Annotated in this window: 49 protein-coding genes and 1 riboswitch (2 of these 50 running past the window's edge); of the genes, 19 read left to right on the top strand and 30 right to left on the bottom strand. The window is 59.9% G+C overall.

Annotated features, from left to right (window positions below; translation table 11 throughout):
• On the bottom strand, positions 1-1032 hold the 5' portion of the coding sequence (locus R6X40_RS02915; RefSeq protein ID WP_318410799.1) for an ABC transporter substrate-binding protein. The gene continues 129 nt to the left of window position 1, outside the view; only the first 1032 of its 1161 coding nucleotides appear in the window; it begins with the start codon at positions 1030-1032; the stop codon falls past the left edge of the window.
• Positions 1033-1161: 129 nt separating this feature from the next.
• Positions 1162-2073: a LysR family transcriptional regulator gene (locus R6X40_RS02920; protein ID WP_318410800.1), complete on the bottom strand. Its 912-nt coding sequence runs from the start codon at positions 2071-2073 to the stop codon at positions 1162-1164.
• 168 nt (positions 2074-2241) lie between these two features.
• Here R6X40_RS02920 and R6X40_RS02925 point away from each other — a divergent pair, with 168 nt between their 5' ends.
• On the top strand, positions 2242-3165 hold the full coding sequence (locus R6X40_RS02925) for an alpha/beta hydrolase (protein ID WP_318410802.1): 924 nt from the start codon (positions 2242-2244) through the stop codon (positions 3163-3165).
• On the opposite strand, the gene msrA is transcribed toward R6X40_RS02925, so the two are convergent.
• Positions 3166-3810 carry a peptide-methionine (S)-S-oxide reductase MsrA gene (gene msrA / locus R6X40_RS02930; protein ID WP_318411298.1) on the bottom strand — a complete coding sequence of 215 codons (645 nt, stop codon included), beginning with the start codon at positions 3808-3810 and terminating at the stop codon, positions 3166-3168.
• 306 nt (positions 3811-4116) lie between these two features.
• Here msrA and R6X40_RS02935 point away from each other — a divergent pair, with 306 nt between their 5' ends.
• Positions 4117-4521, top strand: a complete 405-nt coding sequence (locus tag R6X40_RS02935) for an ACT domain-containing protein (protein ID WP_318410804.1) — start codon at positions 4117-4119, stop codon at positions 4519-4521.
• On the opposite strand, the gene R6X40_RS02940 is transcribed toward R6X40_RS02935, so the two are convergent.
• Positions 4514-6514, bottom strand: coding sequence for a CocE/NonD family hydrolase (locus R6X40_RS02940; protein WP_318411299.1), 2001 nt, complete (start codon positions 6512-6514; stop codon positions 4514-4516). The two genes, R6X40_RS02935 and R6X40_RS02940, sit on opposite strands and share 8 nt — an antisense overlap.
• 25 nt (positions 6515-6539) lie before the next feature.
• Entirely contained in the window at positions 6540-8129 is a 1590-nt protein-coding gene (locus tag R6X40_RS02945; RefSeq protein WP_318410806.1) for an ABC transporter substrate-binding protein, read from the bottom strand.
• Between the two features lie 125 nt (positions 8130-8254).
• Between R6X40_RS02945 and R6X40_RS02950 the strand changes: the two genes are divergently transcribed.
• Both R6X40_RS02950 and R6X40_RS02955 read left to right on the top strand, forming a co-directional pair.
• Positions 8255-9049: a helix-turn-helix transcriptional regulator gene (locus tag R6X40_RS02950; RefSeq protein ID WP_318410807.1), complete on the top strand. Its 795-nt coding sequence runs from the start codon at positions 8255-8257 to the stop codon at positions 9047-9049.
• 66 nt (positions 9050-9115) lie between these two features.
• A complete protein-coding gene (locus tag R6X40_RS02955; protein WP_318410809.1) occupies positions 9116-9457 on the top strand; it encodes a PAAR domain-containing protein in 342 nt (113 codons plus the stop codon).
• Between the two features lie 64 nt (positions 9458-9521).
• Here the strand turns inward: R6X40_RS02955 and R6X40_RS02960 are convergent, their stop codons facing one another.
• From R6X40_RS02960 to R6X40_RS03000, 9 genes are all read right to left on the bottom strand, one after another.
• Positions 9522-11171 carry an ABC transporter ATP-binding protein gene (locus tag R6X40_RS02960; RefSeq protein ID WP_318410811.1) on the bottom strand — a complete coding sequence of 550 codons (1650 nt, stop codon included), beginning with the start codon at positions 11169-11171 and terminating at the stop codon, positions 9522-9524.
• Positions 11164-11991 carry an ABC transporter permease gene (locus tag R6X40_RS02965; protein WP_318410813.1) on the bottom strand — a complete coding sequence of 276 codons (828 nt, stop codon included), beginning with the start codon at positions 11989-11991 and terminating at the stop codon, positions 11164-11166. Before R6X40_RS02965 ends, R6X40_RS02960 begins: the two co-directional genes overlap by 8 nt.
• On the bottom strand, positions 11988-13094 hold the full coding sequence (locus R6X40_RS02970) for an ABC transporter permease (RefSeq protein ID WP_318410815.1): 1107 nt from the start codon (positions 13092-13094) through the stop codon (positions 11988-11990). Before R6X40_RS02970 ends, R6X40_RS02965 begins: the two co-directional genes overlap by 4 nt.
• Complete coding sequence (locus R6X40_RS02975; RefSeq protein ID WP_318410816.1) at positions 13094-14683, bottom strand: ABC transporter substrate-binding protein; 1590 nt, start codon at positions 14681-14683, stop codon at positions 13094-13096. Before R6X40_RS02975 ends, R6X40_RS02970 begins: the two co-directional genes overlap by 1 nt.
• Before the next feature lie 310 nt (positions 14684-14993).
• Positions 14994-15776 carry a carnitinyl-CoA dehydratase gene (locus tag R6X40_RS02980; protein ID WP_318410818.1) on the bottom strand — a complete coding sequence of 261 codons (783 nt, stop codon included), beginning with the start codon at positions 15774-15776 and terminating at the stop codon, positions 14994-14996.
• A gap of 5 nt (positions 15777-15781) precedes the next feature.
• Entirely contained in the window at positions 15782-17836 is a 2055-nt protein-coding gene (locus tag R6X40_RS02985) for an acetate--CoA ligase family protein (RefSeq protein WP_318410819.1), read from the bottom strand.
• Between the two features lie 2 nt (positions 17837-17838).
• Positions 17839-18999 (bottom strand): acyl-CoA dehydrogenase family protein, encoded by a 1161-nt coding sequence (locus tag R6X40_RS02990; RefSeq protein ID WP_318410820.1) that lies wholly within the window; start codon positions 18997-18999, stop codon positions 17839-17841.
• 153 nt (positions 19000-19152) lie between these two features.
• Entirely contained in the window at positions 19153-20643 is a 1491-nt protein-coding gene (locus tag R6X40_RS02995) for a carnitine 3-dehydrogenase (RefSeq protein WP_318410822.1), read from the bottom strand.
• A gap of 187 nt (positions 20644-20830) precedes the next feature.
• Complete coding sequence (locus R6X40_RS03000) at positions 20831-21733, bottom strand: 3-keto-5-aminohexanoate cleavage protein (protein ID WP_318410824.1); 903 nt, start codon at positions 21731-21733, stop codon at positions 20831-20833.
• Between the two features lie 112 nt (positions 21734-21845).
• Here R6X40_RS03000 and R6X40_RS03005 point away from each other — a divergent pair, with 112 nt between their 5' ends.
• Entirely contained in the window at positions 21846-22817 is a 972-nt protein-coding gene (locus R6X40_RS03005) for a GlxA family transcriptional regulator (RefSeq protein WP_318410826.1), read from the top strand.
• Positions 22818-22901: 84 nt separating this feature from the next.
• On the opposite strand, the gene R6X40_RS03010 is transcribed toward R6X40_RS03005, so the two are convergent.
• Positions 22902-24101 (bottom strand): LysR family transcriptional regulator, encoded by a 1200-nt coding sequence (locus R6X40_RS03010; protein WP_318410828.1) that lies wholly within the window; start codon positions 24099-24101, stop codon positions 22902-22904.
• A gap of 139 nt (positions 24102-24240) precedes the next feature.
• On the opposite strand from R6X40_RS03010, the gene R6X40_RS03015 reads away from it, so the two are divergent.
• The 6 genes from R6X40_RS03015 to R6X40_RS03040 all read left to right on the top strand — a co-directional run bounded on the left by R6X40_RS03015 (position 24241) and on the right by R6X40_RS03040 (position 31627).
• On the top strand, positions 24241-25779 hold the full coding sequence (locus tag R6X40_RS03015) for an aromatic amino acid lyase (protein WP_412178308.1): 1539 nt from the start codon (positions 24241-24243) through the stop codon (positions 25777-25779).
• Between the two features lie 11 nt (positions 25780-25790).
• Positions 25791-27170, top strand: a complete 1380-nt coding sequence (locus tag R6X40_RS03020; protein ID WP_318410831.1) for a dihydroorotase — start codon at positions 25791-25793, stop codon at positions 27168-27170.
• Positions 27170-28438 carry a Zn-dependent hydrolase gene (locus R6X40_RS03025; protein ID WP_318410833.1) on the top strand — a complete coding sequence of 423 codons (1269 nt, stop codon included), beginning with the start codon at positions 27170-27172 and terminating at the stop codon, positions 28436-28438. The genes R6X40_RS03020 and R6X40_RS03025 overlap by 1 nt, the downstream gene beginning before the upstream one ends.
• Positions 28438-29529, top strand: a complete 1092-nt coding sequence (locus tag R6X40_RS03030; protein WP_318410835.1) for a DUF917 domain-containing protein — start codon at positions 28438-28440, stop codon at positions 29527-29529. Before R6X40_RS03025 ends, R6X40_RS03030 begins: the two co-directional genes overlap by 1 nt.
• Positions 29530-29541: 12 nt before the next feature.
• The gene (locus R6X40_RS03035; RefSeq protein ID WP_318410837.1) at positions 29542-29871 is read left to right on the top strand and encodes a TfoX/Sxy family protein; all 330 of its coding nucleotides are present in this window, start codon (positions 29542-29544) and stop codon (positions 29869-29871) included.
• 97 nt (positions 29872-29968) lie between these two features.
• Entirely contained in the window at positions 29969-31627 is a 1659-nt protein-coding gene (locus R6X40_RS03040; protein WP_318410839.1) for a urocanate hydratase, read from the top strand.
• Positions 31628-31787: 160 nt separating this feature from the next.
• Here the strand turns inward: R6X40_RS03040 and R6X40_RS03045 are convergent, their stop codons facing one another.
• The 6 genes from R6X40_RS03045 to R6X40_RS03070 all read right to left on the bottom strand — a co-directional run bounded on the left by R6X40_RS03045 (position 31788) and on the right by R6X40_RS03070 (position 37646).
• Positions 31788-32261, bottom strand: a complete 474-nt coding sequence (locus R6X40_RS03045; RefSeq protein ID WP_318411301.1) for a 6,7-dimethyl-8-ribityllumazine synthase — start codon at positions 32259-32261, stop codon at positions 31788-31790.
• Positions 32262-32358: 97 nt separating this feature from the next.
• Positions 32359-32509: riboswitch (FMN riboswitch) on the bottom strand.
• A 126-nt stretch (positions 32510-32635) separates the two neighbouring features.
• Positions 32636-33700 carry an ABC transporter ATP-binding protein gene (locus R6X40_RS03050; RefSeq protein ID WP_318410841.1) on the bottom strand — a complete coding sequence of 355 codons (1065 nt, stop codon included), beginning with the start codon at positions 33698-33700 and terminating at the stop codon, positions 32636-32638.
• Positions 33701-33714: 14 nt separating this feature from the next.
• Entirely contained in the window at positions 33715-34503 is a 789-nt protein-coding gene (locus R6X40_RS03055) for an ABC transporter permease (protein WP_318410843.1), read from the bottom strand.
• Positions 34500-35372, bottom strand: a complete 873-nt coding sequence (locus R6X40_RS03060) for an ABC transporter permease subunit (protein WP_318410845.1) — start codon at positions 35370-35372, stop codon at positions 34500-34502. Before R6X40_RS03060 ends, R6X40_RS03055 begins: the two co-directional genes overlap by 4 nt.
• A gap of 71 nt (positions 35373-35443) precedes the next feature.
• Complete coding sequence (locus R6X40_RS03065) at positions 35444-36547, bottom strand: ABC transporter substrate-binding protein (protein WP_318410847.1); 1104 nt, start codon at positions 36545-36547, stop codon at positions 35444-35446.
• A 241-nt stretch (positions 36548-36788) separates the two neighbouring features.
• Positions 36789-37646 (bottom strand): MurR/RpiR family transcriptional regulator, encoded by an 858-nt coding sequence (locus R6X40_RS03070; RefSeq protein WP_318411303.1) that lies wholly within the window; start codon positions 37644-37646, stop codon positions 36789-36791.
• A 290-nt stretch (positions 37647-37936) separates the two neighbouring features.
• Between R6X40_RS03070 and R6X40_RS03075 the strand changes: the two genes are divergently transcribed.
• The 6 genes from R6X40_RS03075 to R6X40_RS03100 all read left to right on the top strand — a co-directional run bounded on the left by R6X40_RS03075 (position 37937) and on the right by R6X40_RS03100 (position 45388).
• The gene (locus tag R6X40_RS03075) at positions 37937-38704 is read left to right on the top strand and encodes an N-formylglutamate amidohydrolase (protein WP_318410849.1); all 768 of its coding nucleotides are present in this window, start codon (positions 37937-37939) and stop codon (positions 38702-38704) included.
• A gap of 113 nt (positions 38705-38817) precedes the next feature.
• On the top strand, positions 38818-40362 hold the full coding sequence (locus R6X40_RS03080) for an amino acid permease (protein WP_318410850.1): 1545 nt from the start codon (positions 38818-38820) through the stop codon (positions 40360-40362).
• Between the two features lie 102 nt (positions 40363-40464).
• Entirely contained in the window at positions 40465-41835 is a 1371-nt protein-coding gene (locus R6X40_RS03085) for a glutamine synthetase family protein (RefSeq protein WP_318410852.1), read from the top strand.
• 103 nt (positions 41836-41938) lie between these two features.
• Positions 41939-43318: an aldehyde dehydrogenase family protein gene (locus tag R6X40_RS03090; protein ID WP_318410853.1), complete on the top strand. Its 1380-nt coding sequence runs from the start codon at positions 41939-41941 to the stop codon at positions 43316-43318.
• Between the two features lie 4 nt (positions 43319-43322).
• The gene (locus tag R6X40_RS03095) at positions 43323-44468 is read left to right on the top strand and encodes an iron-containing alcohol dehydrogenase (RefSeq protein ID WP_318410855.1); all 1146 of its coding nucleotides are present in this window, start codon (positions 43323-43325) and stop codon (positions 44466-44468) included.
• Positions 44469-44695: 227 nt separating this feature from the next.
• On the top strand, positions 44696-45388 hold the full coding sequence (locus R6X40_RS03100; RefSeq protein WP_318410857.1) for a ParA family protein: 693 nt from the start codon (positions 44696-44698) through the stop codon (positions 45386-45388).
• A gap of 65 nt (positions 45389-45453) precedes the next feature.
• Here R6X40_RS03100 and R6X40_RS03105 read toward each other — a convergent pair whose 3' ends face one another.
• Both R6X40_RS03105 and R6X40_RS03110 read right to left on the bottom strand, forming a co-directional pair.
• On the bottom strand, positions 45454-46743 hold the full coding sequence (locus R6X40_RS03105; protein WP_318410858.1) for an FAD-binding oxidoreductase: 1290 nt from the start codon (positions 46741-46743) through the stop codon (positions 45454-45456).
• Between the two features lie 359 nt (positions 46744-47102).
• A complete protein-coding gene (locus R6X40_RS03110; protein WP_318410860.1) occupies positions 47103-48482 on the bottom strand; it encodes a L,D-transpeptidase in 1380 nt (459 codons plus the stop codon).
• Positions 48483-48690: 208 nt separating this feature from the next.
• Between R6X40_RS03110 and R6X40_RS03115 the strand changes: the two genes are divergently transcribed.
• Together R6X40_RS03115 and R6X40_RS03120 are read left to right on the top strand one after the other, a co-directional pair.
• Positions 48691-49545 carry a DUF4432 family protein gene (locus tag R6X40_RS03115; protein ID WP_318410862.1) on the top strand — a complete coding sequence of 285 codons (855 nt, stop codon included), beginning with the start codon at positions 48691-48693 and terminating at the stop codon, positions 49543-49545.
• 73 nt (positions 49546-49618) lie between these two features.
• Positions 49619-49957, top strand: coding sequence for a TIGR01244 family sulfur transferase (locus tag R6X40_RS03120; protein WP_318410863.1), 339 nt, complete (start codon positions 49619-49621; stop codon positions 49955-49957).
• Between the two features lie 78 nt (positions 49958-50035).
• Here R6X40_RS03120 and R6X40_RS03125 read toward each other — a convergent pair whose 3' ends face one another.
• From R6X40_RS03125 to R6X40_RS03155, 7 genes are all read right to left on the bottom strand, one after another.
• Positions 50036-51082 (bottom strand): sn-glycerol-3-phosphate import ATP-binding protein UgpC, encoded by a 1047-nt coding sequence (locus R6X40_RS03125; RefSeq protein ID WP_318410865.1) that lies wholly within the window; start codon positions 51080-51082, stop codon positions 50036-50038.
• A complete protein-coding gene (gene ugpE / locus R6X40_RS03130; protein WP_318410867.1) occupies positions 51082-51930 on the bottom strand; it encodes a sn-glycerol-3-phosphate ABC transporter permease UgpE in 849 nt (282 codons plus the stop codon). The genes R6X40_RS03125 and ugpE overlap by 1 nt, the downstream gene beginning before the upstream one ends.
• Positions 51931-51939: 9 nt before the next feature.
• Complete coding sequence (gene ugpA / locus R6X40_RS03135; RefSeq protein WP_318410869.1) at positions 51940-52821, bottom strand: sn-glycerol-3-phosphate ABC transporter permease UgpA; 882 nt, start codon at positions 52819-52821, stop codon at positions 51940-51942.
• An 84-nt stretch (positions 52822-52905) separates the two neighbouring features.
• A complete protein-coding gene (gene ugpB / locus R6X40_RS03140; RefSeq protein ID WP_318410870.1) occupies positions 52906-54210 on the bottom strand; it encodes a sn-glycerol-3-phosphate ABC transporter substrate-binding protein UgpB in 1305 nt (434 codons plus the stop codon).
• 232 nt (positions 54211-54442) lie between these two features.
• Positions 54443-56089 carry a thiamine pyrophosphate-binding protein gene (locus R6X40_RS03145; RefSeq protein ID WP_318410871.1) on the bottom strand — a complete coding sequence of 549 codons (1647 nt, stop codon included), beginning with the start codon at positions 56087-56089 and terminating at the stop codon, positions 54443-54445.
• 34 nt (positions 56090-56123) lie between these two features.
• Positions 56124-57074: a DMT family transporter gene (locus R6X40_RS03150; RefSeq protein ID WP_318410872.1), complete on the bottom strand. Its 951-nt coding sequence runs from the start codon at positions 57072-57074 to the stop codon at positions 56124-56126.
• Positions 57075-57086: 12 nt separating this feature from the next.
• Positions 57087-57671, bottom strand: the 3' portion of a protein-coding gene (locus tag R6X40_RS03155; RefSeq protein WP_318410873.1) for an alpha/beta hydrolase. Its footprint extends 351 nt past the window's final position; only the last 585 of its 936 coding nucleotides appear in the window; its start codon lies off the right edge, out of view; it ends in the stop codon at positions 57087-57089.

The raw sequence follows: 57671 nt of genomic DNA on the forward strand, positions 1-57671 counted from the left end.
GGCCTTGCAGCCACCGTCGGTCAAAAGTTCATTGCCCTTGCAGGCAGCACCGACCGAAGGATTGGCGCCGAACCAGGCGGAGACGTCGCCCTGGACCTTGGGCGACAGCGAGTGTTCCATCCACATATAGGCGCAGTTCGGATGGGCGCTCTCGGCATGCAGCATGGTGGTGTCAGCCCAGCCGGTGACGCCTTCTTCCGGAATGGTCGAAGCGATCGGCAGCTTTTCCGACTGCATTAGGTTGACCTGGAACGGCCAGGACCCGGAGGCAACGACGCCTTCGTTCTTGAAATCGTCGATCTGGATCATCGCGTCATGCCAGTAGCGGCTGGCGAGCGTGCGCTGGACGCGCAGCACGTCAAGCGCTGCCTTGTACTGGTCTTCGTTAAGCTCGTAGGGGTCCTTGATACCGAGTTCCTTGTTGTGGAACATCAGGTGGTTGGCGGCATCGGCCACATGGATCGGGCCATCATAGGCCTGGACGCGGCCCTTGTTCGACTTGCCATCCGGCAGGGTCATTTCCTTGAAGACGACGTCCCAGCTCTTCGGCGCTTCGCCCTTGAAGGCTTCGGTGTTGTACATCAGAACGTTCGGACCCCAGACGTAGGGGACGCCGTAATGCACGCCGTTGACGGTGTACCAGGGGGACGACTGCATGCGCGCGTCGACGGTCTTGAAGCTCGGGATCAGGTCGGTGTTGATCGGCTGGACACGTTTGCCGGCGACGAGGCGGAGCGAGGCGTCGCCAGATGCCGTCACGAGGTCGAAGCCGCCTTCGTTCATCAAGGCGACCATTTCATCGGAGGTTGCAGCAGTCTTGACGCTGACCTTGCAGCCGGTTTCCTTCTCAAACGATGTAACCCAGTCATAGGCCTTGTCGGTCTCGCCGCGCTCGATATAGCCGGCCCATGCGACGATCGACAGTTCGCCTTCACCCTTGCCGAGTGCCTTCAGCGGTTCGGCTGCGAAAGCATGGGTGGCGAAAGCGAGCGAAAGGGTGAGCGCGGTGCAGGATTTCAGAATCTGCTTCATCTTCAGTCTCCCATTTTGGTGTCCGAATTTTTCGGTCTTGTTCCCAAAACGAAAGGTGCCTCGATTTTGCCGCTTTCGCAAATCCATTAATCAGAATGGCGCTATCGGTTTTTCCGATATCAGAAGGTTTTAACGGGCGCGTCCGCTCCTGAGCGCCTCGGCCACACCGATGAAATCCTTGGCCGATTGCGGTAGGCCCGATCCCTTGCGCCAGACTAAGCCGACCTGAACGACCGGCAGGGCGCCGGAAACATCGCGGCTTTCGATGCGGTCGCCTTCCAGCGACCAGGGCCGGTAGACCAGATCGGGCAACAGCGCGATGCCGGCGCCGGTGGCGACCAGGCTGCGTACCGCTTCCACTGAACGTGTGCGGAAGGCGACATGCGGGCGGGCACCGAGCGCGGTCAACAGCTTGCCGGTATTTTCCTCGATTTCATCGACCGTCAACATAATAAGCGGCTCCTTGGCGATATCGGCAACCGAGATGATATCGGCGGAGACCAACGGATGACCGAGCGGCAACCAGAGGCGGTAGGGCGATGTCTGGATGATTTCGGCCTGCAGCGCCATGCGGTCGCGCAGGTTGGAGATGACCATGACGGCGACATCGAGTTCGCCGCCGATCAACAGGTGCTCCAGATAGGAACCATTGTCTTCGATGGCACTCACGTCGACGCCAGGGCAGGCGCGGCGATAGCGGGAGAGAAGGTCCGAGAGCACATAACCGGCGACCAGCGACGTCACCCCGAGATTGAGCTTGCCACCGGTGCGCTCCTCCCGCTCCTGCGAAAACGACCGGCGGGCATCGGAAACCCCGGCCAGAATTTTGGTCGCATGGCGCAGGAACTGGTGGCCATTATGGGTGATATGCAGCCCGCGCGGATGTCGCTCGAACAGCTCGACGCCCAGATCGGTTTCCAGCTCCTTGACGGCTTCGGTGATCGAGGATTGCGAGATCGACAGGTTCTGCGCCGCGCGGGTAACGGACCCCTGTTCGGCGACGGCGATGAAATACTGGAGCTGACGGAGCGTGAAGGCCATGGCCTAGCTAACACGGCGAAGTGGGGGGATGGCAAGATGCCGGAAGGTGTGCTGTCAACACGTATCCGCAGTCAGTGCCCGTGTGGGAAGCGTTACTGTATGCCGGTTTTCGGATAGTGCTGAGAGATGAATTTGATAGGCTTACCGTACTGGATGCAGAAACAGCTTATGGATTCGATTTTGTCAAAACCAATCCCCACCGAACCCGGTATTCTCGCCTTTCACAAACGCTGCGAGGACTTCTATCCGGCCGACGCTGTCGATGCGCCGATTGAGCAGCAGCGCGCCTGGTATGATGCACTTTGCGCGGAGTTCGATGCGCCGTCACCGGCCGGGTTGGTGCGGCAGGATGAAACGGTTGGCGGCCGTATTCCGGTGCGCCGATATCAGCCCGTCGCGATCGTCACGCAAACGCGAATTTTCTATATCCATGGCGGCGGCTTTGTTGTCGGATCGTTGCAGAGTCATGATGCCATCTGCGCCGAGATCGCGCATGCTTCAAAGGCTGAACTTGTGTCCGTCGATTACCGGCTGGCGCCGGAGCACGTCTGGCCGGCGGCATTTGACGATTGTTTCGAGGTGCTGAGTTTTCTGCTTGCCGATGGCCGGCCGCTGGTGGTTGTGGGTGACAGTGCGGGCGGCAATCTGGCGGCGGGTATGGTGCTGAAAGCCAGGGCAGAGGCATTGAGCGGTATTGTTGGGCAGGTACTGATCTATCCGGGGCTGGGCGGCGATCTGGTTTCCGGTTCCTATGTCGAAATGGCTGAGGCACCGGGCTTGACGACAGCAGATGTCGCCTATTACCGCGATGTTCTGAAAGTACCGGCAGACAACGCCTTTGCCCATCCCTTGAAAGCGGCCGCTTTTTCCGGCTTCCCGCCGGCCTATATCACATCTGCGCATTTCGATCCGTTGCGGGATGATGCGGCCCTTTATGCCCAGCGGCTGATCGCTGCGGGTGTCAATGTCACCTATCGAGACGAACCGCAGATGATTCACGCGTGGCTGCGCGCCCGTCACATGAGTGAGGGCGCGCGCGACGGTTTTGTGCATCTGTGCCGCGGTGTCAGCGGTCTTGTCGGGACGCTCTGATCAGCCCTTGGCCTTCAAAACCAGAACCGGATTGGCGCTGAATTCTGCCGGGAAGAGCGCCTTCAGGTTCTCGATCTTCGGCATGTCGTTATAGACAATATAGGGGTAGGTGGGATTGAGCGTCAGGAAGTCCTGGTGATATTCCTCGGCCGGATAGAACGCGCTCATGTCGGACACCTTGGTGACGACAGGCTCGCCATAGACCTTAGCCTTGTCGAGCTGGGCGATATAGCTTTGGGCGATCTTCTTCTGTTCGCTGTTGGTCGTAAAGATTTCCGAGCGATATTGCGTGCCGTGATCCGGCCCCTGATAATTCAGCTGTGTCGGATTGTGCGCAACCGAAAAATAGATTTGCAGCAGCTGGCCGTAGGTGACCATCTTCGGATTGTAGGTGACTTCGACGGCCTCGGCATGGCCTGTGTCTCCACCGCTGACAGTTTCGTAGATGGCGGTATCCTTGGCGCCGCCGGAATAGCCGGAGACGGCGTTCTTGACGCCCTTCACATGCTGGAACACGCCCTGCACACCCCAGAAGCAGCCGCCAGCGAATACGGCCTTTTCGGTGGTTGCGGCAGCTGCCTCATCAATGGCTGGCGGCGGAATGACGACGGCGTCTTCGGCTGCATTGCTGAAGGTCGAGGACATTGTAAACACCGCAGCGGCGATTGCCGTCACGCCGGCCAGTCCAAAAATGAGCGGGCGTTTGGTCGCTTGCGAAATACTGTCTTTTCCGAGCTGCGGCATGGTAATCCTCCTTCGATGGTCTGGTGACACAGGCAGGGCGACCGGCTGGCGATTGCAGCGATATGCGGCCTTGCTTTAGGAGCAAACAGTGGCCAACAGAGGCAGGCTGGTCAAATCGCAAATGCGTGCGTAACGCCAAAGTGACAGACCGCAGACAGGGATACACATCCGTGTGATCCGGCAGGGACTTAAGGCATGGAGATGGAAATGACCGGCATCACCGATCTCGGAACGCTCTTGCGCGATATGCGACCGGACTTGCGTCCGGGTGATTACGTCTATTGCAGCGTGCCGGCACAGGAGACTGGATGGTGGTCGCTGGAGCCCATTGGTTTCTTTCGCGAGGATGAGGGCCTGACCCTGATTGTCGAAAAGACGGCGGCCGACAAAGCCGGTCTGGCCTATGGTCCGGTCATGCGTTGCATTACGTTGACCGTGCATTCGGCGCTTGAAGCCGTGGGGCTGACGGCGGCGGTGGCTGTGGCGCTGACGCGGCATGGCATCAGTGCCAATGTGGTCGCGGCCTATCACCACGACCACATTTTCGTGCCTGCAAAGGATGCGGAGCGGGCGCTCGCGGCCCTGGCAGAGGCCGCGCCCGTTCTCACATGAAGTCGCGGGGCACGCGCGTTTCGAAGGTTTTTTCGAAGATCTGCGTTTCTCCTTCGAAAGCGGTCACGGAGGCTGACGTCAACCACTCGGTCGCCGTGCAGGCGATCCGCGAGACCGAAACGGTTTTCACCGACCAACCCTCACGCTTGATTGAGCAAGTCCATGTGGAGACACCGGTCATCGACAACGGATCGTCTGCCGCGATGCTCCAGGTCTCGTCGCGGATATCGCCGGTGATCAAGCCGGTATCGGGGTGTTCGCTCAGGCCGCCATCCTCGTAGATGTGATAGTGGGTTTTTCCCGTCGTCATGTCGCGCTCGACCCGGCGGCTGGTCTTGCCTTCCTGCCGTTCGATGTATTTTGGCAGCGGATCCGGATTTTCCGGCTCCGGCATGGCGATCGTCCGGTGTTCGCCGAGTTTTGGCAGAGCAAGGCCGAGGGTTGCCAGGTCGAATGTCAGGCCCGGGTCTGATGGGGCGGGCAGCACCATTGGCCAGTAGGCGGTTGAGAGCGACAACCGGATACGGTGGCCAGTGCCAAAACGGTAGCCGCAGGCGTCCAGAACCAGCTGCACCCTTGTCTTTTTGCCCTTTTCCATCGGTTTCGGTTCGGCATTGCCATCGCGGTGGGCGAGGTTCAGCACGCCGAAGGTGACGCGGGTCGCTGTGCCATCCGGATGGATATCGACAACGCGGGCAACGAGATTGGCCCAATCGGCATCACAGGTAAGCTCGACGGTCAGCACCGGCTGGCCGAGATAATCGAGAGCGTGTGTTAGCGGCGCTGTTTCGAAGGTGAGTGACCCGGCATCGTCGACGCGTTGGTCACCGGCCATCTCGGCATCGGGCTTCAGGGTGAACCATTCGCCGGAAGCCGTCCCGGTATCGAGCGGTGACTTCAGGTAGACGTTGTGGTCATGGGCTCCGGCAATCGGCATGCCGTCATTAAGGCTGCCGAACTGATCGACGTAGAACGTCTGCATTTCCGGCGGCCGCCACTCGTCCTTTGCCACCCAGAAGCCGGGCTCGACATTGCGGCGCAGCGCAGGCTTAGGGCCATCGAGGATGAAGGCGCGCATCTGCGGCAATGCCTCGACGCCGGTCTGCTCGTCGCGCAGCCAGTGGTTCCACCAGGCAATCGCCTCGCCGTGGAAATCGGCGCGCGGTTTTGGCCAGGCGAAATGCGGGTATTTGTGCACCCAGGGGCCGATCATGGCCTTGACCTTGTCACCAAGACCTTCGGCTGCCTTCATCGGCGTGTTGCGATAGCCGTCAGCCCAACCGGCAATGACCATGGCTGGGATCGGAAAGCCGCCGAAATCCTCGCAGATCGAGCCATGTTCCCAGAACGCGTCACGGCGCTGGTGCTGGAGCCATTCCTCCATGAAATAGGGCTCGTTCTCCAGCCGCTCCAGCCACATGTCCTTCCATTTGTCGCCAACCAGTGCTGGATCGGGAGACCGCGACTGGTAGGCCAGCATGGTCGCAGCCCAGGAGAGCTGGGCCGAGAGATGCGTACCGTTCTTGTAGTGGATGTCATCGTTGTAGCGATCGACCGTCGAGGCGATCGAGATGACGGCCTTCAACGCCGGCGGCTTGAGGGCTGCGACCTGCAGGCAGTTGAAGCCGCCCCAGGAAATACCCATCATGCCGACATTGCCGTTCGACCAGGGCTGGGCGGCGATCCAGGCGATCACCTCGCAGCCGTCTGCCAGTTCGCGCGGCGTATATTCGCCGTCGATGACGCCGTCGCTTTCGCCTGAGCCACGGATGTCAACGCGTACGCCGGCAATGCCGGCGGCCGCAAAGACCGGGTAGGTGGATTCGTCACGGGCATTGGTGCCGCCGCGCTTGCGATAGGGCAGGTATTCGAGCACCGCCGGAACGGGGGTGGCGCTAGCACCATCCGGCATCCAGATGCGGGCGGAAAGCCGTGTGCCGTCAGCGAGAATGATCCACTCGTTCTCGATCAGGGTAAAGCTGCGTTTGGACATGCTATCCATTTCTGTCATTCCGCTTTCAATTGTCGAACCAGACGCGGCTTGCCACGTATCCGTTCGAAAGGTCATTGCCGATATCGTGGACAAAGCCCTTCAGCGATGCCGAGGCCGCGTTCACATAGTCGTTGAAGACCGGCAGGATAAGGCCGCCTTCGTCCCGCACCGTCAGCGCCATTGTGCGGTAGAGTTCCTTGCGTTTGGTCTCGTCGAGTTCGGAGCGGGCCTGAAGCAGGATCTTGTCGAAGTCATCACGCTTGAAGCGCGTGTCATTCCATTCCGCAGTCGAAAGATAAGAGGTCGAATAGCGCGAATCCTGCGTCGGGCGGCCGCCCCAATAGGATGCGCAGAACGGCTGGACGTTCCAGACATTGGTCCAGTAGCCGTCTTCCGGCTCGCGCTGGACTTCAATCTGAATACCGGCCTTGCTGGCGCTTTCCTGAAAGAGCACGGCGGCATCGACGGCGCCGGCAAAGGCAGCGTCGGAGGTGCGCAGCGGGATCGGCCGGTCATGGCCGGATTTCTTGTAATGAAACGCCGCCTTGTCCGGATCATAGGCGCGCTGTTCGATGCCCTCTGGCGCCAAAGCGTAGTTCTCGTTGACCGGATAGTCATTGCCGATTTTGCCGTAGCCGCCAAGAATGCGGTCAAGGATAGCCTGGCGGTCGATGGCGTATTTCAGCGCCAGCCGCAGGTCGTTGTTGTCGAAGGGCGCGGTGTCGCAATGCATCAGGAAGCTGTAGAATCCCTTGCCTGCGGTCTTGAGGATTTCGACCTTCGGCGCGCGCTTGAGCATCGGAACCGTCTTCGGATCGATATTATTGATGAAATGCACCTGGCCGGAGGCCAGCGCCGCGACGCGCGCGGTGTTGTCGTTCATCACGATGATCTCGACACTCTCGACGAAACCACGATCGGAGCGCCAGTCGGCGGTGTTTTTTTCGAAAGTCGAGCGCAGGCCGGCCTCATAGCTTGTGAGCTTGTAGGGACCGGTGCCGATGGTCGAGGTCGGATCGCTGACACCGCCGCCCGGCTGGATAATCAGGTGGTAATCGGTCAGGATCAGCGGCAGATCAGCATTGCCTTCGGTGAGCGTCAGGACGAGTTCGCCCGCCTTGTCCTCGATCGTCTTGACCGAGCGCATCAGGCCAAGCGCACCGGACTTGGAGCCTTCGTCTGCATGACGCTTCAGTGTGGCGATCACATCGGTGATCGTTAGCGGGCTGCCATCGTGGAACGTCACGCCGCTGCGCAGCTTGAATGTCCAGACCGATGCATCGGGCGAGGGGGTCCAGGATTCGGCAAGGGAAGGGAGGGCAGCACCCGTCGCAGGGTCGGACTCAACCAGCGTATCGCCCCAGAGATGGCCGATGGTGAACAGGACGGAGCCGCTATAGGTGGCCGGGTCGAGCGAATCTGTTGTGGCACCGCCCTTGAGACCAAGCTTGAGGTGGCCGCCGCGCTTGGGCTCTTCCGCACGGGCTTTGCCTGCGATCAACGTACCGGAGAAACCGGCGGCAAGACCGAGGGCGACCGTACCGCCAAGGAAGGTTCGGCGATTGACCTCGCCACTGGTCATCATATTGTCCGGCCCCTTGGTGAAATCACGCATTTGCTGTTCCCTTTATTGCTGGTTTTCAGGAGGAAACGTAGCGGTAAACGCGATTGACACAATTTCGCGACTTGACGCTGATTTAAGCGACTTTACGCTGTATAAAATTGCCAAGGAAACCACCCGTGTCCGACAATGAGACTTTTACCGAAAATCTGCGGTTCGCCTGCGCCACGCGGCCGTCCATTTCGCAGATTTGCCGCGAGATCGGCATCAATCGCCAGCAGTTCAACCGGTATATTTCAGGCGAGGCCCGGCCGTCTGCATATAACCTTGCTCGTATCGCTGCATTCTTCGGTGTGGGGTCCCAGGACTTCTCTCTGGCCACGTCAGTCTTCCAGACGCGCATGACGCGGCCGGATCAACGCCGGGTCGATAGCGGACAGCTGCTGGAAGGCCTTCCGGGAGATCTGCAGTCGCTCCGCCGGCATCTGGGTTATTTCCAGACCTACCATTTCTCACCGTCATGGCCGGGACTGATTGTCTGTTCCTGCGCCCGGCTTCTTGAGGAAAACGGCTCGGTGCATGTCAAATCGATCGAGCGCATTCGTGATGCGGCCCACGAAATCAGGCAGTATTCGAAATATATCGGGCTGGCGGCCTTCCTGCGCAATCGCATTTTCATTACCGAGCGGAGCGTCAGCCGGCAGCCGATGATGTCGCAGACGATCCTCATCCCGTTCGAGGTTCACCAGCGTGTCTATCTGCGCGGCGTCACCATGGGCGTATCCTGGCGCAAGGAAAACCTGCCTTATGCCTCGCGTGTCATCTGGCGGCATCTCGGCACCAATCCGGACAAGCGGCAGGTTCTGTCGCGTTGCGGCGTGTTGCCGGAAAACTCGCGGCAATTGCCGGCGACGGTGCGTGGCTACCTCGAAGCGCCGTCGTCCGGCATCCTGTCCGTCCCGGAAAATTTCTGAGCGGCCCGTCGCACTATCGTCCGTTTCGTCATAGGATTTGAGTAACGCAAGCGCGAGGGTGTGAGGATGTTGAAGGTTGTTATTGCTGGATTGGCGCTGCTTGGTCTTTGTGCCTGGCCAGTTCTTGCCGAAGATGCCGCCCCTTCGCCGCTTGCCGGTTGCGCGCTGTCCGGTGCGTCGAGTGTCTTCATCGGCGGTGCGCCGGCATTGAGGCTGTCGGATGTCGTCAATTGCCCGGCCGATCTCTATGAAATCGTGCCAGGCATCATGATCGAGGGGCAGCCGCTGGTTCGGGTGCGGTCCGGATCATCTGCAAAAGCCGACTGCGCCACCAAGGGCGAAACGACGGTCACGGCAAACGATCAGCCGATGCAGCGGCTCGGCGATGTGAGCTGCACGGCCAAGTGAGCGGCCGACGCTGAAGGGCATTCCTTCCCTTCAGCGGTGTGCGAAGGGAAGGTTTTTCGTTTGATCAGTTACCGGCGCTTTCCATCCGGCGGGTCTTCAGGACTTTTTCCAGCCAGCCGATCTCCATCTCCGGAACCGACTTCAAGAGCAGGTCGGTATAGTCGTCGAAGGGTGGCGAGAGCACTTTGGATTTTGGCCCGAAGCGCACCAACTTGCCCCGGTGCATGACTGCAACGGAGTCTGCGATAGCGCGGACGATAGCGATGTCGTGGGTAATAAAGACATAGGAAACAGCGGTTTCCTCCTGAAGTCTCAGAAGAAGATTCAGGATGCCTTCGGCCACCAGCGGATCGAGCGCCGAGGTTGGTTCATCGCAAAGGATCAGTTCCGGCTTGGCCGCCAGCGCTCTGGCGATTGCCACGCGCTGCTTTTGGCCACCCGATAGTTCTGCCGGGTAGCGGTCGAGGAAACGGTCGCCCATCTCGATCTGGTCGAGCAGCTGCTTGACCCGCTCCGTCTTCTTGGCGCCATGCAGGCCATAGTAGAACGAGATCGGACGGCCGATGATATCGCGCACCGTCTGGCGCGGGTTCATCGCCGTGTCCGCCATCTGGTAGATCATCTGCACACGGCGTAGCTCTTCCTTGGTGCGCGAGCGCAGCGCCTTTGGAAGCTCCTTGCCGTCGAAGGTGATCCTGCCTTCAGACGGCGGCAGAAGGCCGGTGATAACGCGGGCCAGTGTCGATTTGCCGGAGCCGCTTTCGCCGACGATCGCCAGCGTCTGGCCTTTCGGCAGATGCATGGAAACATCGTGCAGGACTTTGAAGCCATTGGCGTAACCGGCGCTGATATGCTCGATCTTCAAAAGCGTGTTGCTCTGGTCCCGGGCTTCCTCGCGCTTTGTCTGGCGAACGCTGACGAGCGCGCGGGTATAGTCTTCCCTTGGCGCTTCGATGATCTGCTGCGTCGTTCCATATTCCACCGTCTTGCCATGGCGCAGCACCATGATGTCGTCGGAGATCTGGGCGACGACGGCGAGGTCGTGGGTGATGTAGAGCGCGGCCGTATGCGTCTCCTCGATGGCATGCTTGATCGCCGCCAAAACGTCGATCTGGGTGGTGACATCGAGTGCTGTCGTCGGTTCATCGAAGACGATCAGTTCCGGATTGGGGCAGAGCGCCATCGCGGTCATGGCGCGCTGCAGCTGGCCGCCGGAGACCTGGTGCGGGTAGCGGTTGCCGAACGTTTCCGGGTTGGGAAGGCCGAGCACCTGGAAGAGATAGAGTGCTCGTTTTTCTGCTTCGGGCCGGGTCATGATCTTGTGGCGCAGCGCCGCCTCGATCACCTGCTCGCCGAGCTTGTGTGCCGGGTTGAAGGCCGCTGCTGCCGACTGGGCGACATAGCAGACCTTGCAGCCGCGAATGGTGCGGACACCGTCGCGGCCAAGCGTCAGGATATCCTTGCCGTTGAGCAGGACCTGACCACCGGTGATGGCAGCACCGCCGCGGCCATAGGCGAGGGCGGCGAGGCCGATGGTGGATTTGCCGGCGCCGCTTTCGCCGATCAGGCCGAGGACCTTGCCCTTCTGAACGTCGAAGGAGACATTTTCGACCAGGGTCACCGTTTTTGGTGCTTCACCGGGCGGATAGCTGGTGGCTTCGATCTTCAGATTCTTGACGGACAGCAGGTCTTTGTTATGCAAAGATTCAGGCATCGCCACGCCCTCCCTTGAGGCTCGAGGTACGCTTCATCAGCCAGTCGACGACGAGGTTGACGCAGATGGCGAGGCCAGCAATCGCTCCGCCGGGGATCAAGGCCGCCGAGATGCCGAAGATGATACCGTCCTTGTTGTCCTTGACCATGCCGCCCCAGTCGGCGGCCGGCGGCTGGATGCCGAGGCCGAGGAAGGAGAGGGTGGAGAGGAACAGGATCGAGAAGGCGAAACGCAGGCCGAATTCGGCCAGCAGCGGCGAGAGGGTATTCGGCAGGATTTCCCGGAAGATGATCCAGCGTGTGCCTTCGCCGCGCAGACGTGCCGCCTCGACGAATTCCATCACTGCAACATCGAGCGCCACGGCGCGGCCGATGCGGAAGACGCGGGTACTGTCAAGAACTGCCATGACCAGGATCAAGATCCACAGTTGCTGCGGCAACACGGCAAGCACGACCAGCGCGAAGATCAGGGTCGGGATCGCCATCATCAGGTCGTTGAAGCGGGAGAACAGCTGATCGATGAGACCACCGGTCACCGCCGCCGTGAACGACAGGAGCATGCCAAGCGAAAAAGAGATGACCGTCGCGGCAAGCGCCACGAAGATCGTCGTTCTCGATCCGTAGATCAGGCGGGAGAGCAGGTCACGGCCGAGATTGTCGGTGCCGAGCAGGAAGTCGCCACCCATCGGCAGCCAGATATCACCGACGACATCGCGTTCGCCAAAAGGTGCGATCCAGGGCGCGAAGATGGCGCAGAACAGGGCCACGGAGATGCCGATGATGCCGACCCAGGCGCTGAGGGGAATGGAGCTTAATCTCATCGTGGGTGCCTCAATCTCGGATTGGCGAGGATGGCGAGAATATCCGCGGCCATGTTGAGGAAAATGTAGAAGGCGGCGAAGATCAGGCCGCAGGCCTGCACCACCGGCATGTCGCGCACCGTGACCGCATCGACCATGTACTGGCCCATGCCCGGATAGACGAACACCACTTCCACGACGACGACGCCGACCACGAGATAGGCAAGGTTGAGCGCGATAACGTTGATAACCGGAGCGACGGCGTTGGGAGCGGCGTGCCGGGCAATGATCCGGAAAGCGCCAAGGCCCTTCAGTTCCGCCGTCTCGACATAGGCAGACGACATGACGTTGAGGATGGCGGCGCGTGTCATGCGCATCATATGGGCAAGAACGACCAGCACCAGCGTCGCCACCGGCAGCGCGATGGCCGAGAGCCGTTCGCCAAAGCTCATTCCGTCATAGACGGTGGACGGGAAGGTTGCCACGCCCATCTGAACGGCAAAGAACAGGATCAGGAGATAGCCGACAAAGAACTCGGGAAGCGAGATTGCAGCCAATGAGACGACGTTGATGATCTTGTCCGGCAAGCGGTTTCGGTACTGCACGGCCAGCATGCCCAGCCCAACCGCCAGCGGTATGGAAATGATCGCTGCGAAGAAAGCGAGGAACAGGGAGTTTCCAAGCCGCTTGCTGATCTGTTCGCTGACAGAGTTCTTGCTGGCCCAGGATTTTCCGAAGTCGCCCTTCACCGCACCGCCAAGCCAGCTGAGGTAGCGCTCGGTAACCGGCTTGTCGAGGCCGAGATCCTTGCGGATGTTGTCAACCGCCTGTGGGGTTGCCGACTGGCCGAGATAGGTGGTGGCGAAATCGCCCGGCAAGGCTTCCACGCCGCCGAAGATCATCAGCGACACGGCAAAAAGAAGACCAACGCTCAAACCGAGGCGCTGAATGATGAGAGCCGCCAAAGGACGGCGCAGGGTGAAACGGCGCCAGAATGTTCCGGCGGCGACGCCCGCATCAGGTGTCACCATCGCTCCGGAAACGGGGGTGGACTGCGAGAGGCTTTCGCCTCCCGCAGCCGGACCCGTCGCATGCGCCGGATCCATGATCGGTCCACCCGCCATCAGGCGTCGAGCCAGACGCGGGTTGCGACGAAGCCGTTTGACATGTCGTTGCCGACGTCCTTGACGTAGCCCTTCACCTGCTTGGTGCTGGCATTCACGAAGTCGTTGAACATTGGCAGGATAACGCCGCCTTCATCGCGGACCATGGTCGCCATCGCCGTGTAGAGTTCCTTGCGCTTGTTATCATCGAGTTCGGAGCGGGCTTCAAGCAGCACCTTGTCGAAATCAGGACGTTTGAACCGGGTGTCGTTCCAGTCTGCCGTCGAGAGGTAAGCGGTGGAGTACATCAGGTCCTGGGTCGGACGGCCGCCCCAATAGGATGTCGAGAAAGGCTGCACGTTCCAGACGTTGGTCCAGTAACCATCGCCCGGCTCGCGCTTGACCTCGATGTTGATGCCGGCCTTCTTGGCGCTTTCCTGATAAAGCACGGCCGCATCGACGGCGCCCGGGAAGGCGACGTCCGACGTGCGCAGCAGGACCGAGCCGTCATGGCCGGATTTCTTGTAGTGGAAGGCCGCCTTGTCCGGATCGTAGGCGCGCTGTTCGATGCTGTCAGGGAACAGGGCATATGTCGAGTTGATCGGGAAATCGTTGCCGACCTTGCCGTAGCCGCCGAGGATCTTGTCAACCATCGTCTCGCGGTCCATCGCGTATTTCAAGGCAAGACGCAGGTCGTTGTTGTCGAAGGGGGCTGTGTTGCAATGCATGATGAACACGTAGTGGCCACGGCCCGAGGTCGAAAGGATCTCGACATTCGGCGCACGCTTCAGCATGCCGACTGTCTTTGGATCGACGCGGTTGATGAAGTGCACCTGACCAGATGACAGCGCAGCCATGCGGGCGGTCGCGTCGTTCATGACGATGATTTCGACCGAGTCGACGAAGCCGCGATCGGTGCGCCAATATTCCGGGAATTTCTCGTAGGTGGCGCGGACGCCCGGTTCCCAGCTGGTCATTTTGTAAGGACCGGTGCCGATGGCAGCATTCGGATCGTCGAGACCGCCGTTCGGCTGGATGACGAGATGGTAGGCGCTCAGCAGCAGCGGCATGTCGGCGTTGCCTTCGTTCAAGGTCACCACCAGATTGCCGCCGTCTGCCTTGATTTCCTTGATCGACTTCATGACGCCAAGGGCGCCGGATTCCGACTTTTCGTCGGAATGCCGCTTCAGCGTCGCGACAACGTCATCGACGGTCAGGTCCTTGCCGTTGTGGAACTTGACGCCGCTGCGGATCTTGAAGGTCCAGGTGACGGCGTCTTTCGACGGTTCCCAGGATTCGGCCAGCGACGGCACCGGCGCACCCGTAAACGGGTCGGATTCGACGAGCAGGTCGCCCCAGTTATGGCTGGACACAAAGGTGACCTGCGACAGATTCTTGCCCGGATCCTTACTGTCGGTAGCCGAGCCACCTTCGAGGCCGAGCTTCAGGTGACCGCCCTTCTTGGGCTCCTGTGCCTCGGCGCTTGAGGCGAACAACGTGCTTGCGCTGGAAAGTGCCACGCCAGCGGCCACGGTGCGGCCGATGAATTCACGGCGGTTCATCTTGCCCAGCATGACCTGATTGGCGAGGTAGTTTTTGTAATCGCTCATTCCCCTGTTCCCTTTGCTGATGGCTTTTCGCCGTTTTTCGTTATTGTTTTTCGGTCTTTGCCGACCGGGTTGTTTCTAGAATGCATGCCCGAGGGCAGCTATGCCAGTCACTTTTGCGGATTGGTCTGCCGCGATCAAAAGCCTTTCCAAAATAGGGCGTTCCGTTGCCAAAATACCCGTTAAAATCAATGGTATCGCCTCAGTAGTTCTCTGTATTCATATAAAAATTCTGTAGTTATCATAAGGCAGGCTTATGATAGTCCGGCCTAAGCCGCCTGCTTTTTCCCTGTCGGTAAAGGCTTCCCGGCCGTTATTTTCCCTTCCATACAGGATCGCGTTTTTCCGAAAATGCCCGTGCACCTTCCAACTGGTCTTCGCTCGAATAGAGGATGTCGACCGTCTTGAACTGGCGCTTGGTGATCTTGTTCATCGTCGTCTGGAAGTCTTCGCCTTCGGCAGCGCGAACCACTTCCTTGATCGCGGCATAGACGAGCGGCGGGCCGCTTTCGAGCAGGCGGGCGAGTTCCCAGGCGCGCTCCATCAGCTTGTCTGCCGGCAGGATTTCGTTGACGAAGCCCCAGCGGTGAGCCTCGGTCACATCCAGCCAGCGCCCCGTGAACAGCATGTCCATGGCGATATGGTAGGGGATGCGTTTCGGTAGCTTGATCGAGGCCGCGTCAGCAACGGTTCCCGAGCGGATTTCCGGTAGTGCGAAGGTCGCGTGCTCGGCGGCCAGGATCATGTCGGTCGATAGCGCGATTTCGAGGCCACCACCGCAGCAGATGCCGTTGATGGCAGCGATGACCGGCTTGTTGAGGTCGCGCAGTTCCTGCATGCCGCCGAAGCCGCCAATGCCATAGTCGCCATCGACGGCGTCACCGCTTGCTGCGGCCTTCAGATCCCATCCTGGACAGAAGAATTTTTCACCGGCACCGGTGATGATGGCCACACGCAAGGTTTCGTCGTCGCGAAAACTGGCAAAGATTTCGCCCATGATGCGGCTGGTCACCAGATCGATCGCGTTGGCCTTCGGCCGATCGATGGTGACTTCGAGAATGCCGCCTTCGCGGCGTGTTCTGATGGGTCCGGTCATAGGCGTCATTTCCTTCGACGGATCAGGGCATCGGCTGCAACGGTTCCAGACCCTTGCGGCAACACCATGATAGGATTGATATCGAGTTCTTCGAGTATTGAAGCGTTTGCAGCGACATAGGATGCTACAGCAGCGACAGCTGTAATAAGCGCTGGAATGTCGCCTCTTGGGCCACCACGATAGCCATCGAGCAGCTTTTTGATTTTCAGGCCGGAAATGGCCTCGCCAATGGCTTCCGGCGTGGTTGGAAGGGTCAAAATTGCCGAATCTTCGAGCAATTCCACCAGAATACCGCCCGCGCCGATGGTCAGAACCACACCGGCGACAGGATCACGCAACGCGCCGACGATGATTTCAGCGACGGGTTTTGCAATCATTTTTTCAACAAGATAGCCCGTAGCGACGCTTTTCATGGCGTCGGCCGCGTCGAGAACCGACTGACGGTCGGCGAGATTGAGCTTGACGGCACCTGCTTCCGTTTTGTGGGCGACACCGAGGCCCTTGAGTACGATCGGGAAGCCCAGCGTTTCGGCGGCATCTGCGGCTTCATCTCCGGTGGCTACAGCTTTGCCCATCGGCACGACAAGACCGAATTGTGCCAGTTCGGCCTTTGCCTCGTTTTCGCTGATCGTGATGATGTCGCCGTCTTGTGCGTATGCTGACAACAATGGTGCCGGAGCCGGTTTCGCCCAGATGGCGCCGATGCCAGCCGAAATCTCGGCTGCGGCCAGCGCTTCGTCGATGCCGGAGAAGGCAACGACACCGGACGCCATCAGCGATAGTGCCGTGTCTTCCGGCATGTTTTCACCGAGGCTGGCGACGATGCCGGCAACGGCACCGGTCGCCTTCGCGGAAGCAATCACGGCTTCGCACGTTGTGTTCCAGTCGGCGGCATCGCAGCGGTCCTGACGGGGAAAATCGAGCACGATGAGATTGAGCGCATAGTCCCCCTTCATCATCGCGGTGAAGGCTGTCGTCTGCTTTTCGAGATTGCCCCAGACGAAGGTGTGGTAATCGAGCGGATTGGCGATGGTGACCATTTCGCCGAGGCTTTCGCGCAAGGGCTGGCGCTGTTCGCCCTTCAGCGCCCGGAACACGGTTTTCCGTTTCACACCTGCGTCGGCCATCAACGACGCCTCGCCGCCGGAGCAGCTCATCGAGGAAATGTCGAAACTCTTGAGCGGTGGATGCAGGTGGAGAAGCTTGAGTGTTTCCAGAAGCTCCGGCAGCGTATCGACACGGCCAATACCGAGCCGTTTGAGCACAGCGCCGGAAACGGCGTCGTTGCCCGCAAGCGATGCGGTATGCGAAACTGTCGCCAATTGTGCTGCTTCCGATTTGCCGACTTTCAGCGTGACGACCGGCTTCTTCAGTTCGCGGGCGCGTGTGGCCAGCCGTTGCAGGGCTTCGATGCTGTCGAAGCCCTCGATATGCAGGCCGACGGCAGTGACGCGCGGATCTTCGAGTGCGGCGATGGCGAGTTCCGAAAGGCCGGTCTGCGCCTGGTTTCCGGCGGTCATGATATAGGCGAGCGGAAGGCCGCGCATCTGCATGGAGACGTTGCAGGCGATGTTCGACGACTGGGTGAGAACGGCGACGCCGCGTTCTACGCGCTGCATGCCGTGCTGGTCTGGCCAGAGCAGGGCGCCATCGAGCGCGTTGATGAAGCCGTAGCAATTGGGGCCGACGATCGGCATGTCACCGGCGGCAGCGACCAGCGCCTCCTGCAGGTCGTTGCCATCGGCGAGTTCGCTGACAGCTTCGCGAAAACCGGAAGCGTAGCAGATGGCACCGCCAGCACCACGGGCAGCAAGGTCGCGGATGATCTCGATGGTGAGCTGGCGGTTGACGCCGACAAAGGAGGCGTCGGGTGCGGCTGGCAGCTCGGCCACCGAGCGATAGCATCGGCGGCCGAGGATTTCGTCCTGTTTGGGGTGAACCGGCCAGATATCGCCGGTGAACCCCATCTTGTCGCATTGTTCGATGACCCGGCGCGCTTCCTTGCCGCCGAAGACGGCGATGGATTTGGGCCGGATCAGGCGGTCGAGGGATCGCGTCATGCTCATGCTCCGAGTGGGCGCAGGAGGTCGCGGCTGATGATATGCCGCTGGATTTCCGACGTGCCGTCCCAGATGCGCTCGACACGCGCGTCTCGCCAGAAACGGGCAAGCGGCAAGTCGTCCATCAAGCCCATGCCGCCATAGATCTGGATCGCCTCGTCGGTGACGCGGGAGAGCATTTCGGAGGCATAGAGTTTGGCGGACGCAATCTCGCGGTTGGCGGGCAGTTTCTGGTCGAGCCGCCAGGCGGCCGCAAGGGTTAGATAGTCAGCGGCATCGATCTCGGTGATCATGTCGGCGAGCTTGAACGAAACACCCTGGTTGGCACCGATCGGTTTGCCGAACTGCTTGCGCTCGGCGGCATAGGGCAGGGCATAGTCGAACACCCGGCGGGCGCGGCCGACGCAGGTGGCGGCAACGGTGATGCGGGTGGCGTAAAGCCAGTCATTGGCGATGTCGAAACCCTTGTGCACTTCGCCGAGGATGGCGGACGAGGGCAGGCGGCAATCGTCGAACGAGAGGATGCAGTTCTTGTAGCCGCGATGGGAAACCGAATCGTAGCCGTTGCGGATCTCGAAACCCGGTGTGCCGCGATCGACAAGGAAGCAGGTAATCTTCTTCTTCGGGCCGCGCGGGGTTTCTTCCTCGCCGGTTGCGATGAAGACGATGACGAAATCAGCGATGTTGGCATGGCTGATGAAATGCTTGGTGCCGTTGACGATCCAGTCGTCACCATCCGGCTTGGCGAAACACTTCATGCCGCGCACGTCGGAACCGGCATCCGGCTCGGTCATGGCCAGCGCGTCGAATTTCTCGCCCTTGACGGCGGGGATCAGGTATTTTTCGCGCTGTTCCTCGTTGCAGGCCATCAGGATGCCGGAGGGCCGGCCGAAAAACACCGTCAGGCCCATCGAGCCACGGCCAAGTTCGCGCTCGACCAGCGTAAAGGTCTGATGATCAAGTCCCGCGCCGCCGACTTCCTCGGGCATGTTGCAGGCAAAGAAACCGAGATCCTTGCACTTCTGCGCAATCTCCTGGCCGAGCTCCTTCGGCACGATGTCGGTCCGCTCCACCTCGTTTTCATGCGGATAGATTTCGGTCTCGACGAAGCCGCGAACGGTGTCGACGATCATCTGCTGTTCTTCGGTCAGTGCGAAATCCATGGTCTATTCCCTCCTTTTTTACGTGCCTTGAGCGCGGCATGCTCCAATGCGCTCCCTCCCCCTTGTGGGGAGGGTTGGGGAGGGGCCTTCCTTTGAAAAAGAACCCCTCCCGGCCCTATGGGCCACCCTCCCCACAAGGGGGAGGGAAAATCGCTACCGCTTCTGCCCCACAGCGCGACCAACACCGTCCGGCTTCGGCAAGGAGGCATGCGCTTCGGCGATCGCCTTGACCTTGTCGAGCACCGAAGCCGGTGCCGGCACAGCCTTGCTCTCCTTAGAGGCGACATGCAGCATCATCTGCTCGGCGGTGGCCACCGCTTCATTGGTGGCCACGTTGTAGATGGTCGAGAAGATGTGCAGGCGTTTTTCGTCGTAGGACAGGATCTGGCAGGTCGAATACAGCGCATCGCCGAGCTTGGCTTCGCCGAGGTTGCGGATATGGGTCTCGACGGTGTAATAGCTGTGGCCATTCTTGACGTAATCGAGATCGACGCCGATCAGGCGCAGGATGCCGTCCGACGTGTCGCCGAAGACCTGAAGGTAGCGGTGCTCGGTCATGTGGCCGTTGTAATCGACCCAGGCCGCATTGACCTTGGTGTCGAGGATGCGAATCGGCTGGGCCTCTCCCAGATCAGTCGACGGCTTTTCGGCGTTGGCCCAGAGGCTATCCTCGAAATCGGCGAGCAGTTTGCCGGCACCCCAACCCTTGCCGCCATCGCCGCTTTTCAGCGCATGCATGATACCGACGAGGTTTTCGTCGCGGATGCGTTCCAGATCGCGAATGCCACGGGCGCCGGACTGCGCATCGGACTGGCCGGCAATCTTGTTGACCAGTTCGTCGTCGAGATCGACGACATCCATCAGCTTGGTCCAGGGCCAGGACAGGCAGGGGCCGAACTGGGCGAGGAAGTGGCGCATACCGGCTTCACCGCCGGCGATGCGGTAGGTCTCGAACATGCCCATCTGCGCCCAGCGCATGCCGAAGGAATAGCGAATGACGTCGTCGAGTGTTTCGGTGTCGCAGATATCGTCCTTGATCAGCCACAGGCCTTCGCGCCAGACGGCTTCGAGAAGACGGTCGCCGACGAAGGCCTCGATCTCCTTGTTGATGATCACGCCCTTCATGCCGATCGGCGCAAGCTTGGCCTTTGCCTCCTGCAACGTGGCTTTGCTGGTCTTTTCGCCACCGACGAGTTCTGCGAGCGGCAGCAGGTAGACCGGATTGTAGGGATGGGCGACGAACATGCGCTCGGGATGTTTCATGTCGCGCTGCAGGTCGGTCGGCATGATGCCTGAGGTAGACGAGCCGATCAGGGCTTTCGGGTCGGCAGCAGCATCGATCTGGGTGATGACGTTGCGTTTCAGGTCGATGCGTTCCGGCACGCTTTCCTGAATCCAGTCAGCGCCTTGCACGGCCTCTTCAATGCTCTTGACGAAGGTGAGTTTGCCCTTCGCAGGCAGCGGCGCCATGGTCAGCATCGCATAGGCGCGCTCGGCATTGGCGAGGACTTCGCCGACGATGCGCTCAGCTTCCGGATGCGGATCGAACATGTTGACGTCGATACCGGCGAGCAGGAAGCGCGCGGCCCAGGCCCCGCCGATAACGCCGCCGCCGATGCAGGCTGCCTTGTTGATTTTGGTCATTGCTGTTCCACCTTGTTTTAAGACCCCGCCCCAAACCCCTCCCCACAAGGGGGAGGGGTTTAACGTGCCGCCCCCATGTCACTTCGCATCGACATTTCAGCTTGCAGTGCGCCTGATTTTGGCGCGGACGGTTCAGCGAATTAAGGCCTCCCCCTTGTGGGGAGGGTGGGGAGGGGATTTTTGTTGTTTACCGTTTCGTCAGCTTCAGCTTTTCGCGCACTTCAGCCGGGCCGATGATCCTGGCGCCCATGCCTTCAATGACGCCGACTGCCTTTTCGACGAGCTGCGCATTGGTGGCGAGCTGGCCTTTGCCGATGTAGAGATTGTCTTCCAGACCGACGCGGACATTGCCACCGGCAAGAACCGCCGCTGCCGGATAGGCGAGTGCATTGCGGCCGATCGAGAAGGCCGAGAACGTCCAGCTCTTCGGTACGTTGTTGACCATCGCCATGAAAGTGTTGAGGTCATCCGGCGCGCCCCACGGAATGCCCATGCAGAGCTGAATCAGGACCGGATCCTCGATCAGGCCCTCCTCGACCAGCTGTTTGGCGAACCACAGGTGGCCGGTATCGAAGGCTTCGATTTCCGGACGTACGCCAAGATCGGTCATCATCTTGGCCATGGCACGCAGCATCGACGGCGTATTGGTCATGACGTAATCGCCGAGCGAAAAATTCATCGTGCCGCAATCGAGCGTGCAGATCTCCGGCAGGCATTCGGCGACATGCGACACGCGCTCGGTGGCGCCGGCCATGTCCGTGCCGTTGGGGTTGAGCGGCAGCGGCTTTTCGACATTGCCGAAAATCATGTCGCCGCCCATGCCGGCCGTCAGGTTGACGACCACATCGACATCGGCGGAACGGATGAGGTCGGTGACTTCCTTGTAGAGGTCGTTGCGGCGGCTCGGTGCGCCGGTCTCCGGATCGCGCACATGACAATGGACGATGGCAGCACCGGCCTTGGCGGCATCGATGGCCGAAGCGGCAATGTCCTTTGGTGATCTCGGGACGTGCGGTGACTTGCCGGCGGTATCGCCGGATCCGGTGACGGCACAGGTGATGAAAACGTCGCGGTTCATGCTCAGTGGCATAAAAGGCCTCCCCTTGTTCTTGGCGTCCATTACGAGCCAAGAATGGCCGCTCTGCTTTCCTTTTCCGGATGTTTGTTATACATTCTCGGAACCAAAAGCCGGAGATGGACGAATGCTCGTTCCAAAGGATGGGACCCAGCATATCGATCTGCTGGTGTTGCCGGAGACCAATCTGATCCTCGTCGCCTCGGTGGTCGAGCCGCTTCGCGCGGCAAACCGGATTGCCGGAAAGGCGCTGTACGACTGGGAGATTTTCAGCCCCGACGGCCAGGCAATCGAAACCAAGAGCGGCATCCCGATCCCAGTTTCCGGGCCTTTCCGGCCGCAGAATGAGACGGCACCGCTGTTTATTCTGTCGAGCTATAACTGGCGAGCCTATGCCACGACGCAACTGAAGATGCAGCTGTCGCGAACCGCCCGGCATCGCGAGATTATGGCCGGGATCGAGGCCGGTACCTGGTTTCTGGCCGAGACCAGCCTGCTCGACAATTTTTCGGCCACCAATCACTGGGAGGATTTCGAGGATTTCGCTGCCGCCTATCCGCAGATCACCATGGTGCGCGAACGGTTCGTCATCGACGGCAAGCGAATCACGACGGGCGGTTCGCTGCCGACGCTCGACCTGATGCTGGAATTGATCCGCCGTCAGCACAGCTATTCGCTGGCACTCGAGGTGTCCCGGCTGTTCATCTACGAGCAGGAGCGCACGCGCGGTGATCTGCTGCAGGTTCCTGTTATCGGCAATATGCGCATTCTCGATGCGCGGGTGGGGGCGGCGGTGAAGCTGATGGAGGAGACGGTGGAGGCGCCCTTGACGCTCACTCGTCTCGCTCGCCGGGCAGGCGTCAGCGCGCGCCACCTGCAGGACCTGTTTCAAGAGACTATGGGGGTGGCGCCGCATGCCCATTATCTGGCGCTGCGGCTGAACGCGGCGCGGCGCAAGGTGATCGAGACACGCGCCGATTTCGCCGATATCGCCGCTGCCACTGGTTTCAATTCATCTTCGGCCTTTTCCCGCAGTTATCGCGCCCACTACCGCGAAAGCCCAAGCGAGACGCGCAGACGCGTCAAGCTCAAGAGCTGATTCACTCTGTTCATGCGTTGATTCAACGCGCGATGGATTTCCGAGTCCAATCAGGCGGTTGGCGCTGATCGTGCAGGAAGTGATTCAACCTCGGGCAGGCGCGCTGTCTGATATCTGCTCCGTCTGCATCATGCCCAGCATGGCTTCCGCCACCTGCCGCGAGAGTGCGTTTTTCTGCCATGCCAGCGACAGGCTCTGCATATAGCCGGGACCAAGCCGGCGCATCGCTGGCGGATTTCGAACGCGGGCGGCGGAGCTTTCCGGAAGCACCGAAAGATAACCGTGGTCCATCACCAGATTGAGGATGACGGGGATCGAATCGACCTCGGTCATTGTCAGCCGGCTACGCTCCTGTTCGGTGAGCGTCGCCTCGATGAAATGAGCTGCCTGTTGGCGCAGCCCGCTCTTGAGGCTCGGCACCGCGATGGGATTGGATTGCAGCAATGCGCCGATATCGCCGCCGTGTTGTGCAAACAGCGACGGGTGACCCGCCAGCGCCAGCGGTGTGCGCGAGATCAGCCTGCCTTCGAACTCGGTGGGGAAGGTTTCGAGGTCGAGCAGCACCACATCGAAGTGACGGTTCTTCAGTCCGGCGATCAGTTCGTCGGCGGTGGTGCTGGAGACGAACAGCGGCTGGCGCGGCCGGGCGTGATGCCACTTGGCTGTTAGTGCTGCCAGCATGCGGGCGATCTCGCTTTCCGGGCCAAGCGGCATCACCGAGCCGAAACGCCAGGTCGCCGCCGCCCGCCGGAACCGGTCACCGGAGGCGCGCGACAGCCGCCGCCAGATTTCAGCCAGGTTTTCGATGATCGGAATGGCGGCCAGACCTTCGGCTGTGCAGGTGATTCCGGATGGCGACCGGATCAGCAGTATGTAGCCAAGATCACGCTCCAGATCGTTCATCTGCCGCGTCAATTGCGGCTGGCCGGTGGACGAGACTTTCGACGCGCCACGAATACTGCCACTGCGGGCGACGGTGACGAATCGCTCAAGCGCGGTCAGGCTGATCGATGGGGTTACGTCCGGGCCGTTGCCGGTGGGGTGGGAGAGAAGCAACCTGATCGCCTCGTTGGCGGCAGCAAGGTCGGCCATCCGGCTCTGTGCCTCCAGCGTCGGCACAAGATTGCTGCGCTCGCGCCGGACAAGTGGGACGGCGATGGCTGCTTCGAAGCGTTTCAGGGCCGCGCTGACGCTTGCGGGTGGCCTGCCGCTCGCCTTGGCCGCCCGGCGGATTCCGCGCTCTTCAAGGATCGTGTGGACAAGGGAAAGCGTCGCGATATCCATCGGCGGTCTTGATCCTCTGAGGCGAAATTACAGAACAGTGTGCATCTGTACCGGTGTTGGCATCTTATGTTCCGTTTTTGGGATATAACACAAGCCGGGATATTGGGCATAGCATGTTGCCAGAAAAGTGAGTCAAAGCATGCATGCATCGGTGAAAACCATCGTCCTCAACGGTAATCCGCTCGATTTCGCGGCGCTGGAGAAAATCGGCTCCGGTTTATACGTGCCTGTTGTCGCCGAGCAGTCGTTTGAACGGGTGGAGGCTGCACACAAAGTCATCGCCGATCGTATCGCCATGGGGCTTCCGGTCTATGGCGCCAATACAGGGGTCGGGTCGATGAAGGATCGCCTCTGGACCGTCGATGATCTCGTTGAATTCAACACGGCCCTGGTCAGAGCACACCATTTTGGAACCGGCCCGCTGTTTTCTCAAGCCGTCGTGCGCAAGGCGATCGCCATCCGTATCAACACAGCGCTTGGCGGCCATACCGGCTGCAGCGTCGCTCTGGTCAAGGCGTTCCTCTCGCTGCTGGAGCGTGGCGTCGTGCCGGCCGTTCATCGTCACGGCTCGATCGGTTGCGCCGATATCGGCCTGATGGGGCAGGTCGCCTCGGTGCTGACCGGCACCGGCCAGGCCTTTTTCGGGGGCGAACTGCTCGAAGCGAGTGAAGCCCTGCGCTGCGCCGGGCTGGAGCCTTTCGTCATGCTGCCACGCGATGCGCTGGCCGCCCTCAGCGTCAACGCCACAGCTTTTGCCGCCGCTGCCGACGTGCTGCGCGAGGCTGCATCGGCCGTGCGCGTGCTGATGACCACCGGGTTGATGTCGTCGCTGGCTCTTGGGGCTTCGGCCGACCCCTGGCGTGTTGCAGCGACCTTGGGGACACGTGGCGAAGCGCTGGTCGGCTCCTGGCTTTATGGTCAATCCGATTGTGTTGACTGGCCGTTGCCGACGGCAATCCATGACCCGTTGAGCCTGCGCATGACCGCACAGGTTTTTGGCGCGGCTGTCGATACACTTCTCGTTGCCGCTGAGCGGCTAGTCGATGCGACCTATCTGTCCGACGATAATCCGGTGGTTCTGGGCGGGCAGGTGCATGCCTCCGGTGCCTCGCTGCCTTTGACGACGACGCTTTATATCGAGACGGCACAGATCGCTTTTTCGCATGTGGCCCGCAACGTGCTCAATCGCTGCGTCCTTCTGTCCAACGGTGTACGGCGCAACCTGCCGGTCAATCTGGTCGCTCCGGGCGAGGTCGCCAGCGGTCTTGGGCCGCTGATGAAGCTGGTTGTGGAACTCTATATGCGCGTCCAGTCGCTGGCTGTTCCGCTGTCGGCGCAGTCGATCGTCGTTGCCGGTGGACTGGAGGAGGAGGCGACCTTCCTGCCGCTGATCGTCGAGCGGATGGAAACGCAGGTGCGCGATCTGAGACAGATGGCGGCAATTGAGGCGATGCTGTCGGCGCAGGCCGTCGATCTTCTCGGCGATACACCGCAGGGGGTGACGCAGATTGCCTATGACCGCGTGCGCGCTGCCAGCCCGATTTATCTGAAGGACCGGCCGCTCTCGAAGGAGATCGAGGTTCTGCACCATGATTTTGCCTGCGGACGTCTGCTTGGGGCGATCGTGGCGGCGGCGCCGATGCCCGAATTCGACGATTTCTTTGCGCTCGGACAGTAAGGGAGACACCGATGTCTGACTTCGATCTGGTTCTGAAAGGCACCGTGGTTCTGCCCGATCGCCTCATCGAAGGTGGATTTGTAGCCGTGCGCGATGGCAAGGTCGCTTTCGTCGGACAGGGCACCATGCCTGCCGCCCGCGAACGCAATGATCTCGGAAACGCGCTGATCCTGCCAGGTGCAATCGATGCGCAGGTGCATTCTCTGAGCCAGAAAGACCAGGAAGATTTCGTCTGGTCGACACGTTCGGCTGCTGCAGGTGGCGTCACCACCATTGTCGACATGCCCTATGACGAAGGTGATCTCGTCTGCTCGGCTGAGGCCGTGCAACGCAAGATCGGTCATGCCGGTAAACAGGCGCGTGTCGATTTCGCGCTCTATGGTACGATCGATCCCGAGGACGGTCCGGCGCGGATCGGTGAAATGGTCGAGGCCGGTGTTTCTGCTTTCAAGTTCTCGACGTTTGGCACCGATCCAAAACGCTTTCCGCGCATTCCGGCCGGGCTTCTAGAGGATTGTTTTGCAGCCATCGCGCCGACGGGTTTGACGGCGGGCGTGCACAATGAAGACGACGAAGCGGTTCGGGCAGCGATTGACAAGGTTAAGGCGTCGGGGATTACCGATTATCGTGCTCATGGCCTGTCGCGGCCGCCGCTGACGGAACTGCTGGCTACCAATCAGATCTATGAAACGGGCGCCGCCACCGGTTGCCCGGCCCATGTCGTTCATTGCTCTGTCGGGCGTGGCTACGACATTGCCGCCGCGTATCGGGCGCAGGGGTTTCGCGCGACGATCGAATGCTGCATCCACTATCTCGTTCTCGACGAAGAGAACGATGTGAAGCGGCTGGGCGGCAAGGCGAAGATCAATCCGCCGATCCGGGCGCGCGCCGAGGTGGAAAAGCTCTGGCGGCATGTGGCTGATGGCACAGTGACGATGGTCTCGACCGATCACGTCAGCTGGTCGGAAAATCGCAAGACCAATCCGGACATGCTCGCCAACGCTTCCGGCGTGCCGGGGCTGGAGGTGATGATCCCGCTGTTCGTCAAGGGCCTGCTGGAACGCGGTATTCCCCTGACGCGGGCTGCCGAACTGATGTCGCTCAATCCTGCCCGCCATTTCCGGCTTGATCATCAGAAAGGCGCACTTGAAGTCGGCAAGGATGCCGATATCGTCGTTCTGACGCCTGAACCCTACATCTATGACGCAGCTGAAAGCGGCAACAATGTCGTCGGCTGGTCGCCCTACAACGGTCTTCGTCTGCCCTGGCGGGTGGCTGCGACCTATAATCGGGGCGTACAGGTTTTCGACGGCAAGACGGTTCTGGCAGCGCCCGGAGCCGGCCAGTTCATCCGGCCGCTTACAAGCCTCCCGTTGCGCGAGGCGGTTTGATGGCCACTGTCGAGACCAATCTTCCCGTCGATGCCGGGCGCATCGCCGATATCATCAAGGGTCTTGCCCGTATCACCGAGCCGGACAAGCCCTATACGCGCCGCGCCTTCACGCCACTATTTCTCGAAGGGCGCGCCTTTCTTGAGCAACGCTTCAAGGCGGCGGGACTGGAAACCCGGATCGATGCTTCCGGAAACCTGATCGGCCGCCGCAAGGGGCGCAAGTCCGCGCTTGGGACGATCATGCTCGGTTCGCATTCCGATACGGTTCCGGAAGGAGGTCGCTTCGACGGTATCGCAGGCGTCGCCGCGGCATTGGAAGTGGCGCAGGCGTTGAACGATGCCGGTATTAGGCTTGATCACGATCTGGAGGTTGTCGATTTCCTCGCCGAGGAAGTGTCGATCTTTGGCGTCTCCTGCATCGGCAGCCGTGGTCTTGCGGGACTGATCCCGGATGGCTGGCTCAGCCGGACGCAGGGGGAGCTGACTCTACGGCAAGGCATGATCGATGCCGGTGGCGACCCGTCACGGCTGGCACGCCAGAAGCGATCGGATATCAAGGCCTTCCTGGAATTGCATATCGAGCAGGGACCGGTTCTGGAAACCGAGCGCTGCGATATCGGGATCGTCACGGCAATCGCCGGTATTACCCGCATCGAAATCCTGTTCGACGGTCAGGCAGACCACGCCGGCACTACGCCGATGGGCCACAGGCGCGATGCGCTGGTGGCGGCTGCGCGGATGGTCGGGGAGGTCGAACGCCTGGCATTCGATTATGCAAAAGGCGAGGGGCATTTCACGGCGACGGTCGGTGAATTCTCGATCGAGCCGAATGCTGCCAATGTCGTTCCGTCACGTGCCCGCATCCTGATCGACGCCCGTGCGGAATTGCGGTCGGACATGGAGCGGTTCATTGCCGAGATCGACCAGATCACTGTCGATATCCAGCGGGAAACCGGGGTCTCGATCGCCTCGCTAAAGCTGATTTCCGATAATTTTCCGACGCCGGCCGATCCACTGGTGATGGCCAATCTCGAACAGGCAGCGGATCGTGTCGGCGCAAGGCGCCGCCGCATGGCCTCCGGTGCCGGGCATGATACGGCGTGGATGGCGCGCATCTCGAAGGCCGCGATGATCTTCATCGCCTGCCGCGAGGGGCGGTCGCATACACCGGACGAATGGGCCGAGAATGATGACGTGGCGCTTGGAACGGCAGTGCTGTTCGAAGCGGTCCGCAAACTCGATACCGATTTACAGGGAGAGCAGTGATGGGCCGGATACTGACCGAAAAGGATGTCGAAGCGGCCGTCAAGGGCGGCTCCGTCTATGCAGCAGGTGGCGGCGGCTGGGCTGATCATGGCCGCATGCTGGGGTACGCAGCAGTGTCGATCGGCAAGCCGGAATTGGTCTCCATTGACGAGCTTTCCGACAATGACTGGGTTGCGACGGCGGCCGCCATTGGCGCACCAGCCTCGACGACCCCTTGGGAGATGCGGGGCGTCGATTACGTCAAGGCGGTCGAACTGCTGCAGGAGGCGCTGGGCGAGAAGGTCGCGGCGCTGATGGTCGGGCAGAACGGCAAGTCCTCGACACTGAACGGCTGGCTGCCATCGGCGATCCTCGGCACCAAGGTTCTCGATGCCGTTGGCGACATGCGGGCGCATCCGACCGGCGACATGGGATCGATCGGCATGGCCGGTTCGCCCGAGCAGATGATCCAGACGGCAGTCGGCGGCAATCGTGACGAGAACCGCTATATCGAGCTGGTCGTGCGCGGCGCGACTGCCAAGGTTTCGCCGATTCTGCGCACCGCATCCGACATGTCCGGCGGTTTCATCGCCTCGTGCCGCAATCCGCTGCGGGCGTCCTATGTGCGCAACAACGCAGCGCTCGGCGGTATTTCGCTGGCCCTGACTCTGGGGGAGGCGATCATCGCCGCGGAAGGCAAGGGCGGCAGCGCCATCATCGATACCATCGCCAAAACCACCAACGGCACGATCCTTGCGCAAGGCGTCATCACCGATAAATCGGTCGTCTACACCAAGGAAGCCTTCGATATCGGCACGGTGACGCTCGGGAAGGGCGATGACTCAACGGTACTCCATGTCATGAACGAATACATGGCTGTCGAGGATGCCGGTGGCTCGCGGCTCGCCACCTTCCCCGACGTCATCACTACGCTGTCGCCGGATGGGGAGCCGTTAAGCGTCGGGCAGCTGCAGGTCGGCATGAAAATCTTCGTGCTGCATGTACCGAAGACAGTGATCCCGCTGGCCTCCAGCGTGCTCGATCCCACCGTCTATCCTTCGGTGGAGAAGGCGATGGGGATTGAGCTGGCGAAGTATGCGCTGGCCAAGTGATGGAGACGTGCCATGGCGCGCGATGCCGGTCTTGAGGAGCTGATCAGACAGGAATTGTCTGCGCGGGACGGGATGTCCGAAAAACCGATGTTCGGCGGCCTTGCCTTTCTGCTCGACGGCCGTCTGCTGTGCGGTGCACGCAACGATGGCCTGCTGGTGCGTCTTGGCAAGAGCAATGATGATTGGGCGCTCGCACTTGATGGCATTGAGCTGATGGTGATGGGGGAGCGCCGGATGAATGGCTGGGTGCGTGCTGGTCCGGCTGCCTTTGGTGACGATAGGTTGCGCAAGCGGCTGCTCGATGCGGCGCTCGCCTATGTTCTTGCGCTGCCGCCGAAGTGAACGACAAATGATGCCGTGCTTCCGTCTGCCCGAACTCTCTCCTGAGAGGCAGGGCATGGGCGGGATGTGATCGCAGACAAGAAAAGGAAAGATCGAGATGCCGAAGGCCAATCCCCGTCACCCGAACTTTCCTATCCCCGGCGGGCCGGAATTGCGTGCAAAAGGCTGGCGGCAGGAGGCGTTGTTGCGGCTGATGGAGAATGTGCTGGCTGTTGGCGAGGACCCGGACAACCTGATCGTCTACGCGGCTCTCGGTAAGGCGGCACGCAACTGGGCGTCCCACAGGGCTATCGTCAAGACGCTCATGGAGATGGACGAAGACCAGACGCTGATCATTCAATCGGGCAAGCCGGTGGGGCTGCTCAAGACCCATGCAAAGGCGCCGTTGGTGATCATGGCCAATTGCAACATTGTCGGCCAATGGGCAAAGGCCGAGGTGTTCTATGAGCTGGAAAAGCAGGGGCTGATCTGCTGGGGTGGTCTGACGGCCGGCGCCTGGCAATATATCGGTAGTCAGGGCGTCATTCAGGGCACCTATGAAATCTTCATGCGCATTGCCGAAAACCGTTTTGGCGGTGATCTGGCCGGGCGCTTCATTCTGACGGCCGGTCTCGGCGGCATGGGCGGCGCGCAGCCGCTGGCTGGCCGCATGGCGGGTGCGGCGATCCTGTGCATCGATATCGACCCCGTGCGTGCCGAAAAACGCAAGGCGATCGGCTATCTCGAACATGTGGCTGATGACCTCGACACGGCGCTGGCGATGATCGATCAGGCTATCAAGGAAAAGCGCGCCACCTCCATCGGCCTCGTCGGTAACGCGGCGGCGCTCTATCCCGAGATCGCCCGGCGCGGCATCGTGCCGGATATCGTCACCGACCAGACGTCAGCGCATGATCTGGTCTACGGTTATGTACCGAAGGGCATGAGCATTGAGGAGGTCAAGCGCCTGCGCGTCGATGGTCAGGGCCAGTTGATGGCCGCCAGCCGTGCTTCGATCGTCGATCATGTCAAAGCGATGCTGGAATTCCAAGCCAAGGGTTCCGAGGTCTTCGACAACGGCAACCTGATCCGCACGCAGGCGCGGGAAGGCGGTGTCGCCAATGCCTTCGATATCCGTATCTTCACTGAAGCCTATCTCAGGCCGCTGTTTGCCCGCGCCATCGGCCCCTTCCGCTGGATGGCACTTTCGGGCGAGGAGAGCGATATCGCCCGCATCGACGACCTGCTGCTCGAAATGTTCCCCGACAACAAGATCGTCACCAACTGGATCCGGCTGGCGCGCGAGAATGTGCCGTTCGAAGGCCTTCCCGCCCGCATCGCCTGGCTTGGTCATGGCGAACGCACGGAACTGGCGGTGGCCGTCAATGCGCTGGTCGCCTCCGGTGAGCTCAAAGGACCGATCGCCTTTTCCCGCGATCATCTCGATGCCGGTGCGATGGCGCATCCCAATATCATGACCGAACGCATGAAAGACGGTTCCGACGCCATCGCCGACTGGCCGCTGCTCGATGCGATGCTGCTCTGCTCGTCGATGGCCGATCTCGTCGTCGTCCATTCGGGCGGTGGCGGTTATGCCGGCTATATGACCAGCTGTGGCGTCACCGTTGTTGCCGATGGAACCGAGGCGGGCGCGGAGCGGCTGAGCCACGCGCTGACCAACGACACGGCGCTCGGGGTCATTCGCTATGCGGATGCGGGTTACGAGGATTCGTTGGATGAGATTGGCAAGAAGGGTATCGGATATATCAAGACTTGACCGGCGTGCAGATTGCCTGCGGCCGGTTCCTATTTTCTGTTTTCAGGCCGGGTTTAAATCGGTCCGCTTTCCTGTTCTTTCGGAGAAAGCTTCACGGTTTTAGTTAATGCCCGCAAATACGAATGGCGCGGCCGCCCTGCGGACGCCGCGCCATATTGGATCAGGCGTTGACGAGCGCCAGTTGCGCCCGTGCTGCCAGAATCTGCGAGCAGGCGTTGGCTGCCTCCACGCCCTTGACGACGAAATGGTCGCGGAAGAAGCGGATATGCTGTTCCGATTCCTGGAAATTATGCGGCGTCAGCACGGTCGACAGAACCGGGATGCCGGTGTCGAGCTGAACGCGCATCATGCCGTCGAGCACGGTGCCGGCCACGAAATCGTGGCGGTAAATGCCGCCATCGACAACAAAGGCGGAGCCGATGATGGCCGAGAAGCGGCCGGTTTTTGCCAGCGTCTGGGCATGCAGCGGGATTTCAAGCGCACCGGGAACGTCGAAGATCTCGACATCGGATGCGTTGCCGCCAAGCTTTTGCCATTGGGCGACGAAGGAGTTGACGCATTGATCGACGATATCAGCGTGCCAGCGCGCGCGGATAATGGCGATCTTCTGGGTGGGGTGGGAAGCGATTGTCATGTCAGTCTGGCCTTTCAAGGTTGCCATTTTTCAATGATCCCCTTGGGCGAACACGCAGGCGCGGCGACCCCTTTTTTGACAAGGGATCTCCTGATCTGCTTGCTCTCTTTCATCCGGACTTTAACCGTCGGCTCCGGAATTCAACCGGATCTGCTGACCTTCATGCGGAAGCATGAAGCGCTCGCGGGCTCCAGGACTTGCGTCCCGTTACCGCCGGTGGGGAGTTTCACCCCGCCCTGAGAACGTGCAAGGCTGACTATAGAGATCGAACGGCGGGCGTCAAATGCGTTGTGCGACGCACACAATGAAAAAGGCGACAGATTTTTTCTCAAAATCCGTCGCCTGGAACATTTCATTCCGCCTGCTCGCGGTGGTTACTCGCGGATGATCAGCAAGTCGCTCGCGGTAAAGCGCAATGTCGAGACTTCGCCCACGGCCGGAGGCATCAGGCCGGGAGCGTTGAACATGTCGAACGAGATGACGGCGTCACCGACCTTCATGCGGGTGCGGATGACCGAGCCCAGGAAGTTGCTGGAGACGACTGCGCCGGTAAGCGCCGTGTCGCCTTTGGCACCTTCGGCAATCGATCCTGCTTCCGGACGCAGCGCCAGCGAAACCTTGTCACCGGCCTTGGTCGCGGACCCCAGCGGCTCGCGCAACGTGATCTGCTGATCACCGATAATGATCCGGTTCGTTGCTGGATCGACGACCTTGGCCTCGATGAGATTGAGCGTGCCGACGAAGGAGGCGACGAAGCGCGTGGCCGGTTTGTTGTAGATATCGAACGGCGTGCCGATCTGGTCGGCGCGGCCGCCGTTCATGACGACGATACGGTCGGAAATCGACAGGGCTTCTTCCTGGTCATGGGTGACGAAAACCGTGGTGATGCCGAGCTGCTGCTGGATCATGCGGATTTCCTCGCGCAGCGACACGCGGATCTTGGCATCGAGCGCCGACAACGGCTCGTCAAGCAGAAGGACCTGCGGCTTGGGTGCCAAGGCGCGCGCCAGCGCCACGCGCTGCTGCTGGCCACCGGACATCTGGTAGGGGAAGCGGTCGGCGAGATGGTCCAGATGGATCAGGCCGAGCATTTCCTTGACGCGGGCATCGATAGCCGATTTCTCCATGCCGGCGATCTTCAGGCCGAAGGCGACATTGTCGTGCACGGTCATGTTCGGAAACAGCGCATAAGCCTGGAAGACCATGCCGATATTGCGCTGGTTCGGTTTCAGCTCATTCTGGTTGCGGCCGTTGATGATGACGGTTCCGGCCGACGGCGTTTCGAAGCCGGCGATCATGCGCAGGATTGTCGTCTTGCCGCAGCCGGACGGCCCGAGAAAGGAGACAAATTCTCCCTTTTCGATGGTCATGTTGAAATCCTTGACCACCTGTACGGGGCCAAAGCTCTTCTGAATGCCTGAGAGTTCGAGAAAGGACATAGGCGATCAATACCTCAGGGCTTGGCGGGAGCCGATTTGCTGAAACGGGAGACGAGCTGCAGAAGAACCATGCACCCCCAGGTGATGGCGAACGCGATGACCGCGAGCGCCGGCGGCTCATAGGCGCGATTGGCGCCGATCAGTTGCAGGTAGGGACCGAAGGCCGGCCGGTTGAGCAGCGACGGCATGGTGAACTCGCCGATGACGATGGCAAAGGTGATGAAGGCGCCGGAGAGGACGCCGCTCATGACATTCGGGAAAATACACTTGAACATGATGGTCGGCCAAGAGGCGCCGAGGCTCTGGGCCGCTTCCGTCAGCGTGCCGACATCGATGGTGCGCATGGCGGTATCGACCGAGCGGTACATGTAGGGCAGTGACAGCGTCATGAACGAGAACATCAAAAGCAGGTCGGTGCCACGGGTTGAGCCCGTGAACGGAATGAACGAAGAGGAATTGTAGATCCGGAGATAGCCGAAGACGATGACGATGGCCGGAATAACCAGCGGCATCAGCGTGATAAACTCGACCACCGGGCGCATCTGCGGCAGGCGCAGGCGGACCCAGTAAGCTGTCGGTACGACCAGAAGCACGCCGAAGACGATCGTCAGAATTGCCATCACGATCGAATAGCTGAAGGATTCGCGGAACTGGATGTCCGAAAAAACCGAGCGATAGGCATCGAAGGAATATTCGCCTCGGCGCATGCGCAGCGAGAATTCGAACGTGGCGATCAGAGGAATGACGAAATAGGACGCACCAAACAGGATTGCGATCCAGGCGCTGATTTTTTGTGCCTTCATTTCTGCCACCGTTCGGCACGCATGCGGAGCCAGATGTAGATGAGATTGGAAATCCCGGTGATGACGATCATGCCGAGCGCCAAGGCATACCCGAGATTGGGATTGTGCAGAACGTCGCCGCGGATCTGGGCATAGAGCTGGATCGGCACGATGTTGAAGGTGGAGCCGGTCAGCGAATAGGCCGTCGCGATGGCACCGAAAGCGTTGGCGAACAGAAGCAGCGTCGTGCCGAGGATGCTCGGGAACAGGATCGGCAGGGCGACCTTGGTCCAGTACTGCCTGTTGGTTGCGCCAAGGATTTCAGCGGCTTCGCGCCATTCCTTCTTCAGACCGTCAAGCGCCGGGGTGATAATCAACACCATCAGCGGGATCTGGAAATACATGTAGGTCAGCGTCAGGCCGACGAAGCTCAACAGATTGAAGCCGGTGGCATAGAGATTGATGCCGAACCAGTCGCGCAAAATCATGGTGACGAGGCCGGTGCGGCCAAGGGTGGCTAGAAACGCGAAGGCCAGCGGTACGCCGGCAAAATTGGAGGCGACCCCGGAAAAGGTCAACAGCGACGAGCGGATCCAGGTGGGCAGACCGCCGAGCACCACGGCCCAGGCAAGCCAGAAGCCGATCAAGGCACCACCAATCGAGGAGGCCAGGCTGATCTTGATGGAGATCCAGTAAGAGGCGAGAATCTTGTCGGTGAAGAGCCCGCCAATGTTCTCGAAGGTGAATTCGCCCGCCGGATTGAGGAAGGCGCCGGTGACGAGATAGAGCGTCGGGGCGATCAGGAACATCACTGCAAACAGCAGGAACGGTGTGATCCCGAGCCAGTCGATGGCCGTCTTCTTCAAATCAATGGCCCTGTTGGCGCTCATCCGGAAACCGTCTTGTGAAAATTGAAAAATAGCCTTCCCGCAGGGTGCGGGAAGGCCTTGTTGCGACAGTGTTACTGTACGTTGGCGCCAACGACTGTATCCCAGCCCTTGGTGATGACTTCCTTGTAGGCTTCCTGCTGTTCGAGCGTCGGGAACAGTGCCTTTTCATAGGCAGCGGCCGGCGGCAGCTTGTCGAGCAGGTCCTTCGGGATCTTGTTGTTCTTGGCAAGATCATTGAAGCGGATCGGGTGGCAATAGCCCTTCAGCCAGCCAAGCTGACCTTCGTCGGAATAAAGGTATTCCATCCACAGCTTTGCAGCGTTCGGATGCGGAGCGTAGGCCGAGATTGCCTGAACGTAGACGCCGGCAACAACGCCAGAAGCCGGGATCACAACATCGACCGGCGGGTTGCCGGCAAGCGTGTCACGGTCGGACAGGGCATTGTAGTCCCAGCGCAGGATGATCGGGGTCGTGCCCTGAGCGAGCGGAGCCGACTTGCCGATGACCGGAACGAAATTGCTCTTGGCGTTCAGCTCCTTGAAGAAAGCAAGACCAGCTTCGCCAGCCTTGGCGACATCACCGCCGGCGCTCGAAAGGCCAGCTGCGAAAACGCCGGAGATGGCCTGGTTGGCGGTGCGCGGGTCACCGGCCAGAGCAACCATGTTGGCGAATTCCGGCTTCAGCAGGTCGGCCCAATCCTTCGGGCTTTCCTTGACGAGGTCCTTGTTCACTTCAAAGGCCATGACGCCGTAATAGTCGCCGTACCAGTAGCCGTCAGCATCCTTGGCTGTGTCCGGGATCGAATCCCAGGTTTCAACCTTGTAGGGCTGGATCAGGCCATCGGCCTTGGCTGTCGGGCCGAAGGAGAGGCCGACGTCAATCACGTCAGGAGCCTGGTCACCCTTGTTGTCCTTGTTGGCCTTGATGGCTTCAATTTCGTCGCCCGAGCCGGCGTCCGGGTTCAGTTCGTTGACCTTCAGGCCGTATTTGGCCTTGAAGCCTTCGATGACGCCGCCGTAGCCGCACCAGTCGTGGGGCAGGGCGATGGTCGTCAGGGTGCCTTCTGCCTTGGCAGCGGCGATCAGTTCGGCGCTTGGCTCCGCAGCGGCGATGGCGGTCGTTGCTATGACCATGGCGGTCGAAAGCGAAAGCAGGCGGCGCATGTGTGAAATCACTGGTCTTCTCCTTGTGGTTATATCAGTCAACTTCGAGGAAGCTGATACTGGGGTCCTATGAAGCTTATGTGACAGGCGTTGTCTCCTTTGCGACCAGAGGTTCGCAGGCGGAACACCTTCATTTCATTTTCGAAATTAACATTCGCCCGGGCGCTGGCGTTTTTTATTGCATTCCTCAATTGCGGACATGGCCTCCCCGTACCGGTCGACCCGGTGCCACGTTCCGTACCACTTTCTCCTCCTAAAGCGGCTTTCGAAAAAGCCTCGTTGAATCGAACAGGCCTTCGAGCGTTTTCATGCGGTCATGCGTCTCGTCCCAGATGGAACTCTGCACGGCCTCAATCAGCGCTTCGACGGCAAACAGGGTGACGACCGAGCTGTCCCAAGCGGAAGGTGCTTCGATCTGGATGCGGAAGACGCGCCGCGCCGATTTGGCGATGGGCGAACTCCACTGGTCGGTAAACAGGATGATCTCGACGCCACGGTCACGGGCAATGCGCGACAGGGTTTCCATCTCCTGCTCATAGCGGCGGATGTCGAACATGATCAGGACGTCGCCCTTCTTCATGTCGAGAACATAATGCGGCCAGGAGCTGGAATTGGAGGCGATCTGGGTAACGCCGGAGCGGATGACCTGAAGATGGGTGAAGAAATAGTCGGCCAGTGCCCGGGTAATGCGGCCGCCGACGAGATAGATATTGCGCTTGCGGTCGGCGATCATCGCGGCTGCGCCGTCGAACTCTGCCGTTTCCAGTTGCGCCAGCGTCGCACGCAGATTGTTCATCGTCGCATCGGCGAAACGATTGAGGATATGGGTGCCCGGCGCATTGGCCGCCCAGCGATCATGCTTGCTGATCGGGTTGGATATGGTCGCTTCGAGTTCCTGATGGAGGCGCTGCTGGAAATCGGGAAAGCCCCGGAACCCAATCTTCTGCACCATGCGGGCGACCGTCGGCGTCGATACGCCAGCATTCTCGGCAACAGTCGTGATGCTGCCGAGTCCGGAAACCGGATAGTTGTCGAGAAGCGTCGCTGCCAACTGTTTTTCCGCGCGGGTCAGCACGGCAAAATGGGCGTTGATCACATCCGACACCGTCATGGTGCCTGCGGTATTGGTCAAAATTCATCCCCTGGGCCGGTCTCTGCCAGCTTTGTGACAGAGTAAACATCGCTGTCACAATTCGAGTCAATTGATTTTTTGAAGAGATCGTTTCAGATTCCGGTTGACACCAGTCAAAACGTGAAGAATTCTTTTCAGTATTGGCAGTCAAGCGTGAGTTGAGGAAAACCACCGGCTGTTCGATTCTTGCTTCCACGTATGATTTCAGGGGCTTCCAGCCTATCCAGAAACCGCGTGGTGCCGATCAGGCAACCGGAAGGGGACCGGAGTTGACGGGACTTTTGACAGAGGCGGATGGATCGCCCGTAGCAGTGGAAAACCCGGAGGCGTTGAGCCCGGTGCTGCTGGTCTGCGAACACGCGTCGCGCCGTCTTCCAGAAAAGATGGGTGCGCTTGGGCTCTCAGAAGACGCGCTCAAAAGCCATATCGCCTGGGACCCAGGCGCTCTCGCCGTCTCGCAGCTGTTGGTCAAGAGCCTCGATGCCGCTTTGATATACCAGCGGTTTTCGCGGCTGGTTTATGATTGCAACCGGCCGCCGGAGGCAGACGCCGCGATGCCGGCCGTCAGCGAAGTCTTTGAAATACCCGGCAATGCATCCATTTCCGCTGCCGAGCGGCTGGCCCGGACGGAGGCACTCTACGTGCCTTTCGGCAACGCACTTTCAGACTTCATCGTCGCGCGAAAGGCCCAAGATCGTGCGCCGATCCTGATAACGATGCATACTTTCACGCCGGTCTATCACGGCAAGCAGCGCGACGTCGAAATCGGCATTCTGCACGACGAGGACACCCGGCTGGCGGATGCGATGCTCACTGCCGCTGAGAAAACGCCTGGCTACACTGTGCGCCGGAACGAACCGTATGGACCGTCCGATGGCGTCACCCATACTCTGATAAAGCATGGCTTGAAGAACGGCCTGCTCAACGTAATGATCGAGATCCGCAACGATCTCGTTTCAAATGAAGTCGGCCAAAAGGTCATGGCCGATTATCTGACAGGTATCCTGGGCGAAAGCCTGGTTGCACTGTCGCAATAAAAAGACCTGGGGAGCGGCATGTCCGCGGAGACTGGTCCATGGGCTTCCATGGACACACTGGCATTTCGGCATCCGGCAATACCGCCGGAGGCTGGCTGATACAGGGGAAAAACATGTCAGACTATTCAGATCTCGATAAAAAGCAGGACATGCACGTCCTGCATTCAATGGGTTACGCCCAGGAACTTGAACGGCGGATGAGCTCGTTCTCCAATTTTGCAATCTCATTCTCGATCATCTGCATCATGTCTGGCGGCATCAATTCGCTGGCTCAGGCAACATCGGGCGCTGGCGGTATCGCCATCGGCATCGGCTGGCCGCTTGGTTGCATCATGTCCGGTTTTTTTGCTCTGGCATTGGCGCAGATCTCGTCAGCCTATCCGACAGCAGGCGGGCTCTATCACTGGGGTTCGATCCTCGGCAACCGCTTCACGGGCTGGCTGTCGGCCTGGCTTAACCTGCTCGGTCTGATCACTGTGCTCGGGGCCATCAATGTCGGCACCTACTACTTCTTCTTTGGCGCTTTCGGCACCTATTTCGGCATGGAAGATACGCTGCTGGTTCGCGTTGGCTTCGTTGCGGCCATTACAGCCCTCATGGCATTGATCAACCATATGGGCATCGGCCTGACGGCAAAGCTGACCGATATGTCCGGTTACCTGATCCTCACCGCAGCGATTGCACTGACGATCATTTGCCTGGTTTCGGCGTCTTCCTATGAATTCAGCCGTCTCTTCACGCTGACCAACTATTCCGGCGAAGCCGGTGGCAACGTATGGCCGGCGGTTTCGAGTGGTTGGGTCTTTGCGCTCGGTCTGCTTTTGCCGATCTACACCATCACCGGCTACGACGCATCGGCACATACATCCGAAGAAACCGTCAAGGCGCAGATCTCTGTTCCGCGCGGGATGGTCTCATCCGTGCTTTGGGCTTCGATCTTCGGCTACATCATGCTGTGCGCGTTCGTCATCATGATTCCGAACATGGACGATGCCGCCAAGCAAGGCTGGAACGTGTTCTTCTGGGCCATGGACACCCAGGTCAATCCGACGATCAAGACCATTCTTTACGTCGCGATCGTCATCTCCCAGTTCCTGTGCGGTCTCGCAACGGTCACGTCGGTCTCCCGGATGATCTTCGCGTTCTCGCGCGACAAGGGCCTGCCGGGATCCAGCGTCCTCGCCAAGGTCAGCCCGAAGTTCCGCACCCCCGTTGCCGCGATCTGGACAGGATCCATTCTGTCCGTGCTGTTCGTGTGGGGCACCTCCGAAATCACCATCGGCGAAGCGTCTGCTTACGCCATCGTCGTATCGTGCACGGTCATCTTCCTGTTCCTCTCCTTTGCCGTGCCGATCTTCCTGGGCCTGCGCGCCCACGGTACGCCCAAGTGGAACAAGATGGGCCCTTGGGACCTCGGCCCGACGAAATTCAAGATCGTCAGCGTTCTCGCATTGGTCTCGATGGTTGTCATGTTCGTCATCGGCATCCAGCCGCCGAACGATTGGGCGCTCTACATTACGGTCGGTTTCCTTGTCCTGACGGGTATCGTCTGGATTGCCTTTGAAAACAAACGCTTCAAGGGACCGCCGATCGGCGAGGAAGTTGCCCGCCGGGCGTCTGAGATTGCCGCTGCTGAAAAGGCCGTCGGCCAAATCTGATCGCCAAAGGAAACGACGGAAGCCGCTTTCGGCGGCTTCCGCACCACCTTCTGTGGAACGCGCCTGGGAGGTGCAGTTCCTGCCATTCACGGGATTTTTGCAATGAGCGTCAGCTATTCGTTTGAAGACTTGAAGAAGGATGTCGCCGAAGGCCGCATCGATACGGTTCTGGCCTGCCAGATCGACATGCAGGGACGCCTGATGGGCAAGCGCTTTCATGCGCAGTTCTTTGTCGACAGCGCCTGGGAAGAGACCCATAGCTGCAACTACCTTTTGGCGACCGACCTCGAAATGGAAACGGTAAACGGTTACAAGTCGACGAGCTGGGAATCCGGCTATGGCGACTATACAATGAAGCCTGATCTCTCGACACTTCGCCGCATCCCATGGCTCGAAGGCACGGCGCTGGTTCTCTGCGACATGCTCGACCATCATACCCATAAGGAAGTGCCGCATTCGCCGCGCGCCATCTTGAAGAAACAGGTCGCACGGCTCGAGGCCATGGGCTTGAAGGCCTTCATGGCGACCGAACTTGAATTCTTCCTGTTTGATCAGTCCTATGACGATGCCCGCGAAAGCGGCTACCGCGATCTCAAGCTGGTCAGCGGCTATAATGAAGACTACCACATCTTCCAGACGACAAAGGAAGAGGACGTCATGCGGGCGATCCGCAACGGCCTGCAGGGTGCTGGCATTCCCGTGGAAAACACCAAGGGTGAGGCGTCAGCCGGACAGGAAGAGGTCAACGTGCGTTATGCCGACGCGCTGACCATGGCCGACCGGCATGTGATCATCAAGAACGGCTGCAAGGAAATCGCCTGGTCGCGCGGCAAGGCGATCACTTTCCTTGCCAAGTGGAATTACAATGCGGCCGGTTCGTCGTCGCACATCCACCAGTCGCTCTGGAGTCTGGATGGAAAGAACTCGAAATTCTTCGACAAGGAGGCCGAGTACGGCATGTCGGAGATGATGCGGCAGTATGTTGCCGGGCTTTTGGCGCATGCCGGTGAAATCACCTATTTCCTCGCGCCCTATATCAATTCCTACAAGCGCTTTGTCGCAGGCACCTTTGCACCAACCAAGGCCGTCTGGTCGAAGGACAACCGCACCGCCGGATACCGGATGTGCGGCGAAGGCACCAAGGCGATCCGTATCGAGTGCCGTGTTGGCGGCTCCGATCTCAATCCTTACCTCGCGATGGCTGCGCTGATTGCAGCCGGTATTGCCGGTATCGAGGGCAAGATGGAGCTTGAAGCGCCGTTCGTTGGTGATGCCTATGGTGGCAAGAACATCCGCGAAATCCCCCGCACCCTGCGCGACGCGACGACTGCGCTCAGCAGCTCGAAAATGCTGCTGGATGCTTTCGGGGAAGATGTCATCGAGCACTACACGCGCGCTGCCGAATGGGAGCAGGAAGAATACGATCGCCGCATTACCGATTGGGAAGTGGCGCGCGGGTTCGAGCGGGCGTAGCGCCTTATTTCGGGTGCAGTCGCACTCTATCTGCCACGGGCAGGCCAGCGGGCCGGTCCGTGGCATCCAGCATTCTCAAAGCCTAAAAGACAGGAAGATGATCATGACCATGATCCAATGCATTTCCCCGGTGAACGGGGAGGTTTACGCAGAGCGGCCAGCGGTTGACGCGGCGGTTGCAGCAGCGGCCGTTACCCGCGCCCGTGCAGCCCAGAAAAGCTGGTCGAAGCTTGCGGTCGAAGACCGCGTCAAGCTGGTTATGGCCGGTGTCGCCCGCCTCAACGAGATGGTTGACGAGGTGGTTCCGGAGCTGGCCTGGCAGATGGGCCGCCCGGTTCGTTACGGCGGCGAGTTCCGCGGTTTCAACGAGCGCTCCAACTATGTGGCGACGATTGCGGCCGATGCACTGGCGCCGATCATCGTCGAAGATAGCGCCAGCTTCGAGCGCCGTATCGAGCGCGTCGCCCACGGCGTCGTCTTCGTGATCGCCCCCTGGAACTATCCGTACATGACCGCGATCAACACGGTCGCACCGGCACTGATGGCCGGCAATGCTGTCATCCTCAAACATGCGAGCCAGACGATCCTGGTCGGCGAGCGCATGGTACGCGCCTTTGTTGAGGCAGGCGTTCCGGAAGACGTGTTCCAGAACATCTTCCTCGATCATGCAACGACGTCGCAATTGATCGCGGCCAAGAGCTTCGATTTCGTCAATTTCACCGGTTCGGTCGAAGGCGGCCGGTCGATTGAGCGGGCTGCAGCCGGTACCTTCACCGGTCTTGGCCTCGAGCTTGGCGGCAAGGACCCGGGCTACGTCATGGAAGACGCTGATCTGGATGCTGCCGTCGATACGCTGATGGACGGCGCGATGTTCAACTCCGGACAGTGCTGCTGCGGTATCGAGCGCATCTATGTCAACGAAAACCTCTATGACGATTTCGTCGAGAAGGCCGTTGCCTTTGCGTCGGCTTATAAGCTCGGCAATCCAATGGAGCAGGAAACCTCGCTCGGGCCGATGGCGCACAAGCGCTTTGCCGCGGAAGTGCGTGCGCAGACCGCTGAAGCTATTGCCAAGGGCGCGAAAGCTCTCGTCGATCCGAAACTGTTCCCGCAGGACGATGGCGGCGCCTATCTCGCGCCGCAGGTTCTCGTCGATGTCGATCACTCCATGAAGGTCATGACTGAAGAGAGCTTTGGCCCGGTCGTTGGTATCATGAAGGTGAAGAATGACGCCGAAGCGCTCGCCTTGATGAACGATTGCAAATACGGCCTGACCACTTCGCTCTGGACCAAGGATGCGGAGCGTGCAGCCCGTATCGGACAGGACCTTGAAACCGGTACGGTGTTCATGAACCGCGCCGACTATCTCGATCCGGCTCTCTGCTGGACCGGTGTCAAGGAAACCGGCCGTGGCGGCTCGCTTTCCATCATCGGTTTCCAGAACCTGACCCGCCCGAAATCCTACCACCTGAAGAAAGCCTGAACCGATGACCATCACAGCCAACTGGAGCTACCCGACATCCATCAAGTTCGGGGCAGGGCGGATCAAGGAACTTGCTGATCATTGCAAGGCGCTTGGCATCAAGAAGCCGCTGCTGGTGACAGACCGCGGCCTCGCGCCGATGCCGATCACTCAGAATGCGCTCGATATCCTCGAAGCCGCAGGCCTCGGCCGCGCGCTGTTTGCCGATGTTGACAGCAATCCGACTGACGTCAACCTCGACGCCGGTGTCAAGGCATTCAAGGCCGGTGGCCATGACGGCGTCATCGCCTTCGGTGGCGGCTCCGGCCTCGACCTCGGCAAGTGCGTTGCATTCATGGCAGGCCAGACTCGTCCAGTCTGGGATTTCGAGGATGTCGGCGATTGGTGGACCCGCGCCAGCGTCGAAGGCATTGCGCCGATCATCGCCGTGCCGACAACAGCCGGGACCGGCTCCGAAGTCGGCCGCGCCTCCGTCATCACGAACTCCGAGACGCATACCAAGAAGGTGATCTTCCATCCGAAGTTCCTTCCCGCCGTCACCATCTGCGATCCGGAACTGACGGTCGGCATGCCGAAGGTCATCACTGCCGGGACCGGCATGGATGCTTTTGCCCATTGCCTGGAAGCCTACTGCTCGCCGTTTTACCATCCGATGTCGGCCGGTATTGCACTTGAAGGCCTGCGCCTCGTCAAGGAATACCTGCCGCGCGCCTATAAGGACGGTACGGATATCGAAGCTCGCGCCCATATGATGTCGGCCGCCGCCATGGGTGCCGTCGCCTTCCAGAAGGGGCTCGGCGCCATCCACTCGCTGTCGCATCCGGTCGGCGCGATCTACAACACCCATCACGGCATGACCAATGCCGTCGTCATGCCGCCGGTATTGCGTTTCAACCGCTCTGCTATCGAAGGCAAGATTGGCCTGGCAGCCGCCTATCTCGGCATTTCCGGCGGCTTCGATGGCTTCTACGACTATGTGCTGAGGCTGCGCGAGGAACTCGGCGTTCCCGACAGGCTGTCGGCGCTCGGTGTCGGCACAGACCGTATCGATGAAATGGCAGCCATGGCGATCGTCGATCCGACGGCTGGCGGCAATCCGGTCGAGTTGACACTCGATGCGGCCAAGCAGCTGTTCCGCGACTGCATTTAACTTTCTGGTCCGGCCACGTGGACATCGAAAAGCCCGGAAAACCATGGTTTTCCGGGCTTTTTTCATGTCCAGCAGCGCCGTTCATGGCCGACTAGTTAATTCTCGGGAGGCGGCATTCAGTCTTTGTTAACCACGATCTGAAAGGTTTGATTAACCGAAGCGCGATGGATTTTGCGTCTTGCGGGAGCCATGCCGGGGCTCAAACCTTTTTCAGACAGGACACGGACATGCCAGTCATTACATTCGCAAACACCAAGGGCGGCGCGGGCAAGACGACCGCTGCGTTGATTCTGGCAACGGAACTCGCGCGCACCGGCGCTCGGGTGACCATTCTCGATGCCGATCCGCAGCACTGGATTTCCCATTGGCACGATATTTCGGGAAAGGTTCCGAATATCGAGGTGATCTCCTACGTGACGATGGCGTCGATCCAGACGCATATCAACGATAACAGGGCGACGACCGATTATTTCATCATCGATCTTGCCGGTGCGCGCAACACGCTGATGGCAACTGCCATTGGGCTTTCCGACCATGTGATGATCCCGATCCAGGGCTGTGCCATGGATGCCAAGGGCGGCGCCCAGGTGCTGGAATTGCTCGGTTATCTCGAGGAAAAGGCTGGCATCCGTATCAATCATTCGGTCGTGCTGACGCGCGTCAACTCGCTGGTGACGACACGGGCATTGCAGGTGGTGAAGCAGCTGCTTTCCGAGCGTTCCGTGCCGGTGCTGGATACGCCGATCATTGAGCGCGCCGCCTTCCGCGACATTTTCGACTGTGGCGGCACGTTGCAGACGATGGACCCAACACGGGTCAGCAATCTCGACAAGGCCTGTCAGAACGCCCGTGCCTTTGGTGACGAAGTGCGCAGGCTTGTTCCGCTCCGGCTGACCCGCAGCATGCGCCGCGCCGCCTGAGGCCGGATAGTAGACCAATTCGACGCCGCGCGTTTTTCGCGCGGCGTTTTGCGTTTAATGAGCACTTAAAATCGGCGATCGATGAAATGTTTGGCCTGCGCGCCGGCGTGATAAAAGGCCGACTTGAGGCTGCGCCACGGATCGGGCGTCAGCGGTGTTTCAGCAAGCGGCAGGGCGTTTGGTTCGCCGGCCACATGGTTGGCCAGTGCGCGGCCAAAGACTGTGCCGGGTGCGATGCCGCGGCCGTTGTAGCCGCTGACAGAAAAGACGTTCGGCGCCATCACGTGCATCTGCGGCAAGTTGTTGGTGGTCATGCCGATGCGGCCGTCCCACCAGTGCTCGAAGCGGAAATCGCCAAGGGCTGGGAAGAGCTTGCGCAGCGAACGCTCGGCAAAGGCGCGGTGGGTGCCCTCGGCCAGTGCATCGAGGCGCCCGACGCTGCCAAAGATCAGCCGGTTCTGCTGGTCCATCCGGAACGAGGTCATCACCAGGCCGGTGTCCCAGCAGCCTTGCCGCTCGGGCAGGATGGTGCGGGCGATATTGTCGGAGAGCGGGTTCGTTGCGAACTGGAAGTAGGGCAGGATCGTCAGTTCCTGGGTATAGGACGTCCAGGGCGTCTGGGCGAGCATATCGCCATAGGCGTTGGTGGCGACGATGATGGATTTGGCGGTGATGGTGCCACCACCGGCTGACAGCTTCCAGAGATCGCCCTTGCGCTCGGCCGAGCGCAGCGGCGTTTCTGTGTAAATCTGGGCGCCTGCGTCCAGGGCGGCGCGGGCAAGGCCCCGGGCATAGGCCAGTGGCTGGATGGTTCCTGCCCGCCGGTCGAGCAGCGCTCCGGCAAAGCCGGCTGCGCCTGTCAGCGACTTGGCGCGATCAGCACTGACGACTTCGACGGGTGCACCAAACGCCTTCCACTGCCGCTCACGGTCTTGAATGTCCTTCAGCCCCTCGGCTCCGACGGCGAGATGCAGCGTTCCATTGCGTACGACTTCGCAGGCAATCGCGTGTTTTTCGACAAGCTGATAGACCAGCGATGGGCCATCACCGAGTTCGGTCAGCAGCCGCGTCCCCACCTGCGAACCGAGTGTTGCAATCAGGTCCTCGGGCTTGGTCCACATGCCGGCATTGACCAGCCCGACATTACGGCCGGAGCCGCCGAAGCCGATCATTTTTGCCTCAGCTATAGCAACACTGACACCCTTTTCCGCGAGATGCAGGGCGGCCGAAAGGCCGGTAAAGCCGCCACCGATTACCGCGACATCGACCGTGATATCGGTTGCAAGCGGTCCTGTTTTCGGAGCCGCCGGCGCCGTGGCATGCCAGAGGTTGGGAAGTGTGCGTTCGGCGGCCATGACGGCATTCCTCGTCTGTCGGAATTGGTTTTTCAGTTCTCCGACAGATAAAGCATCGCGGCAATGTCTTTTAATGACAAAATCTGATGAGGTCATGAGGCTGCGAAATATCGCCTCGATGCATTGGTGGGGTATCAGGTGGGTGAGGTCGCGGCGTTACCAAGCTAAACGCCACGACCCCCGATCTCCGCCTCCGCGAAACTGTGCCCAATCATATCGCGTTCTGTACCGGTAAGCCGGCGCTGCGACGGGGTATGCGCGCCAAGGCTACAGTTGATCGTAGACTCGACGCACCCATTTTGACCGGCCCACGCATTCCGTCACCCCCCAAATAGGGGAGGTTTCTGTAAATTTAAGCTCTAGTCCGTGAATTCGACCGTCGTGCCGACACTGACCATTTTGGCAAGCTCCGTCGCGTCCCAGTTGGTCAGGCGAACGCAGCCATGGCTTTGGGTCTTGCCGATCTTGGACGGTTCCGGGGTTCCGTGGATGCCGTAGGTCGGCTTCGACAGCGCGATCCAGACCGTGCCGACCGGACCGTTCGGGCCGGGCTGCAAGGTGAGGACCTTGTCGTTCTGGCCCTGCTTGAAGTTGATCTTCGGATTGTAGGTGTAGCCGGGGTTCAGGGCGATCCGATCGACCTGAACCGTGCCCGAAGGTGACGGCGTGTCGGATGAGCCGATGGTTGCCGGATAGGCGGCAATCAATGTTCCGGCCTCGTCATAGGCCAATACCTGCTTGCGGTATTTGTCAGCGACGATGCGGGTGACTTTGCCCTTTTTGGCCTCGCCGGGATTGATCACCTTGATGATTGTGCCCGGAATAGTGAAATCGATGCCGGGGTTCAATTCGCGCAGATAGGCCTCGTCCATGTGGAATTTCTCGCCCAGCATCTCGCTCGTCGACGTGAAGGAGAGGTGCGGCAGGACCGCCTTGTGGGCATAGTCTTCCGGAATGGAGGCGACGTAAGGGCCGGCGGCGTCGGCTGCCGTGATCGTGTACGTGGTGATCGGCAGACCGCCGGTGAAACGAAGCCGCTCAAGAATGTCGTCGGTATTGTTCGGGTCCAGCGTTTCGCCGGTGGCCTGTTGCCAGGCCTCGATCGCTTTGGTCACATTGGAACCAGTCTTGCCGTCGATGACGCCCGGAGAAAAGCCTTCCCGATCCAGGAAGACCTGCAGCGCGGTGATTTCGGCGCTGGATTTCTTGGTGATCCGGGCAGCAGACGGCAGGGATTGGCGCGCCGGGGCGTTTTCCTCCGGCGGCAGCGCCGCCATGTCATTCTCGTCCTGCATCGGCAATTGCTGGCGATCGACGTCGCGCGGCGTGGAATCGCGATAGTCCGGAATCGAGCCGGTGATATCGCCGGGCTGGGTAAAGTCCTGGTCGGTGAACGCGGGATCGGAATAACCATAGTCAGGATTGGTATAAACGTCGCGGTTACGCTCGCGGCGGCGCATGTCATTACGTTGTATGTCTTTGCCTTGACGGCCTGATCCCATCACTGTCGCGACGATATTTCCCCAACTGTCGACCAGAACGGTGCGGCCGCGGCGGTCACGCGTCATCTGCACGTCGCCGGAGTCAGGAATATAATCGAGAATGTCACCCTGCGGTGTCACCAAAACCGAATTGGGCGGCAGGCGGCCGTAACTGTCCTGCGCGTCGGCGGCAGAGGCAAAAGCGAGCGCGCTGACGGCTGAAAAAAGGGCAAGGCGGGTTCTGAAAACGAACGTCACGGTGAAACCTGTTATCTGGCAGTTGAACTCGGGGCGTACAAATCAAATGGGACGGTAATATGAATAAACTGAATTCATTATGAACAGTTCCCTAAAATCCTACAAATTCGGTGAGTTGCCCATTTCAGCCAGGTGATGAACCCGTTTCTTTGCGCTAGTTTTGGCCTGTTACCGATTCAGCCGGTTGGAACACACGGGAGAACAAAGAATGTCGATCCGAATCTCCGCCGCCGACTGGGAAAATGATTTCCAGATTCTTCTCGACCGTCAGTCTGCCTTGGACATCGGTGCCTTCGTCGTCGATGGGGTCGATCTTTCGCCGGGCACTGCAATTCCATCCGATGGCGACCGGCGTATCGACCATGCGCTGCAGGGTTTTTTCTTCACCTGCGGCCCAGACCACATCCGCCACCCCGAGCCCGTCGAGGGAAGCGACGAAGGGCGGACATTTCCCTTGCACGGATCGCTGTGCGGCACTCCGGTCGGCGAGACCCGGCTGTCGCAGCCGGATGAACCACCGGGCTGCACCGCGCTGACCGAGGTTTTGCTTGCGAGCGGAGGAAAGGCCAGCGTTTCCAGACAGTGGGCCGTCAGCCACGACAAGCGGGAGGTCACGCTGTCGGACCGGGTCACGAATACGGGCGACAGCCCGTTTGCGCCGATGCTGATGTATCACATGAATATCGGCGGCTGGCTGGCAGGCGCTGAAACACAGATCAGCGGAACGATGTTTGGAGATGAAAAGCGGCATTGGCGATTCGGCGACGGCGAACGCGCAGTTTTCTGTCTACCGGCGACACCGGGTGCCGAAGATGGCTGGGCGCAAATGGAGATAGGGCCTTTCGAGGCTCTGGCCGGCCGGTCTCTGGTTGTCCGATTTGCCACGGACACATTGCCGTTCCTGCAGATGTGGCGTTGTGAGAGCGGTGCCGCCAATGTCATTGGCATCGAACCTGTTTCTCACCGGCTTGCCAAACGGACCGAGCTTGCGGTCTCCGGCGAAATGCCGATGCTAGCGCCGGGCGAGACGGTCGAATATGCGCTGGCGTTCCAGATACGGTGATCCGCGTTTCCAATTGACGCCCGGCATAGCCGGTCCTACATCAGTCCGGCCATTATTGTGAGGAAGGCTTGCCATGGACATTCGCCAGATCAACGATGAATATTCGGTCACCGGACAGATTTCCGTCGAGGACCTCGACGCGATCAAGGCGATGGGGTTCAAGTCCATCGTCTGCCACCGCCCAGATTTCGAACAGCCAGACCAGCCGCAGTTCGAAACGATCGCTGCGCGTGCCAAGGAGCTTGGCCTCGACATCACCCATATCCCGGTCGGCCCGATGGGCGTAACCGCCGATTCAGTGCGCGAGATGGTCGATGCGCTGGATACGTTCGAGCGCCCGATGCTCGGCTATTGCCGCTCCGGTGCCCGCTCGACCAATGTCTACCAGCAGACCCAGCACATTCGCGGCTGATATGGATTTCGATCACCGCGCAGTCTTCCGATTGCGCGGTGATGCTTTATCCGGTGGGAGCAGCCTTCCTGTGCGTGCTCAACCCAGCCGCCGACCCGCTTCGTCGAAAAAGTGCAGGCTCTCCCATGCAGCGTGAACCGTGGCGAGCTCATCGAGAGCAATCTTTGAGCGGCCGGGCACGCGAAATACGATTGGCTGGCGATCCGGCAACGTGCCGTGAACATAGCTCTCTGCTCCAACCAGTTCCACGGCCGCGACTTTCACATCGATCGTCAGGCCGCTGTCTGACCCGTTCGAAGCCGCAAGATGCAGGTCTTCCGGCCGCACACCCAGTGTCACTGTCCCATCGGGCAGAGAAGTCCCATTCCCGATACGCCACTCTTTCGACGGACTTTTTGACAGCAGATTCATCGACGGTGAGCCGATAAAGGTTGCCACGAATGTCGTTTGAGGTTTTTCGTAAAGCTCGATCGGTGTTCCCACCTGCTCGATCCGGCCGGCGTTCAAAACGACGAGCCTGTCGGCCAATGTCATGGCCTCCATCTGATCATGCGTTACGTAAACGCTTGTTGTGGCGAGCGAGCGCTGCAGGCGCTTGATCTCGACACGCATCTGGACGCGCAGCTTGGCATCCAGGTTTGAAAGAGGCTCATCGAATAGGTAGGCCGCCGGTTCGCGAACGATTGCACGGCCCATCGCGACACGCTGGCGCTGGCCTCCGGATAACTGGCGTGGCTTTCGATCGAGGAAAGGTTCAATCTCCAGTGCTTTTGCCGCATCTGCGATCCGCCGGTCTATCTCGTCTTTCGGTGTGTTGCGGTTCTTCAGGCCATAGGCGAGGTTTTGGCGAACCGTCATGTGCGGATAGAGCGCGTAATTCTGGAAGACCATGGCGATATCGCGCTCGGACGGTTCGAGCTCGTTGACCACGCGGTCGCCAATCGAGATTGTGCCACCTGTAATGCTTTCAAGGCCGGCAATCATGCGCAAAAGGGTCGATTTTCCGCAGCCTGACGGGCCGACCAGCACCACCAGTTCTCCATCGGCGATATCAAGGGACACCCCCTGGATGGCATCGATCGAACCATACTTCTTGCGGACGTTATCTAAGATAATATTGGCCATTATTTCTCCGTGTCCACGAGACCTTTGACGAACCATCGCTGCATCAGCACCACGACGAGAATGGGGGGGATGATGGCGAGGATCGCCGTCACCATGACGTAATTCCAGGGTGTCGAAGCGTCGGTGAAATCGACCATGCGCCGCAGGCCGATAATGATCGTGTTCATCTTGGCATCGTTGGTCACAAGCAATGGCCACAGATACTGAGTCCACCCGTAGATGAAGAGAATGACGAACAGCGCGGCGATATTGGTTCTCGACAGCGGCAGCAGGATATCGCGCATGAAACGAAATGGCCCGGCATTGTCGATGCGGGCAGCTTCAACCAGTTCGCCGGGGATCGTCAGGAAGAACTGGCGAAACAAGAATGTCGCTGTCGCGGATGCCATCAGCGGGAGCGTCAACCCGGCATAGGTATCGATCAAGCCGAGATCGACGATGACCTTGTAGGTCGGCAGGATGCGCACCTCCACCGGCAGCATGAGCGTGATGAAGATCATCCAGAAAAACGCCATCCGGAAAGGAAAGCGAAAGAAGACGATGGCGAAGGCCGACAGAAAGGAAATCACGATCTTGCCCACGGCAATCGCGATGGCCACCACGAAGGAGTTGAAAAGCAACCGCTCCAGGCTCACGCCAACGACCCGTTCGACGCCACCGGCCATGGCTTCGGTATAGTTTTCAACCATATGGCCGCCGGGAAGCAAAGACATAGGCGGCCGGATGATCGCCTCGGAGGTCGTCGTCGAGGCGATGAACGTGTAGTAAATCGGGAAGGCAACGATGATGATCCCAAGGATCAGGATGAGGTGGCCGACCAGATTGGCGATGGGACGTTTTTCAATCATCTCTTGCCCTCAGCCATAATGGACCCGTTTCTCGACGAAGCGGAACTGGAACGCGGTGAGCCCGATGACGATCACCATCAGGATGACGGATTGGGCGGCTGAAGAGCCAAGGTTCAGATTGACGAAGCCGTCATTGTAAACCTTGTAGACCAGCGTTTCCGTCGCCTTGGCAGGGCCGCCTCCCGTGACCGCGTGAATAATGCCGAAGGTATCGAAGAAGGCATAAACCGTGTTGACGACCAGAAGGAAGAATGTGGTCGGTGCAAGAAGCGGAAAGACGATGGTCCAGAAGCGCCGGCTGCCACGGGCGCCGTCAATCGAGGCAGCCTCGATCAACGATTTCGGAATGGCCTGCAGACCCGCCACGAAAAACAGGAAATTGTAGCTGATCTGCTTCCAGGCGGCGGCAACGACAACCAGCGACATTGCCTGATTACCGTTCAAAAGGGGATCCCAGGCAAAGCCATTCCGGCGTAGAAGATAAGCAAGCGTGCCCATGGCCGGATTGAACATGAAAAGCCAGAGCATGCCGGCGACAGCTGGTGCGACCGCATAAGGCCAGATCAGCAGCGTGCGATAGAACCCTTGACCGCGTACGACCTTGTCGGCAGCTGTGGCGAGAAGCAGGGCGACGCCCATCGAGACAAGGGCCGTCAAAAGACTGAAGACGACCGTCACCTGCAGGGCGTGAATATAGTTCGGATCGGACAGAACCGACTTGAAGTTTGCAAGGCCGACGAAACCGCTTTTCAGGCCAAACGGATCCTGCCGCACCATGGATTGGTACAGTGCCTGACTGGCTGGCCAGAAAAAGAAGATGAGCGTCAGTATGATCTGCGGGGCGATCAGCAGATACGGCAGGACCTTGTTGGGAAACGCAACAGTGTGCACGGGGTTCTCCTCCGGCATCAAGACAGATCACGAGACGGCATCAGCCGCTCGCAAACGGGTGCGAGCGGCTGATTGCCTGCCGGCTTAGTTGCCGACAGCTTCGGTGATTGCTGCGTTGCCGCGTTCGACGGCCTTGTCGAGTGCAGCCTTGGCATCCTGCTTGCCGGCCAGCATCGATTCGAATTCCTCGTTCATGATGTCGCGAACCTGTGGCAGGTTGACGAGACGCACACCCTTTGAATTCTCGGTAGGCGCCTTGCCCATCATCTGCAGGATCGGTGTTTCGCGGCCGGGGTTCTTGTCATAGAATCCGGATTTCTTTGTCTCTTCGTAAGCCGCATTCGTCACAGGCATGTAGCCCGATACCTGATGCAGGCGGGCCTGGATCGCTGTCTGCGAGAGGAAGTTGAAGAATTGGGCGACGCCCTTGTATTCCTCGTCGCTCTTGCCGCCGAAAACCCAGAGGCTTGCACCGCCCGGAATTGTATTCTGCGGGCCATGTCCTTCGTAATAGGGGAGCTGGCCAATGCCGTATTTCACGCCGGATTTGATGATGTCGCCCAGGCCACCCGACGATTCGGTGAGGATTGCGCATTCGCCGGACATGAACAGCTGCTTGGCCTCGGAGGTGCGGCCGCCATAGCGGAAGGTGCCATCCTTGGCGAGATCCGCAATCGATTGGAAGTGCTGCACAAAGAGGGGGGAGTTGAACTCGAGCTTTACATCGTTGCCACCAAGGCCGTTTTCATGGGTGCCATAGGCAACATTGTTCCATGCCGCGAAGTTTTCGGTCTGGATCCAGGTCAGCCAGGTCGACGTAAACCCGCAAGAGGCGGCGCCACTCGTCTTGATCTTCTTGGCAGCCTCGAACACTTCAGGCCAGGTCTTCGGCGGGTTATCGGCGTCAAGGCCCGCTTTCTGGAAAATATCCTTGTTGTAGTAGAGGATCGGCGAGGATGAATTGTAGGGGAAGGAGAGCATCGTACCGTCGGGCTTCGAATAATAGGCTGCGATGCCCGCCAGATATTGCGATTTGTCGAAGGTGTAACCGCCCTTTTGCAACACGTCTGCCGCCGGAACAATAGCGCCTTCAGCGCCCATCATCACACCGCTACCCGCATCGAAAACCTGAATGATGGCTGGCGCCTGCTGCGAACGGAAGGCTGCAATGCCAGCGTTCAGCGTTTCGGGATAGGTGCCTTTAAAGACCGGAGTAATGGTGTAGTCGGCCTGGCTCTCGTTGAATTCCTTCGCCAGCTGATTGATGACTTCGTTGTTGGCGCCCGTCATCGCGTGCCACCACTGCAAATCTGTTGCCGCATAAGCACCTGCTGGCAGCGCAAGTGTGAGTGCAAACAGTGCGGTCGATGTGAAAAATGAACGTCTCATGTTTTTCTCCTCCCTGGTGGTAACAAACGGAATACGGTGTACTTTCCTCATGTTCCGCTGGCGATCCTCCTCGATCGTCAGCGGCACCCGCGGCATCCAAGCCTGCATAAAGAACCATGCAATGGTCCCGGATGCCACAGTGTTGTCACATAGAGATAGAAGCCGAAAGTGGTTTGTCCACCAAAAGGTGTTCGCTTTTCTCCAGTGTAACCATTTGATTGGTAATGCTTAATTAGCCGTTCCGGATTTGGCTCAACGTTCGCGTCGGAGTGATGGCTTCTGGGTCGAGCCTGATCTCGATGATCGACGGTTTGCCGCTCTGGCGGGCGCGCTCGAAGGCACCAGCGAACTCCTCCGTTTTTTCCACCAGTTCGCCATGTCCGCCATAGGCGCGGGCAAAGGCTGCGAAGTCCGGGTTGGTGAGGTCGGTACTGCTGACCCGGCCCGGATAGTCCCGCTCCTGATGCATGCGGATCGTGCCGTAGATGCCGTTGTTGATCACCAGCGTGATGATCGGCAGATTGTAGCGCACGGCGGTCGCAAATTCCTGCCCGTGCATCATGAAGCAGCCGTCCCCGGCAAAGCAGATCACTTCGCGTTCCGGAAACAGCTGTTTGGCGGCAACGGCAGCCGGCAGGCCGTAGCCCATCGAACCCGACGTCGGCGCTGCCTGCGTGTTGAACTGCTGGAACCGGTGGAAACGATGGAGCCAGGTGGCGTAGTTGCCGGCGCCGTTGGCAAAGATTGTATCCTTTGCCGTATTCGCTTCGATATAGCGCATGATCGGCCCCATCTGCACATCCCCGGGGCCGGTTTCCGGCGGGGTCGACCATGTAAGGTATGCCTGATGCATCCTTGCTGTCCGCTCAGACTGGCGACGTGGCTGCGCCGGTGTCAGAGCCTCAAGCGCGGCTGCGAAATCTGCGGGTGAAGCGGCGATTGCCAGATCAGGACGGTAGACCCGGCCGAGCTCGCCAGGATCGGGATAGACATGCACCAGCGTCTGCTGCGGGTAGGGGACTTCCAGCAGGGTATAGCCCGAAGACGGCATTTCGGAGAACCGGCCACCGATCATCAGAACCAGGTCTGCCTCGCGAATCTCCTTGGCCAGTGACGGGTTGATGCCGATGCCGACGTCTCCGGCATAATTCGGATGCAGATGATCAAACAGCATCTGGCGGCGGAAGGAGCAGCCGACAGGCAGATCGAAGCGTTCGGCGAAAGACTGGAATTGCCGGACCGCCTCTTCGCTCCAGCGCGTGCCGCCGAGAATGGCAATCGGCCGTTCCGACTTGGCAAGCAGGTCTTCCAGCGCCTTGAGTTGAGCCGGGCCGGGATGGCTTTCCACCGGCTGGTACGGCTTTGCGGAGACCGCCTCGGTCTTTTGTGTCAGCATATCTTCCGGCAGGGTCAGAACCACCGGGCCGGGGCGGCCGGATGTTGCGACCGCAAAGGCGCGGGTGACGAATTCCGGGATACGGGCGGGATCGTCGATCTCGCCGACCCATTTGGCAATTTCTGTGAAAGCGCGGCGATATTCGATTTCCTGAAAGGCTTCCCGTTCGCGCGCATCGCGCTGGACCTGGCCGATGAACAGGATCATCGGGATGGAATCCTGGCGGGCGATATGCAGGCCGGCGGAGGCGTTCATGGCGCCCGGGCCACGGGTCACCATGCAGATGCCGGGCTCACCGGTCAGCCGGCCCCAGGCGTCAGCCATCATGGCAGCCCCACCTTCCTGGCGGCAGACCAGGACCTCGATGTCAGTATCGTAGAGTGCGTCGAGCACGGCGAGATAGCTTTCCCCCGGTACACAGGACACCCGTCTGACGCCGTTAGCCTTCAGCGCCTCAACGATTAGTTCTCCGCCTGTCTTCATGTCTGCTCCTCCCAAAGCACGTCAATAAATCTTGTCAGATGGCCGGTGATACCGGCGCGATGCTTGCTGTCTTGTTCACCCGGCGCTCCCGCCAGATGATGTAAAGACCGGAACCGATAATGATCCCGATGCCCAGCCATTTCAGTGCGTCCGGCAGATGGCCGAACACCAGCCAGCCGAAGATCGTCGCCGAGACGATCTCCAGATATTGCAGCGGTGCCAGAACCGATGCCGGTGCTGCGCGATAGGCATAGACGCCAAGCACCCCGGATATGGTTGCGGTGACGCCGACGCCAAGCAGATAGAGGCCTGCGGTCATATCCGGCATGACCGGATCGAAAATCTCCGAGCCGGTGCCATCGCCGATATAGAGCAGGATACCGCAGAACAGCGCGCCCCAGACGCCGGCATGAAACTGCATCGACCACGGATCTTCGTTCTGCGCGACGAGGCGGGTCACCAGCAGGAAGATCGCAAGCCCGAAGGCGGAGACGATGGGCAGAAGCGCGATCCAGCCAACTTCCTGCATGCTCGGCTGGATGACCAGCAGGGCCCCGAAAAAACCGACCCCGCAGGCGGTGTAGCGCCGCCAGCCGATGGTTTCCTTGAGGAAGATGCTGCCGAGGATGGTCAGGATGATCGGTTCGACGAAGAAAATGGCGATGGCATCGGCGACCTCCATCGCCTTCAGCGTGGTGATGAAGGACAGCATGGTCACGACAAGCAGGCCGCCGCGCAGCATATGCAGCCCGGTCTTCTTCCAGGTGAGATCGAACAATGTGCCGCGGACGATGACGATCGGCAGGATGAAGATCATCTGCAGCACGAAACGCACAGCGGTGATTTCGGCCGATGGAATGGTGGTGATCGCAAGCTTTGCAAAGATATCGATCAGCGGCGAAATCAGCACCGCGATGACCATCAGGCTAAGGCCAAAGGAAACATCGTTGCTGCGTGTCGCCGGATTTGCGGAAATGTCTGCCATGCTAGTCTTTGCTCATCTCCGGTGTTCCACGACGGAAAGACACCATCCGGTAAAGTCCTGCATGGCGCTGTTGCGCTCAATTTCGTTCAGGGTTTCGTGGCGCATTGTGGGGTAAATCACTGTTGTTACTTGCTTCAGCCCCGCATTCTGCATGCGCTGCGCTAGCCATGAGATTTCCCGGCCGCCATTGGTGGCTGGGTCCTCGCCGCCGCCGACGAGGTGGATCGGCAGGTTTTGCGGCAGCCGGCTCAGCCGATCCTGCCGTGCGCCTGCGAAGGTCAACGCGAACAGGTCGATCCACATCGAAACGCTGGCATCGAAACCGCAGAGCGGGTCATCGATGTATTTTGCCACTTCTACCGGGTCGTGCGACAGCCAGTCATAGTCGGTCTTGCGGTTGGGGATCGATTTGGCCCAGGCGCCGAATGTCAGCTTCGACAGCAGCCCACTCGGCACATCGGAACCCTTCAGCATTTTCTCGATGGCAAGGATAGCTTGGGCTGCGCGCCCGGCAAGACCCGGATTGAAATTGGAATTCCAGACAGCCAGTCCGTCGTAAAGCTCGGGGTCTTCCTCCGCGGCATTCAGCGCAATCAG

The organism is Rhizobium sp. PL01 (assembly GCF_033447125.1).
GTDB lineage: Bacteria > Pseudomonadota > Alphaproteobacteria > Rhizobiales > Rhizobiaceae > Pararhizobium.

Excerpts from the sequence above, each read along its gene's own strand:
- R6X40_RS03010 (WP_318410828.1), bottom strand. The coding sequence starts at position 24,101 with ATGGATATCGCGACGCTTTCCCTTGTCCACACGATCCTTGAAGAGCGC.
- R6X40_RS02990 (WP_318410820.1), bottom strand. The coding sequence starts at position 18,999 with ATGGATTTCGCACTGACCGAAGAACAGCAGATGATCGTCGACACCGTT.
- R6X40_RS03025 (WP_318410833.1), top strand. The coding sequence starts at position 27,170 with ATGGCCACTGTCGAGACCAATCTTCCCGTCGATGCCGGGCGCATCGCC.
- R6X40_RS02985 (WP_318410819.1), bottom strand. The coding sequence starts at position 17,836 with ATGACGCGATCCCTCGACCGCCTGATCCGGCCCAAATCCATCGCCGTC.
- R6X40_RS03090 (WP_318410853.1), top strand. The coding sequence starts at position 41,939 with ATGACCATGATCCAATGCATTTCCCCGGTGAACGGGGAGGTTTACGCA.
- R6X40_RS02970 (WP_318410815.1), bottom strand. The coding sequence starts at position 13,094 with ATGGCGGGTGGACCGATCATGGATCCGGCGCATGCGACGGGTCCGGCT.
- R6X40_RS03020 (WP_318410831.1), top strand. The coding sequence starts at position 25,791 with ATGTCTGACTTCGATCTGGTTCTGAAAGGCACCGTGGTTCTGCCCGAT.
- R6X40_RS02925 (WP_318410802.1), top strand. The coding sequence starts at position 2,242 with ATGGATTCGATTTTGTCAAAACCAATCCCCACCGAACCCGGTATTCTC.
- R6X40_RS03115 (WP_318410862.1), top strand. The coding sequence starts at position 48,691 with ATGTCGATCCGAATCTCCGCCGCCGACTGGGAAAATGATTTCCAGATT.
- R6X40_RS02960 (WP_318410811.1), bottom strand. The coding sequence starts at position 11,171 with ATGCCTGAATCTTTGCATAACAAAGACCTGCTGTCCGTCAAGAATCTG.
- R6X40_RS02935 (WP_318410804.1), top strand. The coding sequence starts at position 4,117 with ATGACCGGCATCACCGATCTCGGAACGCTCTTGCGCGATATGCGACCG.
- R6X40_RS03050 (WP_318410841.1), bottom strand. The coding sequence starts at position 33,700 with ATGTCCTTTCTCGAACTCTCAGGCATTCAGAAGAGCTTTGGCCCCGTA.
- R6X40_RS03000 (WP_318410824.1), bottom strand. The coding sequence starts at position 21,733 with ATGCCACTGAGCATGAACCGCGACGTTTTCATCACCTGTGCCGTCACC.
- R6X40_RS02965 (WP_318410813.1), bottom strand. The coding sequence starts at position 11,991 with ATGAGATTAAGCTCCATTCCCCTCAGCGCCTGGGTCGGCATCATCGGC.
- R6X40_RS03105 (WP_318410858.1), bottom strand. The coding sequence starts at position 46,743 with ATGGCCGCCGAACGCACACTTCCCAACCTCTGGCATGCCACGGCGCCG.
- R6X40_RS02940 (WP_318411299.1), bottom strand. The coding sequence starts at position 6,514 with ATGTCCAAACGCAGCTTTACCCTGATCGAGAACGAGTGGATCATTCTC.
- R6X40_RS03150 (WP_318410872.1), bottom strand. The coding sequence starts at position 57,074 with ATGGCAGACATTTCCGCAAATCCGGCGACACGCAGCAACGATGTTTCC.
- R6X40_RS03095 (WP_318410855.1), top strand. The coding sequence starts at position 43,323 with ATGACCATCACAGCCAACTGGAGCTACCCGACATCCATCAAGTTCGGG.
- R6X40_RS03085 (WP_318410852.1), top strand. The coding sequence starts at position 40,465 with ATGAGCGTCAGCTATTCGTTTGAAGACTTGAAGAAGGATGTCGCCGAA.
- msrA (WP_318411298.1), bottom strand. The coding sequence starts at position 3,810 with ATGTCCTCGACCTTCAGCAATGCAGCCGAAGACGCCGTCGTCATTCCG.
- R6X40_RS03060 (WP_318410845.1), bottom strand. The coding sequence starts at position 35,372 with ATGAGCGCCAACAGGGCCATTGATTTGAAGAAGACGGCCATCGACTGG.
- ugpE (WP_318410867.1), bottom strand. The coding sequence starts at position 51,930 with ATGATTGAAAAACGTCCCATCGCCAATCTGGTCGGCCACCTCATCCTG.
- R6X40_RS02975 (WP_318410816.1), bottom strand. The coding sequence starts at position 14,683 with ATGAGCGATTACAAAAACTACCTCGCCAATCAGGTCATGCTGGGCAAG.
- R6X40_RS02955 (WP_318410809.1), top strand. The coding sequence starts at position 9,116 with ATGTTGAAGGTTGTTATTGCTGGATTGGCGCTGCTTGGTCTTTGTGCC.
- R6X40_RS02945 (WP_318410806.1), bottom strand. The coding sequence starts at position 8,129 with ATGCGTGATTTCACCAAGGGGCCGGACAATATGATGACCAGTGGCGAG.
- R6X40_RS03125 (WP_318410865.1), bottom strand. The coding sequence starts at position 51,082 with ATGGCCAATATTATCTTAGATAACGTCCGCAAGAAGTATGGTTCGATC.
- R6X40_RS03055 (WP_318410843.1), bottom strand. The coding sequence starts at position 34,503 with ATGAAGGCACAAAAAATCAGCGCCTGGATCGCAATCCTGTTTGGTGCG.
- R6X40_RS02920 (WP_318410800.1), bottom strand. The coding sequence starts at position 2,073 with ATGGCCTTCACGCTCCGTCAGCTCCAGTATTTCATCGCCGTCGCCGAA.
- R6X40_RS02980 (WP_318410818.1), bottom strand. The coding sequence starts at position 15,776 with ATGACCGGACCCATCAGAACACGCCGCGAAGGCGGCATTCTCGAAGTC.
- R6X40_RS03080 (WP_318410850.1), top strand. The coding sequence starts at position 38,818 with ATGTCAGACTATTCAGATCTCGATAAAAAGCAGGACATGCACGTCCTG.
- R6X40_RS03100 (WP_318410857.1), top strand. The coding sequence starts at position 44,696 with ATGCCAGTCATTACATTCGCAAACACCAAGGGCGGCGCGGGCAAGACG.
- ugpB (WP_318410870.1), bottom strand. The coding sequence starts at position 54,210 with ATGAGACGTTCATTTTTCACATCGACCGCACTGTTTGCACTCACACTT.
- R6X40_RS02995 (WP_318410822.1), bottom strand. The coding sequence starts at position 20,643 with ATGACCAAAATCAACAAGGCAGCCTGCATCGGCGGCGGCGTTATCGGC.
- R6X40_RS03070 (WP_318411303.1), bottom strand. The coding sequence starts at position 37,646 with ATGACGGTGTCGGATGTGATCAACGCCCATTTTGCCGTGCTGACCCGC.
- R6X40_RS03120 (WP_318410863.1), top strand. The coding sequence starts at position 49,619 with ATGGACATTCGCCAGATCAACGATGAATATTCGGTCACCGGACAGATT.
- R6X40_RS03015 (WP_412178308.1), top strand. The coding sequence starts at position 24,241 with ATGCATGCATCGGTGAAAACCATCGTCCTCAACGGTAATCCGCTCGAT.
- R6X40_RS03145 (WP_318410871.1), bottom strand. The coding sequence starts at position 56,089 with ATGAAGACAGGCGGAGAACTAATCGTTGAGGCGCTGAAGGCTAACGGC.
- R6X40_RS03040 (WP_318410839.1), top strand. The coding sequence starts at position 29,969 with ATGCCGAAGGCCAATCCCCGTCACCCGAACTTTCCTATCCCCGGCGGG.
- R6X40_RS03030 (WP_318410835.1), top strand. The coding sequence starts at position 28,438 with ATGGGCCGGATACTGACCGAAAAGGATGTCGAAGCGGCCGTCAAGGGC.
- R6X40_RS03045 (WP_318411301.1), bottom strand. The coding sequence starts at position 32,261 with ATGACAATCGCTTCCCACCCCACCCAGAAGATCGCCATTATCCGCGCG.
- R6X40_RS03005 (WP_318410826.1), top strand. The coding sequence starts at position 21,846 with ATGCTCGTTCCAAAGGATGGGACCCAGCATATCGATCTGCTGGTGTTG.
- R6X40_RS03035 (WP_318410837.1), top strand. The coding sequence starts at position 29,542 with ATGGCGCGCGATGCCGGTCTTGAGGAGCTGATCAGACAGGAATTGTCT.